The organism is Arthrobacter sp. Y81, from assembly GCF_002929335.1.
Classification (GTDB): domain Bacteria; phylum Actinomycetota; class Actinomycetes; order Actinomycetales; family Micrococcaceae; genus Arthrobacter.
This window is the reverse complement of record NZ_PJIL01000011.1, coordinates 111850-165675: the sequence shown is the minus strand read 5'-3', so window position 1 is coordinate 165675 and position 53826 is coordinate 111850. Positions and strand designations below refer to the sequence as shown.

The 53826-nt window shown below is 66.4% G+C and carries 43 protein-coding genes, 1 tRNA gene, 2 pseudogenes and 1 riboswitch (1 of these 47 only partly in view); of the genes and pseudogenes, 27 read left to right on the top strand and 19 right to left on the bottom strand.

The features are described from left to right. Nucleotides 1-587 precede the first annotated feature (587 nt). The 3 genes from CXQ91_RS15745 (at nt 588) to CXQ91_RS15735 (ending at nt 5167) form a co-directional block, all read left to right on the top strand. A complete protein-coding gene (locus CXQ91_RS15745; RefSeq protein ID WP_028271010.1) occupies nt 588-872 on the top strand; it encodes an HU family DNA-binding protein in 285 nt (94 codons plus the stop codon). A 132-nt stretch (nt 873-1004) separates the two neighbouring features. Beyond that, nucleotides 1005-3152: a cytochrome c oxidase assembly protein gene (locus CXQ91_RS15740; RefSeq protein WP_104174825.1), complete on the top strand. Its 2148-nt coding sequence runs from the start codon at nt 1005-1007 to the stop codon at nt 3150-3152. Then, complete coding sequence (locus CXQ91_RS15735; RefSeq protein ID WP_104174824.1) at nt 3152-5167, top strand: NHL domain-containing thioredoxin family protein; 2016 nt, start codon at nt 3152-3154, stop codon at nt 5165-5167. The genes CXQ91_RS15740 and CXQ91_RS15735 overlap by 1 nt, the downstream gene beginning before the upstream one ends. Before the next feature lie 117 nt (nt 5168-5284). On the opposite strand, the gene CXQ91_RS15730 is transcribed toward CXQ91_RS15735, so the two are convergent. The 3 genes from CXQ91_RS15730 to CXQ91_RS25760 form a co-directional block, all read right to left on the bottom strand. Further along, nucleotides 5285-6277, bottom strand: coding sequence for a hypothetical protein (locus tag CXQ91_RS15730; protein WP_181038914.1), 993 nt, complete (start codon nt 6275-6277; stop codon nt 5285-5287). 108 nt (nt 6278-6385) lie between these two features. Then, on the bottom strand, nt 6386-8110 hold the full coding sequence (locus tag CXQ91_RS15725; protein ID WP_104174823.1) for a helicase HerA-like domain-containing protein: 1725 nt from the start codon (nt 8108-8110) through the stop codon (nt 6386-6388). A 9-nt stretch (nt 8111-8119) separates the two neighbouring features. Then, nucleotides 8120-8263, bottom strand: a complete 144-nt coding sequence (locus CXQ91_RS25760; protein WP_374953666.1) for a hypothetical protein — start codon at nt 8261-8263, stop codon at nt 8120-8122. Nucleotides 8264-8650: 387 nt separating this feature from the next. Here CXQ91_RS25760 and CXQ91_RS15710 point away from each other — a divergent pair. Continuing rightward, nucleotides 8651-9241: pseudogene (locus tag CXQ91_RS15710) on the top strand (LLM class flavin-dependent oxidoreductase). Between the two features lie 191 nt (nt 9242-9432). Here the strand turns inward: CXQ91_RS15710 and CXQ91_RS15705 are convergent. The 3 genes and pseudogenes from CXQ91_RS15705 to CXQ91_RS15695 all read right to left on the bottom strand — a co-directional run bounded on the left by CXQ91_RS15705 (nt 9433) and on the right by CXQ91_RS15695 (nt 11161). Next, nucleotides 9433-9843, bottom strand: coding sequence for a VOC family protein (locus CXQ91_RS15705; RefSeq protein WP_104174821.1), 411 nt, complete (start codon nt 9841-9843; stop codon nt 9433-9435). A 10-nt stretch (nt 9844-9853) separates the two neighbouring features. Next, nucleotides 9854-10336 carry a helix-turn-helix transcriptional regulator gene (locus CXQ91_RS15700; RefSeq protein ID WP_104174820.1) on the bottom strand — a complete coding sequence of 161 codons (483 nt, stop codon included), beginning with the start codon at nt 10334-10336 and terminating at the stop codon, nt 9854-9856. A gap of 54 nt (nt 10337-10390) precedes the next feature. Continuing rightward, nucleotides 10391-11161, bottom strand: a pseudogene (locus CXQ91_RS15695) (transporter substrate-binding domain-containing protein). A 105-nt stretch (nt 11162-11266) separates the two neighbouring features. Between CXQ91_RS15695 and CXQ91_RS15690 the strand changes: the two are divergent. The 5 genes from CXQ91_RS15690 to CXQ91_RS15670 all read left to right on the top strand — a co-directional run bounded on the left by CXQ91_RS15690 (nt 11267) and on the right by CXQ91_RS15670 (nt 19838). Further along, nucleotides 11267-12073, top strand: a complete 807-nt coding sequence (locus CXQ91_RS15690) for a hypothetical protein (RefSeq protein ID WP_104174848.1) — start codon at nt 11267-11269, stop codon at nt 12071-12073. Between the two features lie 209 nt (nt 12074-12282). Beyond that, nucleotides 12283-14613, top strand: a complete 2331-nt coding sequence (locus tag CXQ91_RS15685; RefSeq protein WP_104174819.1) for a chromosome segregation ATPase — start codon at nt 12283-12285, stop codon at nt 14611-14613. Nucleotides 14614-14804: 191 nt separating this feature from the next. After that, a complete protein-coding gene (locus tag CXQ91_RS15680; RefSeq protein WP_104174818.1) occupies nt 14805-15794 on the top strand; it encodes an LLM class flavin-dependent oxidoreductase in 990 nt (329 codons plus the stop codon). A 121-nt stretch (nt 15795-15915) separates the two neighbouring features. Beyond that, nucleotides 15916-17019, top strand: coding sequence for a PP2C family protein-serine/threonine phosphatase (locus CXQ91_RS15675; RefSeq protein ID WP_104174817.1), 1104 nt, complete (start codon nt 15916-15918; stop codon nt 17017-17019). Between the two features lie 191 nt (nt 17020-17210). Further along, on the top strand, nt 17211-19838 hold the full coding sequence (locus CXQ91_RS15670; protein ID WP_104174816.1) for a trehalase-like domain-containing protein: 2628 nt from the start codon (nt 17211-17213) through the stop codon (nt 19836-19838). Here the strand turns inward: CXQ91_RS15670 and CXQ91_RS15665 are convergent. The 3 genes from CXQ91_RS15665 to CXQ91_RS15655 all read right to left on the bottom strand — a co-directional run bounded on the left by CXQ91_RS15665 (nt 19835) and on the right by CXQ91_RS15655 (nt 22418). Next, complete coding sequence (locus tag CXQ91_RS15665) at nt 19835-20758, bottom strand: AEC family transporter (RefSeq protein WP_104174815.1); 924 nt, start codon at nt 20756-20758, stop codon at nt 19835-19837. The two genes, CXQ91_RS15670 and CXQ91_RS15665, sit on opposite strands and share 4 nt — an antisense overlap. Before the next feature lie 202 nt (nt 20759-20960). Continuing rightward, nucleotides 20961-21389, bottom strand: coding sequence for an aspartate 1-decarboxylase (gene panD / locus CXQ91_RS15660; protein WP_181038913.1), 429 nt, complete (start codon nt 21387-21389; stop codon nt 20961-20963). A 93-nt stretch (nt 21390-21482) separates the two neighbouring features. After that, nucleotides 21483-22418: a LysR family transcriptional regulator gene (locus tag CXQ91_RS15655; protein ID WP_104174814.1), complete on the bottom strand. Its 936-nt coding sequence runs from the start codon at nt 22416-22418 to the stop codon at nt 21483-21485. A 152-nt stretch (nt 22419-22570) separates the two neighbouring features. Here CXQ91_RS15655 and CXQ91_RS15650 point away from each other — a divergent pair, with 152 nt between their 5' ends. Next, nucleotides 22571-24034, top strand: coding sequence for an amino acid permease (locus tag CXQ91_RS15650; RefSeq protein ID WP_104174813.1), 1464 nt, complete (start codon nt 22571-22573; stop codon nt 24032-24034). Between the two features lie 378 nt (nt 24035-24412). Continuing rightward, the gene (locus CXQ91_RS15645; RefSeq protein ID WP_181038912.1) at nt 24413-27931 is read left to right on the top strand and encodes a bifunctional proline dehydrogenase/L-glutamate gamma-semialdehyde dehydrogenase; all 3519 of its coding nucleotides are present in this window, start codon (nt 24413-24415) and stop codon (nt 27929-27931) included. A gap of 749 nt (nt 27932-28680) precedes the next feature. Here the strand turns inward: CXQ91_RS15645 and CXQ91_RS15635 are convergent. Continuing rightward, nucleotides 28681-29535 carry a LysR substrate-binding domain-containing protein gene (locus tag CXQ91_RS15635; protein WP_104174811.1) on the bottom strand — a complete coding sequence of 285 codons (855 nt, stop codon included), beginning with the start codon at nt 29533-29535 and terminating at the stop codon, nt 28681-28683. A 178-nt stretch (nt 29536-29713) separates the two neighbouring features. Between CXQ91_RS15635 and CXQ91_RS15630 the strand changes: the two genes are divergently transcribed. Beyond that, a complete protein-coding gene (locus CXQ91_RS15630; protein ID WP_104174810.1) occupies nt 29714-31288 on the top strand; it encodes an MFS transporter in 1575 nt (524 codons plus the stop codon). Here the strand turns inward: CXQ91_RS15630 and CXQ91_RS15625 are convergent. The 3 genes from CXQ91_RS15625 to CXQ91_RS15620 form a co-directional block, all read right to left on the bottom strand. Beyond that, complete coding sequence (locus CXQ91_RS15625) at nt 31221-32381, bottom strand: N(5)-(carboxyethyl)ornithine synthase (RefSeq protein ID WP_104174809.1); 1161 nt, start codon at nt 32379-32381, stop codon at nt 31221-31223. The two genes, CXQ91_RS15630 and CXQ91_RS15625, sit on opposite strands and share 68 nt — an antisense overlap. Continuing rightward, nucleotides 32378-32527, bottom strand: a complete 150-nt coding sequence (locus CXQ91_RS24765) for a hypothetical protein (protein ID WP_181038911.1) — start codon at nt 32525-32527, stop codon at nt 32378-32380. The genes CXQ91_RS15625 and CXQ91_RS24765 overlap by 4 nt, the downstream gene beginning before the upstream one ends. 156 nt (nt 32528-32683) lie before the next feature. Beyond that, nucleotides 32684-32757, bottom strand: a tRNA-Gly gene (locus tag CXQ91_RS15620). 302 nt (nt 32758-33059) lie between these two features. Between CXQ91_RS15620 and CXQ91_RS15615 the strand changes: the two genes are divergently transcribed. Further along, complete coding sequence (locus CXQ91_RS15615; RefSeq protein ID WP_104174808.1) at nt 33060-33506, top strand: SRPBCC family protein; 447 nt, start codon at nt 33060-33062, stop codon at nt 33504-33506. Nucleotides 33507-33552: 46 nt separating this feature from the next. Here the strand turns inward: CXQ91_RS15615 and CXQ91_RS15610 are convergent, their stop codons facing one another. Beyond that, nucleotides 33553-35325, bottom strand: a complete 1773-nt coding sequence (locus CXQ91_RS15610; RefSeq protein WP_146072354.1) for a CAP domain-containing protein — start codon at nt 35323-35325, stop codon at nt 33553-33555. A gap of 155 nt (nt 35326-35480) precedes the next feature. Here CXQ91_RS15610 and dcd point away from each other — a divergent pair, with 155 nt between their 5' ends. Then, complete coding sequence (gene dcd / locus CXQ91_RS15605) at nt 35481-36056, top strand: dCTP deaminase (RefSeq protein ID WP_104174807.1); 576 nt, start codon at nt 35481-35483, stop codon at nt 36054-36056. A 78-nt stretch (nt 36057-36134) separates the two neighbouring features. On the opposite strand, the gene CXQ91_RS15600 is transcribed toward dcd, so the two are convergent. The 3 genes from CXQ91_RS15600 to CXQ91_RS15590 all read right to left on the bottom strand — a co-directional run bounded on the left by CXQ91_RS15600 (nt 36135) and on the right by CXQ91_RS15590 (nt 39280). Continuing rightward, on the bottom strand, nt 36135-37322 hold the full coding sequence (locus CXQ91_RS15600) for a cation:proton antiporter (RefSeq protein WP_104174806.1): 1188 nt from the start codon (nt 37320-37322) through the stop codon (nt 36135-36137). A 5-nt stretch (nt 37323-37327) separates the two neighbouring features. Then, nucleotides 37328-37810, bottom strand: a complete 483-nt coding sequence (locus CXQ91_RS15595; protein ID WP_104174805.1) for a cation:proton antiporter regulatory subunit — start codon at nt 37808-37810, stop codon at nt 37328-37330. Between the two features lie 66 nt (nt 37811-37876). After that, a complete protein-coding gene (locus tag CXQ91_RS15590) occupies nt 37877-39280 on the bottom strand; it encodes an MFS transporter (protein ID WP_104174804.1) in 1404 nt (467 codons plus the stop codon). A 205-nt stretch (nt 39281-39485) separates the two neighbouring features. Between CXQ91_RS15590 and CXQ91_RS15585 the strand changes: the two genes are divergently transcribed. The 6 genes from CXQ91_RS15585 to mnhG are packed head-to-tail and all read left to right on the top strand — an operon-like array spanning nt 39486 to nt 45953. Continuing rightward, a complete protein-coding gene (locus CXQ91_RS15585; protein ID WP_104174803.1) occupies nt 39486-42539 on the top strand; it encodes a Na+/H+ antiporter subunit A in 3054 nt (1017 codons plus the stop codon). After that, nucleotides 42536-43123 (top strand): Na(+)/H(+) antiporter subunit C, encoded by a 588-nt coding sequence (locus tag CXQ91_RS15580; protein ID WP_104174802.1) that lies wholly within the window; start codon nt 42536-42538, stop codon nt 43121-43123. The genes CXQ91_RS15585 and CXQ91_RS15580 overlap by 4 nt, the downstream gene beginning before the upstream one ends. Next, complete coding sequence (locus CXQ91_RS15575; protein WP_104174801.1) at nt 43120-44739, top strand: Na+/H+ antiporter subunit D; 1620 nt, start codon at nt 43120-43122, stop codon at nt 44737-44739. Before CXQ91_RS15580 ends, CXQ91_RS15575 begins: the two co-directional genes overlap by 4 nt. Next, complete coding sequence (locus CXQ91_RS15570; protein ID WP_104174800.1) at nt 44736-45281, top strand: Na+/H+ antiporter subunit E; 546 nt, start codon at nt 44736-44738, stop codon at nt 45279-45281. The genes CXQ91_RS15575 and CXQ91_RS15570 overlap by 4 nt, the downstream gene beginning before the upstream one ends. Further along, complete coding sequence (locus CXQ91_RS15565) at nt 45278-45556, top strand: monovalent cation/H+ antiporter complex subunit F (protein WP_104174799.1); 279 nt, start codon at nt 45278-45280, stop codon at nt 45554-45556. The genes CXQ91_RS15570 and CXQ91_RS15565 overlap by 4 nt, the downstream gene beginning before the upstream one ends. Next, complete coding sequence (gene mnhG / locus CXQ91_RS15560) at nt 45546-45953, top strand: monovalent cation/H(+) antiporter subunit G (protein WP_104174798.1); 408 nt, start codon at nt 45546-45548, stop codon at nt 45951-45953. Before CXQ91_RS15565 ends, mnhG begins: the two co-directional genes overlap by 11 nt. Before the next feature lie 78 nt (nt 45954-46031). On the opposite strand, the gene CXQ91_RS15555 is transcribed toward mnhG, so the two are convergent. Beyond that, complete coding sequence (locus CXQ91_RS15555) at nt 46032-46295, bottom strand: DUF4235 domain-containing protein (RefSeq protein ID WP_104174797.1); 264 nt, start codon at nt 46293-46295, stop codon at nt 46032-46034. A gap of 175 nt (nt 46296-46470) precedes the next feature. Further along, nucleotides 46471-46614, top strand: a riboswitch (TPP riboswitch). 72 nt (nt 46615-46686) lie between these two features. Here CXQ91_RS15555 and CXQ91_RS15550 point away from each other — a divergent pair. Genes CXQ91_RS15550 through CXQ91_RS15540 form a run of 3 tightly spaced genes read left to right on the top strand, consistent with a single transcriptional unit; the run spans nt 46687 to nt 49767 of the window. Next, nucleotides 46687-47319 (top strand): ECF transporter S component, encoded by a 633-nt coding sequence (locus CXQ91_RS15550; protein ID WP_104174796.1) that lies wholly within the window; start codon nt 46687-46689, stop codon nt 47317-47319. A 16-nt stretch (nt 47320-47335) separates the two neighbouring features. Beyond that, nucleotides 47336-48967, top strand: a complete 1632-nt coding sequence (locus tag CXQ91_RS15545) for an ABC transporter ATP-binding protein (protein ID WP_104174795.1) — start codon at nt 47336-47338, stop codon at nt 48965-48967. Continuing rightward, nucleotides 48964-49767, top strand: coding sequence for an energy-coupling factor transporter transmembrane protein EcfT (locus tag CXQ91_RS15540; RefSeq protein WP_104174794.1), 804 nt, complete (start codon nt 48964-48966; stop codon nt 49765-49767). The genes CXQ91_RS15545 and CXQ91_RS15540 overlap by 4 nt, the downstream gene beginning before the upstream one ends. A 94-nt stretch (nt 49768-49861) precedes the next feature. Here the strand turns inward: CXQ91_RS15540 and CXQ91_RS15535 are convergent, their stop codons facing one another. Then, nucleotides 49862-50179: a hypothetical protein gene (locus tag CXQ91_RS15535; RefSeq protein WP_104174793.1), complete on the bottom strand. Its 318-nt coding sequence runs from the start codon at nt 50177-50179 to the stop codon at nt 49862-49864. 258 nt (nt 50180-50437) lie between these two features. Here CXQ91_RS15535 and CXQ91_RS15530 point away from each other — a divergent pair, with 258 nt between their 5' ends. The 4 genes from CXQ91_RS15530 to CXQ91_RS15515 form a co-directional block, all read left to right on the top strand. Then, nucleotides 50438-51961: a UDP-N-acetylglucosamine 1-carboxyvinyltransferase gene (locus tag CXQ91_RS15530; protein WP_104174792.1), complete on the top strand. Its 1524-nt coding sequence runs from the start codon at nt 50438-50440 to the stop codon at nt 51959-51961. Nucleotides 51962-52072: 111 nt separating this feature from the next. Next, nucleotides 52073-53311 carry a glutamate--cysteine ligase gene (locus CXQ91_RS15525; protein ID WP_104174791.1) on the top strand — a complete coding sequence of 413 codons (1239 nt, stop codon included), beginning with the start codon at nt 52073-52075 and terminating at the stop codon, nt 53309-53311. 27 nt (nt 53312-53338) lie between these two features. After that, nucleotides 53339-53662 (top strand): hypothetical protein, encoded by a 324-nt coding sequence (locus tag CXQ91_RS15520; RefSeq protein ID WP_104174790.1) that lies wholly within the window; start codon nt 53339-53341, stop codon nt 53660-53662. A gap of 99 nt (nt 53663-53761) precedes the next feature. Beyond that, nucleotides 53762-53826: the start of a nuclear transport factor 2 family protein gene (locus CXQ91_RS15515; RefSeq protein WP_104174789.1), read on the top strand. 328 nt of this gene lie beyond the right edge of the window; 65 of the gene's 393 nt are visible here — the first part of the coding sequence; its start codon is at nt 53762-53764; its stop codon lies beyond the right edge, outside the window.

Here is a 53826-nt window from a genome sequence, read left to right as displayed (position 1 = left end):
GAACCCGGAAGCTAAGACCCACAGCGCCGATGGTACTGCACCCGGGAGGGTGTGGGAGAGTAGGTCACCGCCGGACAACCATTAGGTCGAGAGCCCCAACCAGGAAACTGGTTGGGGCTCTCCCACGTTAACCACCCCCACACACTTCAACCACCCAACACCACCAAAAACCCGAACAGCCAGGACGCTCTCTCACATCCTGCACCCTCCAGGGCAACCCTCTCTCACATCCTGCAGAGGCCGGCCGGCACCCAAGCCACACACCGCCGTCGTAAATTCACCGGAAACTGAGAGAGCGTCCGGGAATTTCCCCCAAAAAGTGAGAGAGCGTCGCCCCGGCGGATATCGGAGGGGGCGGCGGACGCTGAGGAGGATACCCCACCGTTCGCCGGGGAAGCTGGGGGAGCGTCCGCTGATGGCGAAATAAGGGCTCGAAAGGCCTCAAAACCGGTGATTTACCTCAAAAAATGGCGGAAACACGCGGAATTTGCGGACCTGACCGCGGCAAGCTGGTAAGTTTTCGAACAGTGGCTTGTACGCATGCCGCGTGCAGGCTCCAGAAATCATGACCGTCCAGGAGGACATCAATGGCTAAGAACCGTAGTGAACTTGTTTCAGAGGTAGCAGGCAAGGCCGGCACCAGCCAGGCAGCCGTCAACTCCGTGCTGGATGCACTGTTCGAGGTTTTCGAGACCTCTGTCGCCGCGGGCGAGAAGATCACCATCCCGGGCTGGCTCGCAGTTGAGCGCACCGACCGTGCAGCCCGTACCGGCCGCAACCCGCAGACCGGCGAGACCATCCAGATCGCCGCTGGCCACAGCGTCAAGCTGACCGCTGGCTCGAAGCTGAAGGCTGCTGTCTCCAAGAAGTAGCATCCGGCGTCCAACGCTTGAAAGGGAGCGGCAACCTCAGGGTTGCCGCTCCCTTTGCGTTAACCGCAACACGGCAGCCAGCAGCCAACCCTCCGATTCGCGGCCCAGGCACCGGTAGCGGACAATGGATAGGTGCCCTCAGCAGCAAAATCCCGCCCCACTCTTCCGCAGCCTTCCCCCACTCCGGGAAAGACTGGGGCAGCTGGCAGCGCTGCGGGCATTTCCCGGCCGTGGCAACTCGCCGGCGTGGCAGCGCTCTTCCTGGGCCTCGCAGCAGCCCTCCTGTTCTCGGGAGCGGCCGCCGCACGCGAGGTGTCCGACCCCGGAGCCCTGATCCGCTGGGGGCTCCCCATCAGCAAGGCCCTCCACAACGTCTCCCTGGCTACAGTGATCGGCGGCCTGATCTTCGCCGTCGGCATCCTGCCGCGCAACGCCAACGGTTCCCGGTCCAAGGACACCAGCACACCGGAGCACCCGGCGTTCTCCCGGGCACTGGCCGTGGCGGCGGCTGCCGGCGCTGCGTGGACGCTGTCCGCGATAGCGGTGCTGGTGCTGACCTACTCGGACGTGGCAGGCCAGTCCCTCTCCGGGGATGCCGAGTTCACGCGTGCGCTGGTCTACTTCATGACGGACATCGAGACCGGCCGCGCCTGGCTCGCCGTCACCATCGTGGCTGCCGTCGTAACCACCGCGCTGTTTGGTGTGCGTTCCCTGACCGGGCTGGCCATCACCCTTGTGCTGTCGCTCGTGGGCATGGTGCCCATCGCCCTGATCGGCCACTCCTCGAGCTCCAGCGACCACGAAGGCGCCATCAACTCCCTGGCCCTGCACCTGGTCGGCGTGTCCGCATGGGTGGGCGGCATCATCATGCTGGCCGTCCTGTCCGGCATCCTGACCGGAACCAAGGCGGCCGGCAAGGCAGACATCACCGAGCCCACGCTCCGCCGGTTCTCCTCGCTGGCCGGATTCGCCTTCGTGCTGGTCTTCGCCTCCGGTGTCATCAACGCGAGCATCCGGATCACCAGCTGGCACGATCTGTTCGGATCCGCGTACGGGCAAATGGTGCTGGCCAAAGCCGTGGCCACCCTCATGCTCGGCGGCATCGGCCTCATGCACCGCCAGTGGGTTATCCCGCAGCTCCACCGCAAGGGCGCCGCACTGTCCGCCCGTCGGGTGCTGTGGCAGCTGGTCATTGCGGAGCTTCTGATCATGGGCGCAACCTCCGGCATCGCCGTCGCACTGGGCCGTTCGGCCCCGCCGCAGCCCACCACGTTCGCCCCGGACGCGTCCCCGGCCTTCATCCTCTCCGGCTACGAACTGCCGCCCGAGCTGACCCCGGAACGCTGGCTTACGGAATGGCGGCTGGACTGGCTGTGGATCGCCGTCGCCGTCTTTGGGCTGGTCTCGTACTTCCTGGGCGTGGCCAAGGTCCTGCGCCGGGGTGACAAATGGTCCTGGTTCCGCACCGTCAACTGGGTGATCGGGCTGCTGGTCCTCACCTACATCACGTCCGGCCCGCCGTCGGTCTACGGCCGCGTGCTGTTTTCCGCGCACATGGTGGACCACATGGCGCTCACCATGGTGGCTCCGATCTTCCTGGTTCTCGGTGCCCCCGTGACCCTCGCGCTGCGGGCCCTGCCGGCACGCGGCGACGGGTCACGCGGTATCCGTGAGTGGCTGCTGTTGTTTGTGCACTCCAAGCTCTCCCAACTGGTCACGCACCCGCTGTTCGCGGCCGCCAACTTCGCGGGCTCCATTGTGCTGTTCTACTATTCGGACGCCTTCGGCTACGCCATGCGGGACCACGTGGGCCACGAGCTCATGAACCTGCACTTCGCCCTCACCGGCTACATCTTCGTCCTGAGCATGATCGGTACCGATCCGCTGCCCCGCCGCGCGCCCTACCCCATGCGCCTGCTGCTCCTGCTGGCCACCATGGGCTTCCACGCCTTCTTCGGCGTAGCGATCATGGGCGGGACCGGACTGCTGGCCGCGGACTACTTCGGCAACCTGGGCCGGGCCTGGGGGCCGTCCGCGCTGCTGGACCAGCAGATGGGCGGCGCAGTGGCCTGGGGCATCGGTGAAGTACCCACCCTCCTGGTGGCCATCGGCGTCGCCGTGATGTGGTCGCGCGCCGACGCCCGGGAGTCCAAACGGACCGACCGCGCGGCCGACAGGAATAACGACGCCGATCTCACTGCTTACAACGATATGTTTGCCAAATTGGCTGAACGCGACGCCAAGCTGGCTGACCGCAATTCAAAGCTGGAAGGACGCTGATGAGCGAAACCGTACGCACCCACCTCCGGGTCCGCGCCTCCGAACTGGTGGGCCGTAACTGGCTGAACACCGGCGGGAAGTCCCTGGACCTCGAAGCCCTGCGCGGCAAGATCGTGCTCCTGGATTTCTGGACCTTCTGCTGCATCAACTGCCTGCACGTCCTCGACGAGCTGCGCCCGCTCGAAGAGAAGTACTCCGACGTCCTGGTGACCGTGGGCGTGCACTCCCCGAAGTTCGAGCACGAGGCCGATCCCGTCGCCCTCGCCGCCGCCGTGGAACGCTACGAGATCCACCACCCGGTCCTGGACGATCCCGAGCTGGAAACCTGGAAGGCCTACACGGCCCGCGCCTGGCCCACGCTGGTGGTCATCGACCCCGAGGGCTACATCGTGGCCCACCTGTCCGGCGAAGGCCACGCTGACGGCCTGTCCGTGCTGATCCCGGAACTCATCGCCGTGCACGAGGCGAAGGGGACCCTGCACCGCGGCAACGGGCCGTACGTGGCGCCGGAGCCGACGTCGGGCACGTTGCGGTTCCCGGGCAAAGCACTCTTCCTCCCGGCAGGCCGGGGCACTGCTGCCGGAAAGCCAGCCAGCGCGGAAGCCGACGCCGGGACTCCCGACGCCGGCTCCTGGCTGGTCACGGACACCGGTCACCACCGCCTGGTGGAGCTGGACACTGATTTCCACACGGTGCTCCGCACCTACGGCTCCGGGACCAAGGGCCACACGGACGGCCCCGGCGCCGACGTCGACTCCGTCAAGCCCACGGCACAGTTCAACGAGCCGCAGGGCCTTGTCCTCCTGCCGGAAGACGTGGCAGCGAAGACCGGTTACGACGTCGTGATTGCCGACACCGTCAACCACCGCCTGCGCGGGCTGTCCCTCGCGGACGGAACCGTCACCACACTCGTCGGCAGCGGCGTGCAGCGCCTGCTGGAAACAGGGCCTGCACGCGTGGATGAGGACGCGGCCGGCTTCACCGGACGGCTCAGCGATCATCCCCTGGACGTTGCGCTGAGCTCGCCGTGGGACGTGGTGTGGTCCGCCAAGCTCAACGCCGTGATGGTCGCCATGGCCGGTGTCCACCAGATCTTCAGCTTCGACCCCCTGTCCGGCGTCGTGTCCATCGTGGCCGGCAACGGACTGGAGGGCCTCCTGGACGGCCCCGCCCACGAGGCCTGGTTCGCCCAGTCGTCCGGCCTGGCCGAGGACGCCGACGGCAACATCTGGGTGGCTGACTCCGAGACGTCCGCGCTGCGCAAACTGGTGATTGACGACGACGGTACGGTCACCGTGGAGTCCGCCGTTGGCAAGGGCCTCTTCGACTTCGGCTTCCGCGACGGACCGGCCGCTGAGGCGCGGCTGCAGCACCCGCTCGGCGTCACCGTGCTGCCCGACGGCTCCGTGGCGATTGCTGACACCTACAACGGCGCCGTCCGCCGCTACGACCCCGCGACCGGAACCGTGTCCACCCTTGCGCGGGGGCTGTCCGAGCCGTCCGATGTGATTGTGGACCACACGCACACTGCCGGCTCCGAGCCGCTGCTGGTGGTGGTGGAAGCAAACAAACACCAGCTGATCTACGTGCCCATCCCCAAGGAAGCGCAGCAGGTGGACGAGGGCGCAGTGCAGACACACCGGCCCAAGAGCCCCGTAGCCCCCGGCACGCTGGAGCTCACGGTCCGCTTCACGGCGCCCACGGGGCAGAAGCTTGACGACCGCTGGGGCGACCCCACGCAGCTGAAGATCTCCTCCACCCCGCCCGAGCTGCTGGTTGCGGGCGGCGGCACGTCAGTGGGGCTGCGTCGGACGCTGGAGCTCTCCTCCGACGTTCCGGAGGGCATACTGCACATCACAGCGCGCGCCGCGGCCTGTGACGGCCCCGAAACGGCCGACGGCGAGATCCCCGATCACGCAGCCTGCCACCTGTACCAGCAGGACTGGGGCATCCCGGTGGTCCTGCAGGGCGACGGCGACACGGAGCTGGTCCTGGACCTCCGCGGGATGGACTGAGGCTCCGCCGTCCACGGATGCTGAACTGGCCCGGCTTTTGACCCCCCCCTGGGGTTGGGAGCCGGGCCAGTTCTGTCAGCGACGACGAGCGCCACCAGCCAAGGAACCGCCGGCAGCCTAGTAGCTGAGGAGCGGGGTGACTCTGATCGTGTCGCCGTCGACGTCGAGCCGCGTGGTGAAGCTGAAGTCGTGTTCCACGTTCAGGTCGGTCACGGCGCCGCTGAACAGGTCCGTTTGCTGGGCCTCCAACCGTGCCTTCCCGTCCAGCGGGGCCACCACCCAGCGGCCGCCGAAGGGCTCAATGGACACCTTCGGGTACTCGCTGATGCTCCAGTTGATGGTCCCGGGCGTCACCCGGTTGAACGTGGCGTGGTAGAACGGGCAGTCGGGCTGGAGCTTCTGTTCCTTCACGGCCTCCGCGGCGCAGGTGTCCAGGAATTCCTTGACCTTGGAGCCCACGGCGTCCTTCAACCCTTGGGTGGCCTCCGTCAGGAGGCTCAGCGGGGCTGTGGGAACGTCACGGCCGGACACCGTGGCGCGGCTGGCCGGAGCTGCGAAGTATTCGCCGTTCAGGCTGGCCTCATACTCGCCGGGATAAAAGACGGCGAAGGAATTGCGGCCGTTGGGCATGTTCACCGGGACGCCGTTGAGCGTGGCCTGGCTGGAGTTGACCACGGTGACTTCCAGGACAGGCAGTGCTGCCGGCACGAACGCCCACTTGTTGAAGAAGAGCCATTCGGTCCCGGTCCGCTCCAGCAGGAACTCGGTGCTCAGCCTGCTGCCGTCGATGGTGTACTCCATGGGGACCATGACCTGGTTTCCGGGACGCTCCTGGGTCTCGCCGAACTTCACGTTGGTGACGCGGGAAGCGGCCGTCTGCAGTGCTGTTCCGTCGAGCATGGCGGCGTCGCTCTGCGGCACGGAAGCGCGCAGGAGACCCAGCGCTTTTTCGCCCTCGCCCTTCTGCAAAGCGTCCAGATATTCGCGCACGGGCTGCTCGGGACCCGCCACTGAGGCGTTCACCAGGTTGACCGCCACCACGGCTCCGGCGATGGCAAGCATAAGGCCCAGCAGCCACCCGGCCGCGATCCTCACCAACGCTTGACTCATCTGCACGCACCTTACGTTACCTGCAAGGCGCCTGAAAGCAGGTGTGGAGGCCGTCCCTTGTGACACCGCACGGCTGCTGCCGGACAGTACGACGGCGGCTTGCCGCCCTTAACGGCGGCGCCTGGAGGAGGTGCCGAAAACGCCCCGCAACAGCTCCCGGCCCAGTTGGGTTCCGAGCGAGCGGGCCATGCTTTTGAGGCCACCGCCGAGCGCGCCGCCCAAGGCTCCGGCGAGGTCACCCACCATTCCTCCGCCTGATTCCTTGGGGGCCGGCGGCGCTGTGCGCTCCGCACGCCGGGCCCGATCCGGCGCCGGAGCCGGCCTGCTGCTGGGCCGCCCCAGGATTTCTTCCTCGATGCGGCGGGCGTCGGCGTCAACGGCGGCCTGGTCCATGGTTCCGGGAACGGGGCTGTTGGGCACGAAGACGCCCGTGGATGGTGTGGGCGGCTGGCCGGGTGCTGCAGCTCCGGTGCTGGCGGCGGACTTTCCGGAGATTTTCTCGTACGCGGAGATGGTGTCCACCGCCGTGCCGTATTTGGGGAGCAGTGCGGAACCGGCCGCGGTGCTCTTGACCAGCTCATCGGTGCTGGGACCCATCACTGATTCCGGTGCCCGCAGCCGGGTCAACGCAACCGGCGTGGGCGCGCCCTTCTCGTTCATCACCGTGATGACGGCTTCGCCGATGCCAGCCGACGTGAGTGTCTCTTCGAGGTCGTAGTCGCTCACCGGGAACGTGGACACGGTGGCTTTCAGGGCCTTGGCGTCCTCCGGAGTGAAGGCCCTCAACGCGTGCTGGATGCGATTGGCCAGCTGGCCCAGGACATCGGCCGGAACATCCTTCGGCGTCTGGGTGACGAAGAAAATCCCCACGCCCTTGGACCGGATGAGCCGGACAGTGGTGGTGATGGCCTCCAGGAACGCCTTGGACGCATCGTTGAACAGCAGGTGCGCCTCGTCGAGGAAGAAGACCAGCTTCGGTTTGTCCAGGTCACCCGCTTCGGGCAGGTCCTCGAAGAGGTCAGCGAGCAGCCACATCAGGAAGGTGGAGAACACCATCGGCTTGGTCTGCAGCGTGGGCAGTTCCAGGCAGGTGATGACGCCACGGCCGTCGGGAGCCGTGCGAAGCAGTTCGGCGGTATCGAATTCGGGCTCACCGAAGAAGGCCTCCATGCCCTGCGCCTCAAGAGTCACCAGCTCACGGAGAATGACGCCGGCCGTCGCCTTGGAGAGGCCGCCCAGGTCCTCGAGCTCCTCCTTGCCCTCGTCCGAGGTGAGGAACTGGATCACGGCCCGGAGGTCCTTGAGGTCGATCAGTTCCAGGTTGTTCTTGTCCGCAAAGTGGAAGACCAGCTGCAGGCTGGATTCCTGGGTGTCGTTGAGTTCCATGACGCGCGAGAGCAGGATGGGGCCGAAGGACGTGATGGTGGCACGGACGGGGATGCCGTTGCCGTCCCCGCCGAGGGCCAGGAATTCCACCGGGAAAGTCTTGCCCGCCCAGGCCTGGCCGATGCTATCCGTGCGCGCTTTGAGTTTCTCGCTGCCCGTGGCCGCGGTGGCCAGCCCGGACAGGTCTCCCTTGATGTCGGCCAGGAACACCGGAACCCCGGCAGTGGACAGCTGCTCCGCCATCATGTGGAGCGTAACGGTCTTCCCCGTTCCTGTTGCACCGGCCACCAGCCCGTGCCTGTTCATCATGGCCAGCGGCAGCCGGACGGGGGCATCCTTGTGGAGTTCGCCGTCGACGATTGCGGCTCCCAGCTCGATGGTGGCGCCTTCCAGGGCGTATCCCTTTTGGATGGTGGCGACTTTATCTGCAGTGGATTTCATGGCCATGCCGATAGCTTAGCCGCGCGGCTCCAGATCTTTCGTGAAAGCCAGGAATTTGATGGTTTCGGGGTCTGCGGCCAGGTCGAGCTGCGGCTCGTAGCCGGAGTTCAGGTAGAGGTATTTCGCCTCGGGCTGCCGCGGGCCGGTGGTCCGGTACACCCGGCTGTAACCGCCTCGGGCCGCCAGTACCGGGCGTCGTACTCCCGGGCGAGCTCGTCCAGCAGCGGCCGGACCCGCGCATCATGCATGGGCAGGTTGAGCACAGCCAGTGCCGACTCCTGCACACGGGCCGGCGGAGCGGTTAGTCGTTCCATGATTGAGCCTTTCCCGAGGCGGCCGGGACAGCCGCCGCTTCAACTTCACCGCGTTCGCTGTCACGGCGTTTACCGTCCCCGCTTCCTGGCCCCGGTGCCCCTGGACGGCACCTTGCGGGACCTGCTGGGCCTGGAAAGGCCCGCCAGCCGCTACACCGCACCCGCCGTCGGAAATTGAGGGAAAAACCACACCCGTGCTAAATACCAGCCGAGCGGCCAGCTCCAGTTCGGCATCTTCTTCCAGGGCGTCAACTCGGGAACCATCTGGAAGGCCGCCGAATCCGGTTCCCAGACGGACTTCGAATCGTTCCGCCGCATCGCCCAGACGGCGGAGCGGGCCTGTTCGCCGCCTTCTTCCTGGGCGAAAGGCCCCGGCTCCGCGAGCACATCGGCCGCCCGCACGAACTGGACGTTGCGGGGCGCCCGGACGCCCAGACCATGCTCGCCGCCCTGGCATCGGTGACGTCGAACATCGGACTCGTCGCCACCCAGAACACCACGTACAACGATCCCGCGGACCTGGCGCACAGGCTGTCCTCGCTGGACCTGCTTTCCGGCGGCCGCGCGGCGTGGAACATCATGCCGCGTGGACGCCACCTTCAACGGATCCTATTCCCAGGTGGCCGACCGGCTGGTGGAGTACGCCCGCACCGGCGCCGCGGACGGCTTCAACATCTCGCCTTGGCTCATCCCCACCGGCCTGGACGACACCGTCAACCACCTGGTGCCGGCGCTGCAGGAACGCGGCGTCTACCCCGCGGAATATGCCGGGAGCACGCTGCGCGAGAACCTGGGACTGGCGACTCCGGAAGCGAGGGTCTAAACCGATGGGTGACGAGGTGTCCGGCACGGAAGGGGGAGACGCTGACAGGGAATCAGCCGCGGATACCGTGAAGCTGCAGCTGACCATCTGGCAGCAGTATCTCTCGAGGAACCACGATCACCCACCGGGCCATGCTTGGGCGCAGCAGAATCCCCGCCGGAGTATCCGGCGGGGATTCGTGTGGTGGAGAGTTACGTCGTCGGCGTCTGCGAGATCCGGACCATGTTGCCGGAGGGGTCCCGGAAGGCGCAGTCGCGCGGACCCCAGGACTGGTCGATGGGCTCCTGCATTACCTCGGCGCCGGACGCCCGGACTTTCTCGAACGTTGCGTCCAGATCGTCGGTGCGGAAAACGAGCATCGGCAGGACGCCCTTGGTGAGGAGCTCCTGCATCATGTCCCCGTCCTCCTGCGAACGGCCAGCATGCGGTTCGGAGAGCACGATCTCGAGATCCGGCTGGGCGGCGCTGCCGAGCGTCACCCAGTGGAATCCTCCGGAGGCGACGTCGTTGCGCACCTCGAGGCCCAGGGCGTCGCGGTAGAAGGTGAGGGCTTTTTCGGTGTCGTTGACTGTGATGTTGCAGTACTGGAGTGAAATGTTCATGCCAATAACGCTATTCGGCGGGCATGAGTATCGCTTCTCGAATCCTGCTCGCTTGGGCACCATCCCCGGTCCCGGCGTCCGCCCCGCTCGCGGCGCTGTGCCGGGTGGGGCGCGTCCGGATCTTCGCCACGCAGGCGGGCATGGCCTCCACCGCGCTGTGCTCGCGGGACCGGTACGCGCTGGGCGGTTCTCCCACGATTTCGGTGAAGCGTGAGCTGAAGGAACCCAACGACGTACAGCCCACGGCCATGCAGGCATCGGTCACGTTCATGCCGCCGCGGAGCAGTGCCATGGCCCGTTCGATCCGGCGGGTCATCAGGTAGCTGTACGGGGTCTCACCGTAGGCGGCCCGGAACTGCCGCGAAAAGTGCGCCGGCGACATCAGGGCCTTGCGGGCCATGGTGGGGACGTCCAGGGCATGGGCGAAGTCCCTGTCGATCAGGTCCCGCGCCCGGCGCAGGTGCGCCAGGTTGGCGAGCTCTTGTGGGTTCATGTCATGAGCGTACGCCGCGGTCCCGGCGTTTTCCACGGTGGTCCGAACGACTGCCTACTTTTTGGGCAGGCCCGCGGGGTTCAGCTCGGACTTCTGGACCGCCTCCGCAGTGAGGCCCAGCGGTCAAGGATCTTGGCGTAGCTGCCATCTTCGATCAGGTGGTTGAGCCCTGCCTGGGCTGCGGCCGCGACGCCGTTGCCCTTCTTGGTGGTGGCGCCGATGCCCGCCTTCAGCGGCCAGCCTCCGTCCACCAGCCCCACCAGCTTGGTCTTCGCATCGGAGGCGGCCTTGAACGCCGCCGTGGCATTCGGCCCGAACGTCAGGTCCGCCCGTCCGGACTGCAGGGCGAGCGAGGAGGCGGAGTCGTCGTAATACTGGGCGCCAGGCCGTTCTTCTTATTCTCCTCATCCCAGCGCAGCAGGATGGATTCCTGGTTGGTCCCGGACCCAACAATCACGCGCTTGCCTGCAACATCCGGTGCCGATTCCACCTTGGTTGGACAGCACGGCCTCGTACTTCCCGGACTCCACACCGAGGGGCCAGTCGGCCCAAGGCGGTGGGAAAGATGTCCGCTTCGAGGCCCAGCGTCTGGGCCAGTGCGACGGCGATATCCACTTCGTTGCCCACCGGAGTTTTGTTGTCCGTGGCGTAGACGGCCAGCGGGGCAGCGAACGGGCTGACGGCCACTGTCAGTTTGCCGTCCTTCTTGATGGATTCCGGCACCAGCGCCGCTGCTGCGCCGGGGTCGGAGCACGCCGCCAGGCCCAGCAAGGTGGTGGCGGCCAGCGCCGCGGTGACGCCGGGCTCGAGTGAAAAACGGGCCATGGTTTCCACTTGGAATTATCGGATTGGGTGCTTGTGCCAGCAACATGGTTGGTGCCGCGCGGTGAATGGTCCGGCCTGCCGGAGGCCTCCGCAGTAGACTTTGGTATGGCCGCATCAATGCTGAAGATGGTTCTGTCCGTTGCCACCGCCGTTGCCCTCGCGGTGCTTGGCGGAGCACCTGCGACGGCGGCGCCGCCGCGGCCTGCCGATCCGGTGGGCATTGACGTCTCGTGGCCGCAGTGCGGCAAGACCCTTCCCTCCGGACTCGCCTTCGCCATTGTCGGCGTCAACAACGGACTCGCGAACACCACGAATCCGTGCCTCGAGGCGCAGCTGGACTGGGCGGCCTTGACTATCAAATATCCGCAGGCGACCTCCCAGCCGCGGGTCGCCTTGTACGCGAACACCGCCAATCCGGGGCTGGCCGGTTCCTGGTGGCCCTCGTCCAACTTCTACTCGGGCACCGTAGTGGACAACCCGTACGGGAAGTGCGAGGGCAACAATGACAAGGCCTGCGCCTACATGTACGGCTATGCCAAAGCGTACGACGACGCCGTGCTGCGTGGGGTGGACGACCCGGAGGACTACTTCTGGTGGCTGGACGTGGAGACCGAAAACAGCTGGCAGCCGGACAAGGAAGCCAACCGGGCTGACCTGGAGGGCATGACCGCCTACTTCGAAAGCATCGGCGCCGACGTCGGAATCTATTCCACCGGCTACCAGTGGGGTCAGATCGCCGGCACCGTTCCCTCGACGAGCAACCTGGCGGGGCTTCCCAGCTGGCTTGCCGGCGCCCGCACCTTGAACGGCGCCAAGTCGAACTGTTCCCTGTCAGGGCTCACCCCGGGCAGCCGCGTGGCGCTGACGCAGTATGTCTCCAGTGGCCTCGACTACAACTACGCCTGCAAGTAGCCGCGCGTGAATCGTGTGACAGAAGTGCACCGATCAGCCTCTAGCTAACTTCAGTTAGAAACGAGTACTGCGTACACGAAATAGGTACGAAGACAGCCAAAGTCGAGTGGAATCTACTGGTGTCTTCCCGGGCGGACGCCCCTAGCATCGGGACTACATTTGCGGCCAATGATGGCCGTAAATCCCGTCTCGCACCCCCGGGGGTCCCCATGCAGCAAGCGTCCACCACATCCGTCGTCGCCCGCCGGCTCGCTGCCGCCGTCGTGCTCCCCGGCGTCCTGACCAGCATGCTGGTGCTGGCCCCGGCCTCCCAAGCGGCAACCGATACAGCAGGCATCTGTAACGGAGTGGTGAATCAGCTTGCCCACCGCGGCACCGTGCAGGAGAACCTGCTCAAGGCGGCGGCGCGCAAGAATGCCGTTCTCATCGCCTCCCTGCAGGCCGAACGCGCCGGGCTGCAGGCAAAGGCGGACGGACTGACTGCGGAGATCGCCGCGGCAGACAAAGCTATTGCGGACCTTGAGGCAGAGGAAAAGCAGCTGGTGACGGACGCAGGCTCGGCGGAAACCGAGCTGGCCGGACTCTTGGTCGCCCAGACTAACGCGGCCCAGTCGGTCGCGGATACCGAGAAGGCTCTGGCCGGACTCAAGGCGGAGATAGCCACCACCGAAGCTCAACTCACGCCGCTGCAGGAGGAGCTTGGCGTGGCCCAGGCAGCGGCTGCGCTGCTCAAGCAGCAGAAAGCTGCCGTCGAAGCCCAGGAGGCAGCGAAAAAGAGTGAGATCAGCGCGGCCGAAGGCGACCTCTCGGGGCTCCAGGCGGCAGCTGACGCCGCCGCTGACGCGCTGGCCGGCAAGAACGCCGAAATCGTGGAGGCTCAGGGCGACCTGACAAACCTCACGGCGATCGCGGACGACGCAGCGGCAGCCGCTACTACGGCGGCAACGGCGGTCGCTGATGCCGGGACCGAACTCCAGCGGCTCGAAGGTGTAGGGGATGCTGCCCAGGCCGAACTGGAAGCCCAGCAGGTGAAAGTCGCTGAAGCAAGAGCCGCACTCGTTACCCTGCAGTCCACTGCCCAATCTGCAGCGGACGCTGTGGCCGCCAAGAACGCAGGGATCGGAACGGCGCAGGGCGAACTCGCGGCGCTGCAAAGTGCCGCCAGCCAAGCGGCGGATGCCCTGGCCGCTAGAAATGCTGCGATCACTCAGGCCCAGACGGAGCTGACCGCGCTGCAGGCCAATGCGGCGGCCGCGGCGTCGGCTCTCGCAGCCAATACCAACCAGATTGCCGCCGCCAGCGCGGAGATCACCGCCCTGGAGGGACAGCTGACCGCCGCAACCGCCGCCGTCACGTCCAAGCAGGCTGAGCTGACCGCAGCACAGTCCCAGCTCGCGGCGCTGCAGACCACCAAGGCCTCGCTGGAGGCCGAGATCGCCAACCTGACGGCTCAAATCGATGCAATCAACGGCAACTCAATTAAGAAGCGGAATCTCCAGGATGCGCGCGCCCTCAAACAGGCCGAGTTGACCACCGTGAACGGCCAGATCACCACAAAGAATGCCCAGATTTCCGGGTACCAAGGTGATCTGACGACTTTGCAGAATTCGGTCAACACCCTCAACGCCCAGCTCCTGGCCAAGCAGCAGGAAAGCAGCGCCCTGCAGCAGCGGGCTGCACCGCTACAAACCGCCCTGACCACAGCCAACGCCGCCGTCGCCACGAAGGAAGGCGAGATCGCGACGCTCAACGGCCAGGTTCCGGCGCTCCGGGCCGCGGTTAGTGATGCCAACGCCAGCGTCACTGCCAAGCAGGGAGAGCTCACCCTTCTGCAGGGTCAGCTGCCCGCGCTCCAAGGTGCCGCAGCCACGGCCGCGGCTAACGTCTCCACGCAGCAACAGGTAGTGGCGGACCTTGAGGCTGCACTTCCGGGACTGACCCAGGGCGTGGCCGAGGCCCAGGCCGCAGTCGCGGAACAGAAGAACGTTCTCAGCGGGCTCCAGACCAAGCTGGCCGAAGCAAACGACGCCCTTGCAGCCGCAAATGCGGCCGTCGAGGCCAAAAACGCAGAGGTCAGCGGGCTGCAAAACGAGCTGCCGGCCTTGCAATCCGCCGTGGACAGCGCCAACGCATCGGTTTCCACCAAGCAGGGTGAGATCGCGAACTTGAACGGGGAGCTGGACACCCTGGTCGCTCAGCTAGCCGTCCTCAACACGCAGATCGCAGGCAAGGAAGCTGACGTTCTGCGTCTGCAGACCCAGGTGGCTCCGCTGCTGGACCAGCTGAATAGGCTCAACGGCGAGATCAGCGCTACGGAGGCTCAACTCAAGGCACTACAACTACAGCTGACGGCACTGGACCAGCAGGTCACGTCCGCCCAGGGCCAGCTCAACATTCTGACGGCGCAAAAGAAGACCAACAAGGACGCCATCGACGTGCAGAAGGCGAACGTCAAGTCCCTCCAGGCTCAGCTGGGTAGCGTACAGGGCCAGATCGCTGCCATCGACGGCCAGATCGCCCTCGGGGGCTGCGTGGCCTAGCGCAGTAGGAAACTAGCACAGGTGAGCTAAAACGCAGGGAGGGGTCGCCGGACACGGCGGCCCCTCCCTGCGTGTCCGGCGCCACGGCGACATCCAGAAATAACCCGGCCGCCGCCGTCGTTGTCGCCAGTGTGCCTGTTCCGCTACCGGAACGGACCGCCACAGCTCCGCTACGAAAGGCCGGCTCCTCCGTGACTGTTCCGCTTTCCATCCTTGACCTGGCCACCATCGCGAAGGGTCAAACAGCAGCCGAGAGCTTCGCCGGCAGCGTGGCCATGGCACAGCGGGCCGAGGAACTGGGCTACCGCCGGGTCTGGTACGCGGAGCACCACAACATGTCCTCCATCGCCTCCTCGGCCACGAGCGTGCTGATCGCCCACATCGCGGCCAACACCAGCAGCATTAGGCTGGGCGCCGGCGGCGTGATGCTGCCCAACCACTCACCGCTGACCATCGCCGAGCAGTTCGGCACGCTGGAGACGCTGCATCCCGGACGCATCGACCTCGGCCTGGGCCGTGCGCCGGGCAGTGACCAGAACACCATGCGAGCCCTCCGCCGCGACCCGATGTCGGCGGACAGCTTCCCGCAGGATGTCCTGGAACTGCAGGGCTACCTGACCGGCCCCACCCGCATCCAGGGTGTGGAGGCCACGCCGGGCAAGGGCACCAACGTGCCGCTCTTCATCCTGGGGTCCTCGCTTTTCGGGGCCCGGCTGGCAGCGCAGCTCGGGTTGCCGTACGCCTTCGCCTCGCACTTCGCACCCAATGCCCTGCAGGATGCCGTGGCCGCCTATCGCCGCGAATTCAAGCCCTCGGCCCAGCTGGACGCTCCGCATGTGATTGCCGGCGTGAATGTGATTGCGGCCGATTCAGCCGCCGAGGCGCAGGAGATGTTCCAGGCCACCAAGCGCGCCCGCGTGTCCCTGTTCTTCGGCAACGGCAGGGTGTTTACCGACGATGAGGCGGACATGATCCTCGATTCGCCGCAGGGCCAGCACGTGGCGCAGATGATGAAGTACTCGGCCATCGGCACTCCGGATGTGGTGATGGACTACCTCGACGAGTTCACGGCCCATGCTGACGCCGACGAGCTGATCGTGGCCCACCAGAGCAACGGAACAGAGGCCCGCCTGCGCTCTGTCGAACTGCTCGCCGCGGCAGCCGGGATGGCCCGGGTCTAGGCGCCGCCTCCCCGGCCGCGGATGTCCGCCGTCGGCGTAGCCGCGGCACAGGGCCCGTGTGGCAGAACGTCACGGAAGATACGGATGTGACAATAACAGCCGCACGGAGTCTAATAAGTGCATGACTGTTGAGCCGGACGTACGCCGTGCCCTGGTCATTGAGGACGATGAAGACATCCGCGGCCTGCTGGTCCACATCCTGACCAAACAGGGTTTCCAGGTTTCCTCCGCCTCAACGGGGCGGGCCGGCATTGAACTGATGCGGCGCGACGGCGCCGAACTGGTGACACTGGACCTGAACCTGCCCGACATCGACGGCGTTGAGGTCTGCCGCGAACTGCGCCGCTTTTCCGACGCCTACATCCTGATGATCACCGCCCGCGGCGAGGAACTGGACCGCCTGACCGGGCTCGACACCGGCGCGGACGACTACCTCACCAAGCCCTTCAGCCCCCGCGAGCTCGGGTCCAGGATCACCGCCCTGTTCCGCCGGCCGCGCGCCAGCGCCGTCCACGAAGCCGCAGTCCAGGACGAACTGCGCCGCGCCGTCGAGGTCCAGCGCAGCCTGCTGCCGGCGGAGGGGCTGTCCCTCGACGGGTTCGACATCGCCGGGTCGTTCCGGCCGTCCCGCAACGTCGGCGGCGACTTCTTCGACTGGTACCCGAACGACGGCGGCCTGCAGCTGACGCTGGCGGACGCCATGGGCAAGGGCATGGGGGCCGCGCTGATCGCGGCCACCGTCCGCGCCGTCATGCGTTCGGTTGCCCACAGGTCGCCGCTGGGCGAGGCCTTCAGGTCCGCCGGGCGGATTCTCGAAGCCGACCTGGAGCAGTCCGCGTCCTTCGTCACCCTCTTCCACGCCCGGCTCACCGCTTCCACCGGCATCCTGAACTATGTGGACGCCGGCCACGGACTGGCGCTGCACATCAAGGCGGACGGCAGTTCTTCGCGACTGCTCACCGGCGGACCGCCCGTCGGAGCCTGGCCGGGCCAGGAGTGGGACGCGCACCAGGTTTCGCTGGAGCCCGGTGACTCGCTGGCAGTGGTCAGCGACGGCCTGCTCGATGTCTACCCTGACGTCGAGGTCCTGACCGCCGTGGTGGCGGGCACTGTCAGCGCCAGCGCCAGCGCGCAGGCCGCCTGCGACGCCGTCCTGGAGCTGGCCTCGGGCCGGGACGTTTCCGACGACGCCACCGTGGTTGTGCTGAAGCGGGCGCGGCGGTAGCTGCCCGGAGCCGCCATCTGCCGCAAAGCCCTCTGCCTCAAAGCCATCTGCCGCAAAGGGAGGGCGCGCACACGTTACATTCCCGCAATGACAGGGATATTCTGGTGTAACGACGGCACAGGAAACTTGGGGGTATGTCCCTCGCCGGACTTTCTCACGCATCATTGGGGATTATCCGAAGGACGTCGCCTGTGCCTACTCCGCTCAACCAGACCGTGGCCGATTCCGCCCTCCTGACTCGGTCCCTGCCGCTCGGCCTGCTCCGCGCCTTTGTGCAGTCGGATGCCGCCGATGACGGCCTCACACCGAACCTGCTCGCTGAACTCAAGATCCTTGCCCGGACGCCCGGGCTGCTGGTGGCCTGCAATTACGGCGGCACCCTCTGTGATGCGGAAGGCATCTCCACCGAGACCCTGCCGCTGGGCAGCGCCGCGATCGCCCTCCGGGCCCTGGCCGCCCTGCCCAATACCCACGCCGCCGTCATCTCCGGCAGGTCGCTGCGGGACCTGGCGGCCGTGTCCCGGCTCCCGGCCGAAGTGCACCTGGTGGGTTCGCACGGGGCGGAATTCGACATGGGCTTCGCCCACGGGCTCTCGCTGGCCACCGAATCCGTCCTGCAGCAGGCGAGCCAGGCCCTGGTTGAAACCATCGGCGCCTACAAGGGGATCAGCATCGAACGGAAGCCGGTGGCGGTGTCCGTGCACACGCGGCCGGCCTCGCCCGCGATCGTCGCCAAGGTCCTGGAAAAAGCCGAGGCAGTCGCCCGCGCCCACGGCCTGTTCTACATTGTTGACGGTTCCGTGCTGGACCTCTCCGTGGTGGAACCGTCCAAGGCCGACGCCCTGGAGCATCTCCGTGCCCGCCTGGGAGTGAGCGCCGCCCTGTACGCCGGTGATGCCTCCAGCGACGAACTTGCCATGGCCACCCTCCGCGGCCCGGACATGGGCATCAAGGTGGGGGAGGGGCCAACTGCCGCGGCCCACCGGCTGCGGGATCCTGAATCCTTTGCCCGGGTCCTGGCCATCCTGTTTGAACTGCGGCGGGCGTGGCTCTTCGGGGAGGACGCCGTCGGCCTGGAGCGCCACTCCATGATCGGCAACGGCTCGTCCACGGCCCTGATCACCCCTGAAGCCAAGGTCTGCTGGATGAGCCACCCGCTGCCGGACTCCGGGTCCCTGTTCGCGCATATCCTGGGCGGCGACGCCGCCGGCCACTTCTCGGTGGAACCCGTCAAGGCGTCCCAGGTTCTGGGTCAGCGCTACGTGGACAGCACCATGATCGTGGAGACCCGCTGGGCAGACGTCACGGTGACCGACTACCTCGAACCGGCCCCGGACGGGATCACCAGCCTGGTCCGGGTGCTGTCAGGAAGCGGCGCGGCAAGGATCGTCTTCGCTCCCCGGCCCGACTACGCCAACGCGCCGTTCAGCATGGAGGCCCGGGGCGAGGAACTACACGTGGTGGGCACCTCCGATCCCATCATCCTGCTGGCTCCCGGCGTCAGTTTTTCCATCACCTCGGACGGCCGCCATGCCACTGCCACCGCTGACGTCAACCTGCAGAACGGGCCCGTGGTGCTCAACCTCCGCTGCGGTGACACCGATCCGAGCCACGCCCAGGTGAGCGGCGAAACGGAGCGCCGTGCCGCCGTCGCCCATCACTCCCGGCGGTGGGTCCAGGACCTGGCGCTGCCGGGCGTCAAACCATCGCTGGTGCGCCGCTCGGCGCTGGTGCTCCGCGCGCTGGTTCACGAACCCACCGGTGCCGTGCTCGCCGCGCCCACCACGTCACTGCCGGAAGGAATCGGCGGCACCCGGAACTGGGACTACCGCTACTGCTGGCTGCGGGACGGCTCCATGACGGTCAACGCCCTGGTGGACCTGGGTTCCACCACGGAAGCGTACGGGTTCCTCCGCTGGCTGGGGCGGATCCTGGACAACGCGCCCGGGCCGGAATGGCTGCACCCGCTGTATTCGGTCACGGGAGCGCCGCTGTCCACGGAGGCCATCATCGAAAGCCTGCCCGGCTACGCGGGGTCCCGCCCCGTCCGGATCGGCAACGCAGCGGACCACCAGGTGCAGCTCGACGTGTTCGGCCCAATCGCCGAACTTATCTCCGCAGTGAGCGAACGCGAGGGCGCGCTGGAGGATTCGCACTGGGAGCTCATGGTCCAGATGGCATCCGCGGTGATGGCCCGCTGGCATGAGGCCGATCACGGGATCTGGGAAGCGCGCCGGGCCCCGCGGCACCACGTGTACACCAAGGTCATGTGCTGGGTGACGCTGGACCGGGCCCTGCGCACCGCTGCCCGGCACGGCAAGGAACCGGAACCGTCCTGGGCGCCCACCGCCGCAACCATCCGCGAGGAAGTCCTCCGTGAAGGCTGGGACGACGGCGCGGCGTCCTACACGGTGGCTTACGACAGTCCGGACCTGGACGCAGCGGTGCTGCACATCGGCCTGTCCGGCCTGCTGGACGTGAACGACCAGCGGTTCCTGGACACCGTCACCGCTGTGGAACGGGAGCTTCGGGTGGGACCCACGGTTTTCCGGTACAGGTACGACGACGGCCTGCCGGGCCTGGAGGGCGGCTTCCACATCTGCACCACCTGGCTGATTGAGGCCTACGTGGCAGTGGGCCGGATCGAGGAGGCGTGGGACCTGTTCGACCAGTTGGTGAACCTGTTCGGTCCCACCGGCCTGCTGCCCGAGGAGTACGATCCCGGCACGGAAACCCACCTGGGAAACCACCCGCAGGCGTACTCGCACCTCGGCTTCATCCGTTGCGCCCGGCTCCTGGACCAGCACCAGAAGAACTAGGTCAGGAGCAGGGCCACGCCGATCATGGCCGGGACGGCCACGACCGTGGTGATGAGGACGGTGTCCTTGGCCACGGTGATGCCCGTCCGGTAGCGGCTGGCCGCCACGAACACGTTCTGAGCGGTGGGCAGTGCGGACGTCACCACGACGGCGAACAGGGCATGCCCTTCCATGCCGAGCATCCGGGCGAAAACGAAGGCGATGGCCGGGTGGATCACGAGCTTGAAGGCGCTGGCCAGGAGGGTGTCTAGGCGGCGGCCGGCGGCTGCCTGCAGCGGCCGGGAGCCGTTAAGGCTCATGCCGAACGCGATCAGCATGGCCGGGATGGCTGCCCCGCCGATCAGGTGGATCGGCTGCATGACCAGCTCCGGCACCTGCCACCCCGTTCCCGCCACCACTAGGCCCAGCGCGGAGCCCACGATCATCGGGTTCTTGAGGATCATGAGTGCGAAGCGGGCGGGCGTGGTGCGGTGTGCGCTGGTGGTGGCATCCAGCGCCATCAGGAAGAGCGGTGTGAAGAAGGCCAGCTGGAAGATCAGCAGCGGCGCCACGTAGCTGGCGTCGCCGAGGACATACACGGCGATGGGGATGCCCAGGTTGGCGGAGTTCGCCAGTGACGCGCTCATGGACGACATCAGCGATTCGGGCACGGTCCGTTTCAGCAGGAAACGGACGATCACGAAAAAGACAGCGGCCGTGACCATCGCGCCGACGGCGGTGACCAGCAGGGGAGCGGCAAAGACATCGTGGAGCTTGGCCTTGCTGAGCGTCTCGAACAGGAGCGCCGGGCTGGCCACGAAGAAGGTCAGTGCGCTGAGCACGGAACGGGCGTTCTCTCCGAGCACGTTCCGGCGGCCCACGAACATGCCGACCAGGATGATGCACCACACCACGAAGAAGCCCGCGAGAACGCCTAGCACCCGGACGTCCCTGACAGTGTCCCTGACAGTGTCCCTGACAGGGCAGGCGGGCAGGGGTTAGCGTTCACCATCCCAGCCTAATCAGATTTAATCAGCCTGAAGCCGGAGTGTGGGCAGGATCTCGGTATCCGGACGGGCTGGGTTCCGGCCGGGTGCCTTGCCGGATTCGCGCCCTGCCGGGGCGGCCCGGCTGGCTGCGGGCCTAGTTCAGGGCGGAGTTGTTCAGGGCGAACGGCGGCCGCATGAGGCCGCGGGTGTGGCCTTCGGCGGGGTCGTTACCGATCTGGACTATCTTGTTGTCCTTGTCCACGTGGACGACCTTCGGCGTGTAGGACCGGGCCTCTTCCGTGGTCATCTCGGCATAGGTGATCAGGATGACGATGTCATTTTCGTGCATCAGGTGCGCGGCCGCCCCGTTGATGCCGATGACACCGGAACCGCGCTCCCCGGCGATGGTGTACGTCTCCAAGCGGGCGCCATTGGTGACGTCGACGATCGCTACGAGCTCTCCCGGGAGAATGTCCGCAGCCTCCAGCAGGTCCAGGTCAACGGTGACCGACCCGACGTAGTGCAGATCGGCATGCGTGACAGTGGCCCGGTGGATTTTGGACTTAAATATTGTGCGATTCATAACGTGTTCAGTCTAACGCCCGGTGTAATTCCGCGCTGTGACGTAGGCAACTCCTCTGCTGATCCGTGGGCAACCTCGGATAATGCCCAAGAATCAGGCGGACTTGGCCTCCGGCGGGACCGGCCCCGCCGGAGCAATCGAGTCGGCGGTTATGGCCAGCACTTCCCGGGCCGCCAGGATGGCGGGCCGCTTGACGCTGGACCGCCGTACGGACGTGAACACGGTCCGGTGCGGATTGCCCGGCAGGAGCAGCAGTTCCGCTGACGTTCCCCGTCCGGTCCAGACCAGGTCCGGCATCAGGCCGACGGCGTTGCCGGACTCGATCAGCCGGATCTGCGCCTGCAGGTCGGCAGTTTCATACCGGACGTCGGGTTCAAAGCCGGCGCTCCGGCAGGCCTGTTCGGCCCAGTGCCGGGACGCCGCGCCCCTCGGCTCCATCACCCACGCGAGGTCCGCCGTGTCCTCGAGCGAGCTGATGGGCGCAAGGCCCTTGTCCGGTCCCGGGATGGCCAGCCGAATGGCATCGCTGGTCAGCCGGACGCGGTCCAGTTCCGCGTACCGCGGGGCGGCGTGGCCGGGATACTGTTCCGCGATGACCAAGTCAAAGTCCCGGGCCCACGTTTCGTGCAGCGCAGTCTCCGGCTCCCGCTGGACCATTTCGATCCTGACCTCGGGGTAACTGGCTGCCATCCGCGTGAGTGTGCCCGGCATCAGGGCCAGGGCCGCGGACTGGAAGACGGCGATCCGGACCGTGCCTGTAACAGTGGTCAGCGAGGCCGCCAGGTCCGCCTCGGCCTGCTCCAGGGTTTCGAGAAGATGGGCGGTGTGGGCAACGAGGACCTCGGCCTGCGGGGTCAGCTGGACCCGGCGTCCAGTCTTGCGCAGCAGCTGGACTCCGGCTTCCTTTTCCAGCAGTGCCAACTGTTGGGAGACCGACGAGGGACTGTACTGGAGGGCGTCCGCCACTTCGGCCAGGGTTCCCCGGATCTTCAGTTCACGGAGCAGCCTCAACCGCCGGACGTCGAGCATGGCTGTTCCTTCGCTAAATCTAATGAATATTAATTAGGAGAATTCACTTTATCTAATGCAATCGGGCTTGCATACTGATCGAATGAGTTACCCCCGTCACAGACCCGCGCCAGGGCACCGCGATGGGGCCGCACCCCAAGCAGGAGTTCCCCATGAGCACTAGAGATACGACCCAGTCGATCATGCGGCGCAAGCCCATTGACGACATTGAAGAAGAAAACAAACACAGCGGACTATTCAAATCGCTCGGCCTGTGGCAATTGACGGCCATCGGCGTCGGCGGCATTATCGGCGTCGGCATTTTCTCCCTCGCCGGGCTGGTGGCGGCGGGCAATGAAGACACTCCGGGTGTGGGGCCCGCGGTGCTCATCTCGTTCCTTATTGCCGGCCTGGCCTCGGCGGCCGCTGCACTGTCCTACGCGGAATTTGCGGGAATGATTCCCCGAGCAGGCTCAGCCTACACTTATGGTTACGTTGCCCTTGGTGAAATCATTGGCTGGTTTATTGGCTGGGACCTGCTCCTGGAATACATTGCCATTGTGGCTGTGGTCGCCATCGGAATTTCCGGCTACTTCGACGCTTTCCTCTCCGGCATCGGTATCCACATGCCTGTCTGGATGACTGCGACGCCGGACGAAGGCACCGGCGGCATCGTCAACATTCCGGCCATAGTTGTCTGCCTGATCGTGACCTGGATCCTGTCCCGCGGAACGAAGACCTTCGGTCGCTTCGAACTCGTCGCCGTGGGCATCAAGGTGGTCCTGATCCTGTTCATCATCGGGCTGGGCATTTTCTATATCAACGCGGAGAATTACAACCCGTTCATGCCCAGCGGCTTCGGCCCGGTGCTGGCCGGCTCCGCCACCGTGTTCTTCGCCGTGTTCGGCTACGACGCCATGAGCACCGCGGCCGAGGAAGCCACCGACGGCAAGAAGCACATGCCGAAGGCGATCATCCTGTCCCTCATCATCGCGATGCTGCTCTACGTTGCAGCCACCCTGGTCCTGACCGGCATGCAGAACTACAAGGACATTGACCCCAAGGCGGGCTTCGCCTCCGCCTTCAACGGCGTCGGCCTGCCTATCATCGCTACGATCATTTCCGTGTTCGCGGTCCTGTCCATCCTTACGGTGATGCTGACGTTCCTCCTCGGCGTCACCCGCGTCTGGTTCTCCATGAGCCGTGACGGGCTGCTCCCGGGATGGTTTGCCAAGACGGACCGCCACGGCACCCCTCAGCGCGTCACCTGGATCGCCGGCATTGCGTCTGCCCTGCTGGCCGGAGTGTTCCCGATCAAGGCAATCGCGGACTTGACCAACATCGGCATCCTCGCCGCATTCGTCGTCGTCTGTTTCTCGGTGATCGTGTTCCGCTACAAGAAGCCGGACGCCCCACGAACCTTCCGCCTGCCGTTTATGCCGCTGGTTCCGGCCTTCGGTGTGCTGGCTTCGGCGTTCCTGATGTTCCAGCTGCACTGGGAAACCTGGCTGCGTTTCGGCGTCTGGCTCGTGGTTGGGCTGATCATCTACTTCGGCTACGGCCGCAAGCACTCGCTGATGAATCCTGACAGCCCGCGGCACGAAGAGGCCGTGGAGATGCACCGCCCCGTCGGGTAGCAGCCCGACGCTCTCTCACTTCCTGCCACAAATAACCGGACGCTCTCTCAGATCCGGTGCCATATCGACGAACCTTCTCTCACCTCGGTGGGAGAGGGTTCGTCGTTTGTGTGCGAAAACTGAGAGAGGGTCGCGCGGAAAGCTGCAGGAAGTGAGAGAGGGTTGCCCAGGGAGGCGACGAAATGTGAGAGAGCGTCGCCCGGAAAGCTGCAGGAAGTGAGAGAGCGTCCAGGGTGATTTCCGAACGTTCGGACGGGATTTTTAATCGTTGGGTTTTCTAACCTGTATTGCTCAGGAAACGTCGCTTTATCTTAAGTGACCGGAGGATCATACTGATGGAAAGAACGACCTCACCAACGGAAAGAACGAGTGTTAGATATGACCAACATTTCAACGGAGCCCGGCGTCTTCACCGGGAAAACGGCCACCGAACCGGCCGTTGCAGCCACGTCCCACGTGCCCGAAGCCCAGGCCCTGGCCGGGGAAGCAATCGGACTGGTGCGCCACTGGTTGACGGAAGCCGCCAAGGTCCCCGTGGATGCCTCCGCTGAACAGCTCGCTGGCGTTCTGAAGGACCCCAACGGGCTCGACTTCACCGTTGGTTTCGTGGACGGCGTGGTCCGCCCGGAAGACCTCCACGTGGCCGCCCGCAACCTTGCTGCCCTCGCGCCCAAGGTCCCGGCGTTCCTCCCCTGGTACATGCGCAGCGCCGTCCGCCTCGGCGGCACCATGGCTCCGGTCCTGCCGCAGGTGGTCATCCCGGTCGCCCGCCGCGTGCTCCGCGAAATGGTGGGCCACCTCATTGTCGACGCCACCGATGCCAAGCTGGGCCCGGCCATCGCGAAGATCCGCAAGGACGGCATCAAGCTCAACGTCAACCTCCTCGGCGAAGCCGTCCTCGGCGAACACGAGGCCTCCCGCCGGCTCGAAGGCACCCACACGCTGCTGGCCCGCCCGGACGTGGACTACGTCTCCATCAAGGTGTCCTCCACCGTCGCCCCGCACTCCGCCTGGGCCTTCGATGAGGCCGTGGAGCACGTCGTGGAGAAGCTCACCCCGCTCTTCGCCCGCGCGGCCTCTTTCGCCGGCGCCGGACAGAACGCCAAGTTCATCAACCTGGACATGGAGGAATACAAGGACCTGGACATGACCATCGCGGTCTTCACCCGGGTCCTGGACAAACCGGAGTTCAAGAACCTTGAGGCCGGCATCGTGCTCCAGGCCTACCTCCCGGACGCCCTGTCCGCCATGATCCGACTGCAGGACTGGGCCGCCGCCCGCCGCGCCGACGGCGGCGCCGCGATCAAGGTCCGCGTCGTCAAGGGCGCCAACCTGCCCATGGAACACGTCGAGGCTTCCCTGCATGACTGGCCGCTGGCCACCTGGGGCACCAAGCAGGACTCGGACACCAACTACAAGCGCGTCATCAACTACTCGCTGCACCCGGACCGGATCAAGAACGTCCGGATCGGCGTGGCCGGACACAACCTCTTCGACATCGCCTTCGCCTGGCTGCTCGCCAAGCAGCGCGGCGTCGAATCCGGCATCGAATTCGAGATGCTGCTCGGCATGGCGCAGGGACAGGCCGAAGCCGTCAAGAAGGATGTAGGCTCGCTCCTGCTCTACACCCCCGTGGTGCACCCCGCTGAGTTCGACGTCGCCATCGCCTACCTGATCCGCCGCCTCGAAGAGGGCGCCAGCCAGGACAACTTCATGTCCGCAGTGTTCGAGCTCAGCGAAAACGAAGCGCTCTTCGAACGCGAGAAGCAGCGCTTCCTCGCCTCGCTGGCAGAGCTCGACGACGAGGTTCCGCCGGCCAACCGCCGGCAGAACCGCAGCCTCGCGGCCGAGCCGATGCCGCGCGACTCCTTCGAGAACACCCCGGACACCGACCCGTCCTTGCCGGCCAACCGCGACTGGGGCCGCGCAATCCTGGAACGCGTTCCGTTCTCCACGCTTGGCAACGACTCCGTGGAAGCCGCCACCATCGCGGACGCAGAGACGCTCAACGCGGTGATCGCCACGGCCGTCGAACAGGGCAAAGCCTGGGGCGCCCTCAGCGGCGCAGAGCGCGCCGTCGTCCTGCACCGTGCCGGCGACATCCTGGAGGCCCGCCGCGCCGACCTGCTTGAGGTCATGGCCAGCGAAACCGGCAAGACCATCGACCAGGGCGACCCGGAGGTCAGCGAAGCCGTTGACTTCGCCCACTACTACGCCGAGTCCGCGCGCAAGCTCGACGACGTGGACGGCGCCACGTTCGTGCCCGCGAAGCTCACGGTGGTAACCCCGCCGTGGAACTTCCCGGTGGCCATCCCGGCCGGCTCCACCCTCGCGGCACTCGCCGCCGGCTCCGCCGTCGTGATCAAGCCCGCCAAGCAGGCCCGCCGCAGCGGTGCCGTGATGATCGAAGCGCTCTGGGAAGCCGGCGTTCCCCGCGACGTGCTCACCATGGTCCAGCTGGGCGAGCGTGAGCTCGGCCAGCAGCTGATCTCGCACCCCGCCGTGGACCGCGTGATCCTGACCGGAGGCTACGAGACCGCCGAGCTGTTCCGCTCCTTCCGCAAGGACCTGCCGCTCCTGGCCGAAACCAGCGGCAAGAACGCCATTATCGTCACCCCCAGCGCGGACCTTGACCTCGCTGCCAAGGACGTCGCCTACTCCGCCTTCGGCCACGCCGGCCAGAAGTGCTCCGCCGCCTCGCTGGTGATCCTGGTGGGCTCCGTGGCCACCTCCAAGCGGTTCCACAACCAGCTCATTGACGCCGTCACCTCCCTCAAGGTGGGCTACCCGGAGGACCCTGCCAGCCAGATGGGTCCGATCATCGAACCCGCCAACGGCAAGCTCCTGAACGCCCTCACCACCCTGGGCCAAGGCGAAAGCTGGGCCGTTGAGCCGCGGCAGCTGGACGGGACCGGCCGGCTCTGGAGCCCGGGCGTCCGCTACGGAGTGCGCCGCGGATCCTACTTCCACCTCACCGAGTTCTTCGGTCCGGTGCTGGGCGTTATGACGGCGGCCACCCTGGAAGACGCCATCGCCATCCAGAACCAGGTGGAGTACGGCCTGACGGCGGGACTGCACTCGCTGAGCACCGACGAAGTGGGGCTCTGGCTGGAGACCATCCAGGCGGGCAACCTCTACGTCAACCGCGGCATCACCGGAGCCATCGTGCAGCGGCAGCCGTTCGGCGGCTGGAAGAAGTCCGCCGTCGGCGCCGGAACCAAGGCGGGCGGGCCCAACTACCTCGCCGGTCTTGGTGACTGGGAAAGCAAAGCGAGCAAAGCATCCGCAGCCGTCACCAACCCGGGCGTTCGCCGCCTGGTTGGTGCCGCGAAGGGCTCACTGGACAGCTTCGCCTTCGAATCCCTGCAGCGTGCCCTGGCCTCCGACGCCCTCGCCTGGGCCGAAGAGTTCGGCACCGCCAAGGATGTCTCCGGGCTGAGCGCCGAGCGGAACATTTTCCGCTACCGCTCCCTGCCGGTGACCGTCCGGCTCTCCGCGAACGAACCCGTCGCTGCCCTGGTGCGGACAGTAGCCGCCGGCGTCCTGGCCGGGTCGGCGCTGAAGGTATCCACCGCCGTCGAACTTCCTGCACCGTTGCAGGCGGCGCTCGGTGCGCTGGATATCCCCGTCACCGTGGAGGACGACGCCGCGTGGCTGGCCTCTGCTGCGAGGCTCGCCGGGGCAGGCAAGCTGTCCGGCGGACGGATCCGGCTCCTGGGCGGCGACGCGACGGCGCTGGCCGAAGCCACCGGCGGGCGCCCGGACCTGGCCATCTACGGCCACCCGGTCACCGAGGCCGGCCGCGTGGAGCTCCTGCCGTTCCTGCACGAGCAGGCCGTCAGCATCACCGCGCACCGCTTCGGAACGCCCAACCACCTCTCGGACAGCCTGATCTAAGAGGCAGTTCGGCAGCCTCACCCAGACGGGTTCAGGCCAAAAGCAGTCGCCGCCGGTGGGCACCTTCGGGTGCCTGCCGGCGGCGATTCGTTTCTGTCTAGGTGTATGTCAGGTTAGGTGAACGTCCGCGGAGTTGCGGCTAGCCCAAATACCAGCCGGGCGGCACCCACGACGCTGGGACCGAGTGTGCCGAAAAATCTTCGCAGCCGGTGCAGAAGTACGTTACTTCGCCCGGCTTCCGGAGGGTGCCGTCGTGCCGGTACTTTGCCGGGACGAAGGTCTCCAAGTAGATAAACTCATCCGTGCCGCAGCGCTCGCAGTAGGGGCTACCCACAAACTCGGTGTCCACCAGGGTGGCGGCGGCATGCGGTTCGCGCTGAGTGACTAGATCAGCGTGTGCGCTTGATTCATGATGTGCTGGCGTGTTGCGGTGCGTCCCTACCGCCAGCGGGCGTACCGTTTTTAGTGAATGGACCGAATTTGAGACTGAAAGATGCGGGTGGTTCGTGGTTGGCGTCATCGCATGCCTATCCCGAACGTTGTCCGTCAGGCGCCCCCAAGGCAGCGGCGGCGGACACGGTTCGTCATCGAATCGTTGTCATTGGCTTCTGCATAACCTTTAACAGAATTCAAGCATAAATTACGCGCGTAATATCTTCAATCACTTACGCGCACTAATCATTTATGCCCGGGAAAGTACTTACCTGGTTAAGTGCTCTTTATGCCATTGCTCGGGTGGTACCCAACTGCTACGCGGAGCGCTTCAGCGTGCGCCCCACAATCGCCTGGGTGAGTGCCTCGATCACCTCGGCATTGGCCAGCGGATTGCGGATCAGGGTGAAGTCGACGTCGCCAACCGGCGGCAGGTCAAAGCGGCGGGTGATGATCTTGAGGTCCTCGGGAACCAGCGAGGACGGCATGACGGCCACGCCGATTCCTGCCCGGACCGCGGCCAGGACGCCGCTGATCTGCCGGGTGGTGCAGGTGATGCGCCACGTCCGGCCCCGGGATTCGAGGGCGTCGATGGCAAGCTTCCTGCTAAGGCTGGGCGAGGGGTAGGCGATCAGCGGAACCGGATCCCCGGGTTCAAGTGCCGTCTGTTCCAGGCCCACCCACGCGAACGCGTCGTGCTGTACCACCGTGCCGTCCTTGGCTCCGGCAACCCACTTCACGAACACCAGGTCCAGCTGGCCGGCATTCAGTTTCTTGTAGAGCTGGTCGCTCTGGCCCACTGTGAGTTCCAGGTTGATCTGCGGGTAGATCTGGCGGAACTCCCGGAGGATACGGGGGAGACCGGTGATCGCGAGGTCGTCCGCCGTGCCGAAACGCAGCCGGCCGCGCATGGCGGACCCGGAGAAATAGCGGGAAGCGGCATCGTGGGCCGCGAGGATGGTCCGGGCGAAACCTGCCATGGCATCACCGTTGTCCGTCAGCCGCACGTCCCGCGTGTCACGGGCGATCAGCACCCGCTTCGCCGCGGCTTCCAGCTTGCGCACGTGCTGGCTGACGGTGGGCTGGGCCAAGCCCAGCCGCTCCGCCGCCTTCGTGAAGCTCAGGGTCTCGGCAACGGCCAAAAAGGACCGGAGCTGGGCGGGTTCAAACATGGCACTCCTGGAGTGGCGGGCGGCGGACGCAGGTGTCGGAACCCCCGTGAGGGCGGCTCCGCGCCAGGCAGTATTGCGGTTCGCAATGTTAGTTATAGGAACAATACGCTTCCATAATCACTTTGGGCCACCATAGCGTGGAGGTATCCCGCTCACCCGCACCTTTTGAGGATTCCCTGTGGCACCCCCTCCGCCTTCCACGGCAACCGTCAGCCAGCCCGTCATCGATTCCGCCGCCTCCGCCGGTTCCCCGCCCTCGCAGACTTCGCCGCCGCAGACTGATCCGCCGCAGACTGATCCGCCGCAGGCTTCGCCGCCGCGGGTCGCGCCGCGGCCCGCGGACGCCACCCAGCCGATCGCCGTCGTCACTGAACGGCTCCCGTGGCGCCACACCTTCATTTCCCTCCGGGTCCCCAATTTCCGTATTTTTGCCATCGGGCACTTCATCGCGGTGGTGGCGCTCTGGATGCAACGGATCGCGCAGGACTGGCTGGTGCTGCAGCTTTCCGGCTCGGTCACCGCCGTTGGCATCACCGTGGCGCTGCAGTTCATGCCGTCCCTGGTGCTGGGGCCGTGGGGCGGGATGATGGCGGACAGGTTCCCGAAACGGAAGATCCTCGTTCTCTGCCAGGCCGTCGCGGCGGTCCTCGCAGCCGCACTGGCCATCCTGGCGCTCAGCCAGCGCATCGAAGTGTGGCACGTCTACACCATCGCCCTGGTGCTGGGACTTGTCACTGTCCTGGACCAGCCGGCCCGGCAGGTGTTCGTCAACGAACTCGTCGGCCCCACGTACCTGCGCAACGCCATCAGCGTGAACTCCACAACGTTCCAGCTGGGCGGGCTCATCGGCCCTGCGATCGCCGGACTCCTGCTCACCGCCGTGGGTGCCGGCTGGGCCTTCGCCGCAAACGCCGTGGCCTGCTGCTCAACGGTGGCCATGCTGCTGCTCCTGCGTAAGGACCAGTTGTTCATCAGTGCGCCTGCTCCAAAGCGCAAGGGAATGCTCCGGGAGGGGCTGCGGTACGCACTCAGCAAGCCGACCATCTACTGGCCGTGGCTGATGGCCGGGTTCATCGCAGTATTCGCCATGAGCCTGCCGGTGCTGCTGGCCGCCTTCGCGGACCACGTGTACGACGTCGGCGCCGGAGGCTACGGCCTGCTGAACGCGCTGGTTGCGCTCGGTGCGCTGGCCGGGGCCATTGCCTCCACCCGCCGCCGGCACCTGCGGCTGCGGTCAGTGGTCCTGGGCGCCGGAATGTACGGCCTCATGCTCTGCCTGGCGGCACTGGCGCCGTCCATGGTGTGGTTCGGCGCGGCCATGGTGCTCTCCGGGTTCTGGTGCCTGATGTTCCTGACCGCCTCGAACCAGCTGGTCCAGATCAGTTCCAACATGGGGATCCGCGGACGCGTCATGAGCCTGTACATCATGGTGCTGATCGGCGGCCAAGCCATCGGCGGTCCCATGATCGGCTGGATTGCCGAGCACCTGGACCCGCACACTGCCATCCTGGTCTCCGGCGGGGTGCCGGTCCTGGCAGCGGTGACTGTCGCCGTCGTACTGGCCCGGCGCGGTGAGCTGACCCTCAAGGTGGACCTCAAGGACCGGCGCCACCTGCTCCGGATTGTCAGGCGAACGGCGAAGCAGCCGGTGCGCCGGCCTTCAGGACCGGCGCACCAGCCGGCAGCTACGCGCCCAGAGGGGCGTGCGGGTACTCTGCCTGCCGCTGCTGGAACTGCAGCACGTCCTTGTTGAGGATCTCTCCGCCGCGGATTTCGATGGCACGGGCGATCGTCTCGTTTCCGGCCCACGCCTCGGGACCGGAAATGACGGTTTCCAGGAAGGGGAGCAGCGCTTCGCTGATCTCCCAGCTGGAGGAGTTCCACAGGTAGGACGGACTGTGGTCCACGGCGTAGTAATCGATGTGGCTGCCCACCGTGAGCATGGGTTCGGCGAACGTGGTGGTTTTCGCCCAGCTGAAGCCCATGCCCTCATCGCAGGACACGTCCACGATCAGGCTGCCGGGACGGAACGCGCCAAGGTCCTCTTCGCGCAGGTACGTGAGGGGGGCATTGGGGTCCTGCAGCGTGCAGTTGACCACGATGTCGCTGGCAGCGAGGAACGGTGCCAGCGGCACCCTGCCGCGTTCGGTGATGACCTGGCTGAGGAACGGCGCCTTGTCGTCATGGTCGAACTGGGCGATCCGCACCGAGTGGATGGGCGAGCCGACGGCGGCCACACCCCGGTTGGTCAGCACCTGGACATCGTGGATGCCGTGGGCATTCAGCGCGGTGACGGCACCGCGGGCGGTGGCGCCGAAACCAATGACGACGGCGGAAAGCCGCCGGCCGTAATCGCCGGTGGACCCGGTCAGGGCAAGGGCGTGCAGGACGGAACAGTAGCCGGCCAGCTCGTTGTTCTTGTGGAAGACATGCAGGCCGAAGCCGCCGTCGCCGGCCCAGTGGTTCATGGCCTCGAAGGCGATCAGCGTGAGCTTCTTGTCGATGGCCAGCTGCGTGATGGCGCGGTCCTGGACACAGTGCGGCCAGCCCCAGAGGACCTGCCCGTCGCGGAGATCGGCGAGGTCTTCGGGCTGCGGTTTGGGCAGCAGGACGACGTCGGCGTCGGCAATGATCTGGTCGCGGGTGGCAATCCGTCCCACGAGGGAGGCCAGGTGGCTGTCCGAGACACCGAACCGTTCACCGTAGCCCTGTTCAAGGATGATCTGCCGCCTGAGCTCCGGTGCTATGCGGTCCAGATGAAGGGGGTGGAGCGGGAGTCGCCGTTCGTCGGGCTTTCGCGTGCTGGCGAGGACCCCGAGGGTGAGGTGGTTCACGGAGCCGGTCACTTCTTTTTGGGGCTCGCTGACTTGGCGGCGGTCACCTTGTCGAGGGAGCTGGCGGGCGCTTCCGAGGCCCTCTTGTCGGCGCGTTTTTCCTTGATGGATTTGCCGGATTTTTTGGATGCTGCTTGACGCGGGGACTTGTCAGCCATGATTGCTCCTGTAGCGGAACCGAAGGGGTTCCTGACTTCTGACGATACAGGTAGCTGCCTAATGCCCCGGGGCCAGGCCACGGCGCGCAGGAGGCGACTGCGGCGGGCGGTGCTGGGAGGCACCTGCAACGCGCGCTGCGAAGTCCGCGGGAAAACTGGAGCGGCTGACGGGAATCGAACCCGCGTATCAAGCTTGGGAAGCTAGCGCTCTACCATTGAGCTACAGCCGCATGGGGACCGGCCACAATGTGGTCGATAGTCCCGGTTGCGTCAACCGGATTTACTTTACCCCAGGCGCGCGCCGTCCCCGAACAGGGACACCGGAAACGTTGGCGCCTTCTTGCGTTGGCGGGACCGGCAGGCCAACGGTTCGGCCAAAGGCGGCCCCGGGGAACCGCATTCCATAACTGTTCGGTTAAGGCACGGCGCAGGCGGCTCCGAAGGGACCACTCCTGAATATCCTGAAGGGGTTAGCTGCAGTATCAGGGGAACGGGCTACGTCAGAAAGCTGTCCGACAATTAAGGGATCCCCGTGGCATTTGCAGAGTACGAGGTCGTCGTTGAACGCGATGCCATGACCGTGTACCAGTTCCTGCAGGACGGGCTGAATCTTCCCTCGTGGCGTGAAGGAATCCGTAGCATTGAACTGCGGTCCGGCGCCGTGGGCGCCAACGGCGCCGTTTACCAGCAGACCTTAACAGGCCCGGCGGGGCGCCCCATTGCCGCGGACTTCCAGATTACCCAGCTCAGGCCGGGCGCCGAGATCCAGTTCCAGGTGGTTGCCGGTCCCGCGCGCCCGCACGGCGGCTATTACTTGAGCACCGAGGGAACAAACACCCGGGTCCGGTTCGCGCTGGAATTCCGGCCCAAGGGGTTGGCCGGACTCATGGATTTCATGATCCAGCGGACCATGAAGGCGGAAGTCGCCCAACTTGAACGCCTCAAGTCAGTCCTGGAAGCGCGGCCGACGGAGCAATAGCCACCGGTACCAGCCGCCTGGCAGTTACTGCGCCAGCGTCGCCCCGTTACTGCGCCAGGCGCTGCCCCGCCCACGCACCCGGGATGGACGACGGTGCGGACAGCGCGCCGGTGCTGAGGTCCCAGTACTGCACCACGTCGCCGGCGCGCCGGAGGGCCAGCCCCGTCGAGTTCAGGCCCGTGACATCCTGCAGCGGACGGATCGCCGTGACGTCCGTCCATCCGCTGGCCACCACGGTCCGGGCTTCAGCGCGCGGTGCCGGGGCGCCTGAGCCGCGGTAGAGGCGGACGTTGCCGTCCGTCTGCCGCGCCAGCAGATCCTGGAAACCGTCGCCGTCGTAATCCACCATCGCCAGCCGGCTGGCTGACACGCCCGACGCCATCAGCGTCCGTGTCACCAGGTCGCCCTTTCCTCGGTTGGGGTACAGCCAGAGGTTCCCGGACCCGTCCAGTGCCACCAGCTGGGGGAGCCGGTTGTTGGCGCACCAGCCTCCCAGGGCCAGGGTCATTCCGGCCCATCCGGACTGGCCCAGCGTCACGGCGGGGAGGAAGCCGCCGGCGACCGCTCCGGCATGCAACGTGACCCGCCCGTCGGCCCATTGGACCAGGAGGTCAAAAACGCCGTCCCGTTCCCAGTCCGTGACGAACACTTCCTTGGCGGTGCCAAACCCGCTCCCGATGACCTGCTGTGCTCCGAATTGCCGGTTCCCCAGCGAGGGGCGGTTCAGGAGCTGGCCAGACGAGTTAACAGACACAAGGTCGCCTGGACCCTTGATGGCCGCCGCCGCCAGGTCCGCCGTCGGGGGCATGTGCCGCACCAGCGGATCGCAGACGGTGACGGGCTGCGCAGGCGGTTCAGTGCTGCCGCCCGGGCTGGTGATGGTTCCGGCGGGGAGTGTGCTGTACCCGAAGAAGTTCACCACACCCCACATGGTGTATCGGTTGGGAGTGGTCTGCCAGTTTCCGTCCGTAAAAGTGATGCCGACGCCGATCACATTGAACCGCGGGTCCTTCAGGATGGCGTTGTGGGCAGGTGAGCCCTTCCACCACTCCACCAGCTGCGCGGCGTCGCGGTCCCAGCGGACAGCGATGACTTCCCCTGCGCCGTTGGTGGGGTTGAGGGCGCGGGAGTCGGTCCAGAAGTTCGAGCGGTGCTCGATCACTTCGCGGGAGGCGATGCTGTCGGACCACTCCTGCGCCATCCCGGCCACCGTGGCGTGGTACTTCACGGCGGGAAGCCCGAACGAAGCCCGGTAGCTGTTGATGGCGTTGAAGACGGTCTTGATCTGCGACGACGCGTCATCCCTGACCAGGGCTTCCGTGGTGAGGGATTCTGCCTGGAGCGCCTCGGTCGTGGCGGCGGGCACCGGCGGGGGTTGCGACGGAGTTTGGGCCAGGGCGGCCAGGTCCGCCTCCGTGGCGGACAGCGGCGGAATGGACGCAGGTTCGGGCGGGGTGTCCTGGGCGGGCGGCGAAGCCTGCCCGGCATCGGACGCCGGCATGGGTGCCGTGGACATGGTGCCGGCGGGGGCGACAGCGGACGCTGCTCCCGACGTATCTGCGAGTCCGGCAGGGTCGCCCGCCCGGATGTCCGGGTCCACGGCGGGGGCGAGGCCCGGTGCCGCAGCGGCGGCTTCCGTGCCGCCGTCGAACGTGGCCGACGGCGGGCCGAGGGCGACGCTCTGCGTCTGGTGCCCCGCGGCTGAAGACCCGCCGGACTCCGGGCTTGAGGAAAATCCCCCCAGCTGGCCGGCAGCAGGCGGGATGAGAGCCAGCGCGCAGATCATGGCCGCCGTTGCCCGTGCCGAAATTTTCCTCAAGTCAACCCCAGATCCGTCGGCGTCGTCTCCTTTGCCGGGAGAGGCGCCGTCACAGCCGCAACATCAGCCTCATCCTGTAGCGGAGATGACATTCCTTAACAGCAGCAACAGTAGCCCCGGACCGCGGGGTCGGCAATGGTGCGGTATTTTTGAGTGTGCTGATCTCTGACCGCGATATTCGTGCCGAAATTGATTCCCAACGGATTGTCCTGGATCCGTATGACCCTGTGATGGTCCAGCCGTCATCCGTGGACGTGCGGATCGACAGGTTTTTCCGGCTGTTCGACAACCACAAATACGCGCACATCGACCCCGCCGAGGACCAGCCTGAGCTGACCCGACTGGTCGAAGTGGACTCCGGGGAGCCGTTCATCCTCCACCCGGGCGAGTTCGTGCTCGGTTCCACCTACGAGACCGTGACCTTGCCGGATGACATCGCCGCACGCCTGGAGGGGAAGTCCTCACTCGGCCGGCTGGGGCTGTTGACGCACTCCACCGCGGGGTTCATCGATCCAGGGTTCTCCGGCCACGTCACCCTCGAGCTGTCCAACATGGCCACCCTGCCCATTAAGCTGTGGCCGGGCATGAAGATCGGCCAGCTGTGCTTCTTCAGGCTGACCTCGGCCGCCGAGTTCCCCTACGGTTCCGGTGAGTACGGCAACCGCTACCAGGGCCAGCGCGGTCCCACCGCCAGCCGCAGCCACCTGAACTTCCACCGCACCGAGATCTGAGAGAGCGTCGCTGTTTGGGCGGCAGGACCTGAGAGAGCGTCGCTGTTTGGGCGGCAGGATCTGAGAGAGCGTCGCTGTTCAGGCGGCGGGGGCGGGCTGTGGTTTAGCCGGGCGCCGCAACATCTTGACGATCGGTTCCACGTAGCGCGCCGCCAGCGGACCCATGATGGCCATGATGAGCACGTAGGCCGTTGCCAGCGCCGCCAAGTTGTGCGGCACCACTCCGGAGGCCACCGCCAAGCCGGCGATGACGATGGAGAATTCGCCGCGGGCTATGAGCGCGGCGCCGGCACGGAAGCGGCCGGGCAGGGCAATTCCTGCGCGTTTTGCCGCCCAGATTCCCGTGATCATTTTGGTGGCGGCCGTGACGACGGCAAGGATCAGTGCCCAGCCAAGGACCGGCGGGATGGTCGTGGGGTCGGTGTTAAGGCCGAAGACCACGAAGAAGATTGCTGCGAACAAGTCCCGCAGGGGCTCAAGGATGCGGGTTGCGCTGTGCGCGGTGGCACCGGAAATGGCGATGCCGAGCATGAACGCCCCTACTGCGGCCGAGACCTGCATGGCAGCGGCGAGGCCAGCCACCAGCAGAGCCGCGCCCAGGAGGTTCAACAGGAAGACCTCGGAGTTTTCGCTGTGCACCGCCTTGGACACGTGGTGTCCGTGCCGGAGGGCAACCACCAGCACCACGGTGACCACGGCCAGTGAGATTCCGACTGTCAGGAGGCCCGCCAGGAAGCTGACGCCGGCCAGGGTGGCAGTCAGGACGGGCAGGTAGACGGCCATCGCCAGATCCTCGAAGACCAGGATGGAAAGCACCACCGGGGTTTCGCGGTTACCGATGCGGCCAAGGTCAGTAATCACCTTCGCCGCAATGCCGGAGGAGGAGATGTACGTGACGCCGCCCATCACCATCGCTCCCACCACTCCCCAGCCCAGTAGTACCGCCAGCCCTGCGCCCGGCAGGAAGTTCAGCACGAAGTCCAGGACGCCGGCCTGCCACGACCTGCGCAGCCCGGTGACCAGCTCGGTCGCGGTATATTCCAATCCGAGCATAAGCAGCAGAAGGATCACTCCGATCTCGCCGGAGAGATGTGCGAACTCGTGCATTCCCTCCAGCTTGACCAGGCCGCCGGCCCCGAAAAACAGCCCGCCCACCAAGTACAAGGGAATGGGGGACATCCCGATCCGCCCGGCCAGCCTGGCCAGCAGGCCAAGGCAGAAGACGACGGCCCCCAGTTCGATGAGGGTTAGCGCGAGCGGATCCATGCCGCTCAGCCGTTGCGCAGGATATCGGCCGCCGTATCGAGGCCTTCTTGCGTTCCCACCGCCACGAGCAGGTCGCCGGGGTGAAGGACGATGTCCGGCCCCGGGGAGGGCACAACCTCTCCTTCGCGCATGATGGCAACGATGGAGACACCGCTGCGCGTGCGGATGCAGGCCTTGCCCATGGGCTGGTTGTTGAATGGCGAGTCGGCGCCGATGGAGAACTGGCGCGTGACGATTCCGGGGATTTCCCGGTGTTCCTCGGACAGTTGCATCGCCAGGCGTTGGCCACCCAGGAGGTTGCCCAAGGTGGCGGCTTCGTCAGCGGTCAGGGGGATGGACGCCTGGCACGTATCGGGATCGTCCCAGGTGGAAACGATCAGTTCGGTTTGACCTTCGCGGTATTCCACGACGCCGATCCGGCGTCCCGAGGCGGTCATGAAATCCTTGCGCCTGCCGAGGCCAGGGAGGTCTGTCTCATCCACGTTCATGGCACCAGCCTAGTCCGCGCGGAGGCAGTTGGGGCTCCCGAAACCGCCGAATTCCCGGCCGCCCGCTCAGGCGTCAGGAACCACGGCGATCTGCACCTTGCCGGGCGGTTTGACCGGCAGCAGCACCAGCAGTCCCGCCAGCAGCACCACCATGATGCCGAGGATGCCCCAACGCTGTGCTTCCCCCGGTTCCACGAGTGGGGAGGCCACGGCGATGCAAAGCGTGAAGAGCGTTGGTGCCAGGAAGCTGACGGCCCGGCCCGTGGTGGCGTACAGGCCAAAGAGCTCCCCGGATTCGCCGTGCGGGGCCAGCCGGGCAAGGTAGGCGCGGGAGGACGACTGGGCCGGGCCAACGAAGAGGCACAGGAACAGCCCGAACACCCAGAACGTCGTGGCGCCCGCCCACGCCTGGCCCAGGAAGACATAGCTGCCGTTGCCCAGGACCAGGATGACCGTGCCGGCGACCAGCAGGCCGACGAGGGAACCGATGATGACGGCCTTGGGCCCGATCCGGTCGTCCAGGAAGCCGCCGATCATGGCTCCCACGGCCGCCACGATGTTGCCGAAGATGGCGAAGAAAATGACTTCCTTCAGTTCGAACCCGAAGGTGCCGGCCGCGATGATCCCGCCAAACGTAAAGACGGCGGCAAGTCCGTCCCGGAAGATGGCGCTCGCGAGGAGGAAGAAGATGGTGTGCGGGCTGGTCCGGTAGATCGCCTTGATGCGGCGGACCAGCAACCCGTAGGAGGCCAGGAAACCCAGCTTGGCGGCCTGCTTCGGCTTGGGCAGTTCCGGCACGGCGAACAGTACCGGCAGCGCGAAAATGAAGAACCAGAGGGCGGAGAACACCGCCACGAGCCGGATGTTGAGGCTGTCCTGGGTGGAGGCGCCGAACCACGCGAAGCTGGGCTGGACGAACAGCTGGAGGACTATCAGCAGCGCGACGATGCCGCCTAGGTAGCCCATGCCCCAGCCGAAGCCGCTGACCTTGCCGATGTTCTTAGGGGTGGAGATCTGCGCCAGCATGGCGTTGTAGTTCACCCCGGCGAACTCGAAAAAGACGTTGCCCAGGGCGATGAGCGTGACGCCGAGCAGCAGGAACTCCGGCCGCGGAAAGACGAAAAAGCACAATCCGGTCAGCACGGCGACGGCGGCCGTGTTGACGCCAAGCCACAGCTTGCGGCGCCCGCCGGTGTCCGAACGCTGGCCCGTCACCGGCGCAAGGAGGGCGATGGCGGCGCCGGCGATGGCGAGGGCACCGCCGAGCACCGCAGACGCCTGGTCCTCGCCGCCGAAAGCACTGGACGTCAGGTAGACGGTGAACACAAACGTGGTCATCACGGCGTTGAAGGCCGCTGAGCCCCAGTCCCAGGCGGCCCAGGCGAGGATCCTTCCCTTGCTGGTGGCCAGCGTTCCGGACTCCAGTTCGGACGGGGGCTGCGTAGCCGCGGAGGCGGTGGCGGGGTTCATAGGCTGATGCTATCCGCCCTAAGCGCAACGACGAGTTAACGGAAGGTGGAAACTCCCCGGAGTCACGGGGAATCCGCCCGGCAGCGGCCCCCCTGCGTGTCGAAAGTGTTTGCATCCGCTTGATAAACTGTGGGCACCGAACCCGACGAATAACCGCCTGCTCCAACTTTTGACAATCGAATTCCTGACGTTGCGGAGATAACCAGTGATCACAGTCCTTGCCGTGCATTTCGCGGTGGCCGCTGTGGCGCCGTTCCTGTTCCGGAAATTCCGCAGGAACTCGTTCTACGCGCTGGCCGCGGTCCCCGCAGGCTCCTTCGTCTGGCTGCTTCTGCAGCGTGACGCCGTGTACCAGGGCGCGGCTGGCCAAGCCTCCGCGGCACCACCCTCCCCGGGCGGCGCAGTAACCGAGATCCTGCCCTGGATCCCCGAACTCAAGATCGAACTCGCGTTCCGGATGGACGCCCTGGCTTGGATCATGTCCCTGCTGGTGCTCGGGGTGGGCGCGCTGGTGCTGGTCTACTGCGCGCGCTACTTCAAGAACAAGGACAGCAACCTGGGCGGCTTCGGCGCCCAGCTCCTGGCCTTTGCCGGGGCGATGTTCGGCCTGGTCACGGCCGACGACCTGCTCCTGATGTTCATTTTCTGGGAACTCACCACCGTCCTGTCGTACCTGCTGATCGGCTACGCCCGCACCAGGCTTTCCGCCAGACGCTCTGCCCTGCAGGCCCTGATGGTCACCACGGCGGGCGGCCTGGCCATGCTGGTGGGCCTCATTATTTTGGGTTTCAGCGCCGGAACCTATCGGATTTCAGCCATCCTGGAGCAGGCTCCGGAGCTTGCCGGCGGGCCGGCAGCAGGAGCCGTGGCCGCCGCCGTCGTACTGATCCTCATCGGTGCCGTGACGAAGTCGGCACTGATCCCGTTCCATTTCTGGCTCCCGGGCGCCATGGCGGCGCCCACGCCCGTGAGCGCGTACCTTCATGCCGCGGCGATGGTGAAGGCCGGCGTCTACCTTGTGGCACGCCTGGCGCCGGGGTTCGCGGAAACGGCCTACTGGCTGCCCATGGTGCTGGTCCTGGGCCTGGCCACCATGCTGGTGGGCGGGTACCGGGCGCTCCGGCAGACGGATATCAAGCTCATCCTCGCCTATGGCACAGTCAGCCAGCTGGGCTTCCTCACCATGGTGGTGGGGCTCGGTAAACCGGATGCTGCGTTGGCGGGACTGGCACTGCTCCTGGCCCACGGGCTCTTCAAAGCCACCCTGTTCCTGGTGGTGGGCATCATCGACCACCAGTCCGGAACCCGTGACCTGCGCAAGTTGTCCGGGGTCTACAAGTCATCCCGGGCGCTGGCTGTCGTCGCGGCCATCGGGGCCGCCTCGATGGCCGGAATCCCGCCGCTGGCAGGCTTTGTGGCCAAGGAATCAGTGTTCGAGGCCTTCGTGCACTACGGCACCTCCCCTGACGCCGCCGGCCAGCCCAACCCCTGGGGACTGGTGGTGCTCGCAGGGCTGGTGCTGGGATCCATCCTCACGTTCGCCTACAGCGCACGCTTCATGTGGGGCGCCTTCGCGGCAAAGCCGGGCATCGAGCCCACACCGTTCAAAGCCATCAAGCCGTCCTTCCTGGCCGCCCCGGCCCTGCTGAGCCTGCTCACCATCGTCTACGGCCTGTGGCCGGCGCCGGTGGACGAGTGGATCCAGCCGTACGCCGCGGAATTCGTGCACGACGGCGGCGATCCGGCAAGCGCGGCAGGGCACCTCGCGCTGTGGCACGGATTTACCCCCGCGCTCGGCCTGACGGCCATCACCTTCGTGCTGGGCGTGGCCATGTTCTACGGACGCAACCTCGTTGCGCGGGGTCAGAGCCTGGTGCCGGCCTGGGTGGACGGCGACCGCGCCTACCAGGTGGCCATCGGCGCCCTGGATGACGTGGCGGTCTGGGTCACGGGACGCACGCAGCGTGGTTCGCTGTTCTTCTACCTTGCCGTGATTCTCACAGTGGCGGTCGTGCTTCCCCTCACCGCCCTGATCATCGCAGGGAAGCCCCTGCCGGACGGGCTGTACTTCATTGATCCCAATTCGCCGCTGCAGCTCGTGGCGGGGGCCGGCATCGTGATCGGGGCGCTGGCTGCCGTGCGGGCGAACAAGCGGTTCCTCGCGGTGCTGATGGTCTCCGTGACCGGCTACGGCATCGCCCTCATGTTCGCACTGCAGGGCGCACCGGACCTGGCCTTGACCCAGATGCTGGTGGAAACCATCATCCTGGTGGCGTTCGTCCTCGCCATGCGCAGCCTGCCTGCGGAGCTCCGGGACCGCACCGGCGGCAAGTACCGCGTGATCCGCGTGATCATCGGGGTGGCGTTCGGCGTCACCATGATCTTCGTGGCCATCTACGCCATGGGCGCCCGGATCGCGACGCCCGTCTCCCTGGAGTTCCCGCGGCTCGCCTACGAAGGCGGCGGGGGACTCAACGTCGTGAACGTCACCCTCGTGGACATCCGGGCGTGGGACACCTTCGGCGAGATCTCCGTGCTCGCGCTTGCCGCCACCGGCGTGGCCAGCCTCATCTTCGTGAAGGGGCGCGGCGACGGCATCCGGTCCTCCTCTTCAGTGGCCGAAGGCACGGTGGGCCGGCGGTCCGTTGCCGGCCAGAGCTCCCGTGACAGCGCCGCACTGGCCCTGACCCGCAAGTTTGCAGCTTCCACCCGGGACGCCTGGCTCGTCGCAGGACGCACCATGGCTCCCGAACGGCGCTCCATCATCTTCGAAGTGGTCACCCGGCTGGTGTTCCACTCAATGGTCGTTTTCTCCATCTACCTCCTCCTTGCCGGCCATAACCTTCCCGGCGGCGGCTTCGCCGGCGGGCTGATGGCCGGGCTCGCCCTGACCATCCGGTACCTCGCCGGCGGCCGCTTCGAATTGCGGGAAGCCACCCCGGTGGGCGCGGGAACACTCCTGGGCATCGGGCTGGCCACGGCCGCGGCGTCGGGGGTGGTTCCGCTGCTGCTCGGCGGCCAGGTCTTCCAGAGCGCCATCATCGAACTGTGGATGCCGGTGTTCGGCGACATCAAGTTCGTCACCTCCACCATTTTCGACATTGGCGTCTACATCGTGGTGGTGGGGCTGGTGCTGGACGTGCTGCGCAGCCTTGGCGCCGAAATCGATGAACACTTTGAAGAGCGCCCGGCCGGCGAGACCGAAGGCCAGGAACCGGACGGGGTTCCCGCGGAGACTACCGGGAGGGGGAAAGCATGAACGTCAACCTGACACTGCTGACGGTCATGGGAGCCCTCTATGCCTGTGGCATCTACCTGATTATGGAACGAAGCCTCACCCGGGTGCTCCTGGGCCTGATGCTGCTGGCCAACGCGACCAACCTGCTGATCCTGGCCACCGGCGGCTACGCCGGCCTGGCACCCATGTTCAGCAAGGACACGGACCCCCGGGATTACAACGACCCCCTCCCGCAGGCGCTGATCCTGACCTCGATCGTGATCTCCTTCGCGGTGACCGCGTTCATGCTGGGCATCATCTACCGTTCATGGGTGCTGGCCCGCCAAGATGAGATCCAGGACGACGTCGAAGACATCCGGGTGGCCGAAACCCCCAGCTTCGATGCAGAGGACGATTCCGAGGTCCCCGTTGAGACGTCCGAGTTTCCGCTGACCATGATCGGATCCGACGGCAGGGGAATTTCCGATTCGGGCGTTTCCGACGAGAGCCCGGAGCACGCCACCGTGAAAGCGGGGGACCACAGCATCCGGGCCAAAGACGCCGCCGCGGAAGAGCAGCCCGGCTCCCAAAACGTGGCCCCCGGCCCGGAAGGAGGTGTGAAGTGAACATCGCAAGCTTTGCCCCGCTCGCCGTCGTACTTCCCATCCTCGGTGCCGCCCTGACGTTCGTGCTGATCCGGCACTCGCGGGCCCAGCGGGTGGTCAGCATCACGCTGCTGTCCCTGACCCTCCTGCTGGAGTGCATCCTGCTGGCTTCCGTGTGGGACGGCGGAACCGCGGCCGTCAACATCGGCGGCTGGCTGCCGCCGTGGGGCATCGTGATGGTAGTGGACCAGTTCTCCTCCCTGATGCTGGTGGTCTCCTCCACGGTCAGCCTCGCGGTGCTGGTGTACGCCACCGGCCAAGGCATGGCCGACGGCGACCAGGACGCCCCGCTGTCGATCTTCCACCCCACCTACCTGATCCTGGTGGCCGGGGTGTCCAACGCGTTCCTGTCAGGGGACCTTTTCAACCTCTATGTGGGGTTCGAGATCCTGCTGACAGCCAGCTACGTGCTGATGACCCTCGGCGGAACCGGCCCCCGCATCCGCGCCGGCGTGACCTATGTGGTGGTCTCCGTGGTGTCATCCGTCCTGTTCCTGATCGCGATCGCCATGATCTACGGGGCTACCGGAACCATCAACATGGCTGACCTGGCCATCAAGCTGGCGGACCTGGACCCGGGAACGCAGATGCTGCTGCACGTGATGCTGCTCGTGGCATTCGGCATCAAGGCGGCCGTCTTCCCGCTGTCCTTCTGGCTGCCTGACTCGTACCCGACGGCGCCGGCACCCGTCACTGCCGTGTTCGCCGGCCTGCTGACCAAAGTGGGCGTCTACGCGATGGTGCGCACCGAGACGCTCCTCTTTCCGGGGGATTCGCTGAACACTCCCCTGATGGTGGCGGCGCTGCTGACCATGGTGGTCGGAATCCTGGGCGCGTTGGCGCAGAGCGACATCAAGCGTCTGCTCTCCTTCACCCTGGTAAGCCACATCGGCTACATGGTGTTCGGGCTGGCCATGTCCTCCGTGGCGGGGCTGGGCGCGGCGGTGTTCTATGTGGCCCACCACATCACCATCCAGACCAGCCTGTTCCTGGTTACGGGCCTGATCGAACGACGCGGCGGAAGCTCGTCGATCGACCGCGTTGCCGGACTCGCCAAGCTGTCCCCGGTGCTTGCCCTGCTGTTCTTCGTTCCCGCCATGAACCTGGCCGGGATCCCCCCGTTCTCGGGCTTCCTGGGAAAGCTTGGGCTGATGCAGGCCGGCGTGGCGCTCGGCACACCGCTGGCCTATGCCTTGGTGATCGGCGGCGTCCTGACCAGCCTGCTGACGCTCCTGGCCATTGCCCGGGTATGGAACCGTGCGTTCTGGCGCAAGCCTGAGGACGCTGAGAACCCGGATCCCGTGCTGCTGGCCTCCCCCGAGGACGCCGATTCGGGCGACCGTGCGGGCAAGCGCAATGTCACGCTGCTGCCGCGGACCATGGTGGGATCAACCCTGGGGTTGGTGATCTTCGGCGTGGCGCTTACCGTCTTCGCCGGGCCGCTGTTCCGGGTGGCGGACCAGTCCGCCGTCGAGATGCTGGACCGGTCCGCCTACATCCAGGCGGTGCTGGGCGAGAACGCGCCGGTGCCCCCGATTGCCCAGCCTGAACCTGCCCGGCAGGAGGCGCACAAATGAGCCGACGGCGGATCTCCCTCCGCCAGGAGCTGCCGCTCCTGGTCTGGCTGGTGTTTGTCTGGGCGGCGCTCTGGCAGGACTTCAGCCCCGGCAACCTCCTGTTCGGGGCGCTCATCGCGGTGGTGGTGGCCAGGCTGTTCTACCTGCCCCCGGTGGAACTGGGCGGCCGCTTCAGCGTTGTGCGTGCCGTCCCGTTCGCGATCGTGTTCCTGGGCAAGGTGGTGGCCGCCAGCTTCCAGGTGCTCTACCTGGCCGTGGCCCGCGGTCCTAAGGTGAGCAACGCCGTCGTGGCCGTCCAGCTCCGCAGCCATTCGGACCTGATGGTGACCGCCACCGGCCACGTCATCTCGCTGATTCCCGGCTCGCTGGTGGTGGAGGTGGACCGCTCCACGTCCACGCTGTACATCCATGGACTGAACGTCCGCAACGGGGAGGACGTGATGAGCCTGCGTAAGGAAGTCCGGGACACCGAGGCCGGGCTGATCAGGATCATGGGCACCAAAGAGGAACTTGCCGAGCTGAAACAGGAGGTGGCCTCATGATGGAGATCGTGCTGACCGTGACCGCTGTGATCCTGTCCCTCGCGGCGGCCGGGGCAATTGTCCGCATCGCCATCGGCCCGTCCCTGCTGGACCGGGTCCTTGCCTCCGACGTGCTGCTGGCCATCATCGGGGCCACGCTCTGCATAGACATGGCCGTCAACCGGCATCTGAACAACCTGATGCTGCTCGTGGCGCTGTCCATCATCGGGTTCATCGGGTCCGTGACCGTGGCCCGCTTCGTGGCGGACCGGCGGGAGCAGCCCAATGAATCCTGAGGTATCCGGCGTGGACACAGTCATTGACACGGTCTCTGCCGTCTTCATGGTGGTGGGCGCCCTGATGTCCCTCGGCGCGGCCGTTGGCCTGCTGCGCTTCCCCGACCTGATGAGCAGGATGCACGCCGCCACCAAGCCCCAGGTGCTGGGCCTCTTCCTGCTGCTGGCAGCGGTGGGCCTGCAGCTGCGGACCTGGTGGGTGTGGCCCGTGTTGTTTGTGGCGTGGATCTTCCAGCTGCTCACCGTGCCGGTGTCCGCGCACATGGTGGGCAGGGCCGGGTACCGCACCAAGCACCTGCACAGGGAACTCCTCACCACGGACGAGCTGGAAGCCGTGGTGCAGAAAGCCGCCGACAAACGTGACGCGGACGACGACGAAGCAAGCGGCCCGGCCTAAGCCTGGATGCCCGGCCTAAGCCTGGGGCCCGGACTCACCCGCGGGGCCCGGACGCCGGCGCCGTGGAAGCGCTGACTGCTAGACGATGTCCTGGCTCTTGGCGAAGCGGGTGATGGCACGCTGGGTGCCGCGGTTGGCCAAAACCTGGATGATCGCGCTGACGGCTGCCGAAATCAGGGCAAAGGTCAGGGCGCTGCGCAGGGTGGTGGGAACGTCATCCTTGTCGCCCTTGGGCGGCTTCCTGCCGGTGACCTTTTCCCAGACAACGTCAACGGCCTTGGTGCCGGCGAATCCGGCCAGCAGGCTCACTCCGGTTCCAAGCAGCTTGATGAAAAGACTCATTCCAGGTACTCCTAAGGCGACGGAAACAGGGCTTCCCCTAGCCTAGCCCCATCGGTGCGCGGAGCACGGTCAGCCTCGTCCCCGGAACAAGGCGGCGGGCCGCCCGAATGTGACAACTTCCCCCGGGATTTCGCGGGCCCCCGGGTGTAAACTGATCAACGCCCACAAGGGCGATTTGATACGACAGGGGAGCGTCGCCGTCGGGCATCACTGGAGCAGTCCAGGGGAACCGGAGGCGGGCGCTGAGAGTGCGGACAGCCGCAGACCCTCGAACCTGATCCGGTTAGTACCGGCGCAAGGGAGTCGAGTTCTCAGAGTGTCCGGCAGCAGGCGGCGGAAGCCGCGGTCCGGCCGGGAAGCACTCTCCCCTCCTGTACCTCAGGAGGAAGACATGACTGATATTTCTGCAAAGCAGACGTTGCACCACGGCAAGAAGAGCTGGCGCGTGGTGGACATTGTTGTTGCCGCGTTGATCGCCGTGGCCGGCGGAGTTATTTTCTGGGCGTGGTCCCAGGGTGCCGCCGCTGTTTCGCCGCCCATGAACGCCGTCTACCCGCCGCTGACCGGCCTCATCGCCGGCGGCTGGATGATTCCCGCCGTCCTGGGCATGCTGATCATCCGCAAACCGGGCGCTGCCATCTTCTGCGAAACCGTGGCTGCCACCGGGGAGCTGATCATGGGCTCGCAGTACGGCGCGTCCGTGCTGTTCTCCGGCTTCGTGCAGGGCCTCGGCGCGGAAATCATTTTCGCCGTGTTCGTCTACAAGAAGTTCAACCTGCCCGTTTCGCTGCTGGCCGGTGCCGCGGCAGGCTTCTTCTGCGGACTGAACGATGCGTTCGCGCCGTGGGGCTGGAACATCGCATACGCTGCCGGTGACAAACTGGCCTACATCATCTTCACCGCCATCTCAGGCGCCATCATCGCTGGGGCGCTGTCCTGGATCGCCACGCGCGGCCTGGCCAGGACCGGCGTGCTGAGCTCCTTCGCCTCCCGCAAGGCAGCCACGGAGCCCGTCTTCTCCTGATGACGGCACACTGCTCATGACGTTTTCCGACAGCGTCCGCCCCGCGGCGGTCACGGCCCGGGGCTGGGGCTGGCGGCACGCCGGCCGGTCCCAGCCGGCAGTCCATGGCCTCGACCTGGAAATTCAGCCGGGCGAACGCGTACTGCTCCTCGGCCCCTCCGGCGCGGGCAAGTCCACGCTGCTGCATGCCCTTGCCGGAGTGCTCGGTGACAGCGACGCCGGCGCCCACCACGGGGGCACCCCGGACGCCGAGGACTCCGACGAGACCGGCACCCTGCTGATCGACGGCGCCCCGCCGCGCGCCCAGCGCGGGCGAGCCGGGCTGATGCAGCAGGACCCCGAGACGCAGGTGGTCCTCTCCCGTTTGGGGGACGACGTCGCCTTCGGCGCCGAAAACCTGTCCGTACCGCGCGGGGACATCTGGAAGCGTGTGGGGGAGGCGCTCGACGACGTCGGGCTGGCCCACCTGCCGCTGGACCACCCGACGTCGGCCCTGTCCGGCGGCCAGAAGCAGCGCCTTGCGCTCGCCGGTATCCTCGCCATGCGCCCGGGACTGTTGCTCCTGGACGAACCCACGGCCAACCTTGACCCCGACGGTGTGCTGGAGGTCCGCGACGCCGTGGGCCGGTGCCTGGACAAAACGGGGGCAACGCTGGTGGTGGTGGAGCACCGCGTGGGCGTGTGGAAGGACCTCGTGGACCGGATTGTGGTGCTGCAGCCGGGATCGGCCACGGAATCCGCAGTGCTCCTGGACGGGTCCCCGGACCAGGTCCTGGCGCAGGCCCGGGACATGCTCGTGGCCGCCGGCGTCTGGGTGCCCGGGTACGTGCCTGCCACCCGGACGCGTTCCGGTGCCACCGGAGTGCCGGGTGCCACTGGCGGGCGCGGTGCCGGAGTGCCCGCTGACGGGGACCTGCTGCTGGCTGCGGAAAGCCTGGCGGTTTCCCGCGAGCGTCCCCGCCGCCGGCGTTTCAAAACCGTTCCACCGGTCCCGGTGCAGTCCGGCATCACAGCGCAGGTCCGGGCCGGACAGGCGCTGACCATCACCGGCCCCAACGGCTCCGGGAAATCCACGTTCGCCCTGACCCTCGCCGGGCTGCTCCAGCCGGTGGCGGGCACGGTATCCGCCACGGTCGACCTCAGTGACGGCGCCGGAATCGACCCGTACAAATGGAAGGCGGATCAGCTGATCGCGCGGATCGGAACCGTGTTCCAGGAGCCGGAGCACCAGTTCGTCACCGGCCGGGTGCTGGACGAGCTGATGTTCGGCCCCCGGCACCTGGGCCACGGAGAGGAACGCGTGGACGAACTGCTGGAGCGCCTCCGGCTGACCAAACTCGTCGACGCGAACCCTTACACACTCTCAGGCGGCGAGAAGCGCAGGCTGTCCGTCGCCACCGTCCTGGCCGCCCATCCCCGGGTGCTGATCCTCGATGAGCCCACGTTCGGTCAGGACGCCAACACCTGGGCGGAACTGGCGTCCTTCCTCTCCGAACTCCTCGACGCCGGCACGGCCGTGGTGTCCGTGACCCACGACCAGGAGTTCAGCGACGTCCTGGGCGGCACCGAGCTGAAACTTGGCGCGCCCCAGCTCAATCTTGCTGCGCGGGAACCCGGCCCGCGCAATCCCGAGGTGGCCGCGCCATGAGGGAAGCCTTGACCCTGCACGCCAACCATGCCCTGCTCACCCGGGCCAATCCGCTGGCCAAATTCGGCGTCGTGATGCTCATGACCGTGGTTCTGGCGCTGTCCATCGACTGGGTGTCCGCCTCCGTGGCGCTGGCCTTCGAACTGCTGCTCTTCCCGCTGGCCGGCCTGACTGTCGCGCTGCTGTGGCAGCGCGGGTGGCCGTTGATCGTGGCGGCTGCGCTGGGCGGCTGGAGCACCTCGATCCTGGCGCCGGACACCGGACGGATCCTGCTCGACGTCGGCATCTGGTCCATCAGCGAAGGCTCGCTGGAGCTGGGGCTGGGGTTCCTGCTGCGGGGACTGGCGATCGCCCTTCCCGCGGTGCTGCTGATGAGCTGCACGGACCCCACCGACCTTGCGGATGCCCTCGCCCAGAAGGCTAAGCTGCCTCACCGCTTTGTCCTGGGCACGCTGGCGGCCATGCGGTTGGTCGGGCTGATGGCGGAGGAATGGCAGACCATCGGCATGGCCCGGCGCGCCCGGGGCGTGGGCTCGCACGGGACTCCCGCGCAGCGCCTCCGGGCGACGCTCGGGCAGAGCTTCGGCCTCCTGGTGCAGGCCATCCGCCGGGCTTCGCGGCTCGCGGTCACCATGGAAGCGCGCGGGTTTGGCGGCGCGCAGCGGACCTGGGCGCGCGAATCGACGTACAGTGCGTTGGATATCTGGGTGGTCCTCGGCGGGCTGCTCATTGCCGCCGCGGCCGTGGCCGCGGCTGTCGGTGCGGGAACCTGGAACATGGTGTTCCTCGAGCAGCAATAGACCGCCAGGGCCCCGCCACGGAGTGGTCCCGCGCCAGCATTATTCGCGCCAGTTGAGGAATCCCTTGGGGCCTCACAGCGGCGTAAGCACGACGTCACGGCGGCGTAAGCACGACGTCACGCCCGTACTTTTTCCTTGCATCCTCCCCGACGAAGGCGTCCGGAATAATACGAATGGCCTTGGCGACCTTGCCGTCCTTGAGGAAGATGAACAGCGCCGGGGAAGCCGTGTAGCGGTTCTCCCTCGTGACTGCCTCGCCGAACGCTGCCTCAATATCTTTTGCGGGTGTCCCCTCGGTGACGAAGCCTGCCTCGTCCCAAGCGAAGTCGGTGGCATCGGCCAACCTCAGCTCGGTGCCCGTGGTCGCCGCTTCCAGCATCCGGCTGTTCAGATTGTCGTTTCCTTCAGGCATGGTGGTTCCTCCAGAGGAGCAGGCACCAAGGGCGCACGTCAGGACAACGGAGAGCACAACCAGGAAAACGGTTCGGGGTTTGTCTCCCTTCATCCTGCTTCACGGCGGCCGGGCGGGCAATGGTCCGGAGCCCGGATCCAGCGGAACCGTTGGCTGCGCGATCCCGCACATATCGCACGAAGTGGATATTTTGCGAGTTCAAGTGCACTTTCCGGCGTTTCGCGGGACTGAATAGCTCATGCGTGATATTTTCGTCGTATGACTCAAGAGACTGCTGAACACGTAGGCCTGCTGCTCCGCGATGCCCGCGGCGAGAAAGGCTGGACCCAGGGGCAGTTGGCGGCCGAGCTGGGAACCAGCCAGAGCGCCATCGCCCGGATGGAACAGGGCAAGCAGAACCTCAGCCTGAAAATGATCCAGCGGCTCGAGGCCATTGTGGGCCGCAGCATCGTCAAGGTCGGCCGGCCGCAGATGACGCACCTTCGGGTGGAGGGCGGCCGCACCCTCTCCGGTTCCGTGGACGTCAACAGCAGCAAGAACGCCGGCGTGGCGCTGCTCTGTGCCAGCCTCATCAACCGCGGCACCACCACGCTGCGGCGGCTGGCCCGGATCGAGGAAGTGAACCGGATTGTCGAGGTGCTGACCAGCATCGGTGTCGAGTGCACATGGCTCAACGCCAACGACCTGCAGCTCCGCCGCCCCGCCGTCCTGGACCTTGATTCCATGGACGTGGAAGCCGCCCGGCGCACCCGCAGCGTGATCATGCTGCTGGGGCCGCTCCTGGACGAGTCGGCAGAGTACCGGCTTCCGTACGCGGGCGGCTGCGACCTGGGCACCCGAACTGTGGAGCCGCACATGCAGGCCCTCCGCCAGTTCGGCCTTTCCGTGGAAGCCAAGTCCGGATTCTATTCCGTGCAGGCTCCGCCGGTCGACGGCGACAACCGCACTTTCGTGCTGAGCGAACGCGGTGACACGGTCACCGAAAACGCGATCATGGCGGCGGCACACCGCCGCGGCACCACGGTCATCCGCAACGCCAGCCCCAATTACATGGTCCAGGACCTCTGCTTCTACCTGCAGCGGCTGGGCGTTGTGATCGACGGGGTGGGGACCACCACCCTGAAGATCACCGGGCAGCCGTCCATCGACGTCGACATCGAATACTTCCCGTCCGAGGACCCCATCGAAGCGATGAGCCTCATCACCGCCGGCATCGTTACCAATTCTGAGGTCACCATCCGCCGTGTCCCCATCGAGTTCATGGAAATCGAACTCGCCACCCTGGAACAGATGGGCCAGGAACTGGAGATCTCCGGGGAGTACTTTGCCCGCAACGGGCGCACGCGGCTGGTGGACGTCACCACGAAGCCTTCTGCCCTGCATGCCCCCGCGGACAAGATCCACCCGATGCCGTTCCCCGGCCTGAACATCGATAACCTGCCGTTCTTTGCCGTCATCGCCGCCAACGCCGAAGGCCAGACGATGATCCACGACTGGGTCTACGAGAACCGCGCCATCTACCTGACCGAGCTGAACAAGCTGGGAGCCCGCGTCCAGCTGCTGGATCCGCACCGGATCTACGTGAACGGTCCCACGCGGTGGCGTGCCGCGGAGGTGGGCTGCCCGCCGGCTCTGCGCCCGGCGGCGTGCATCCTGCTGGCCATGCTGGCGGCCCGGGGAGTGTCTGAGCTGCGCAACATCTACGTGATCGAGCGCGGGTACGAGGACCTGGCCGAGCGGCTCAACACCATCGGCGCGAAGATCGAATACTTCCAGGACTGACGTCACGCTCCCGGACGCGCCGCAACGCCACGTCCGGGAGCGTGCCCGTCCGTTCATGAGCTTCCGTTACGGAACCTGTCTAACGCGGCGTCACGGGCGCACAATGTATGCATGCGAACTTTCGGGGTTGAGGAAGAGCTGCTGATCGTGGACCCCGTGACCGGGGAGCCGCTGGCACTGGCGGACGCCCTCCTGACAGGGCGGAAGCTCGCCGCCGACGATTCCCCGGACAAGCCGAGGCTTCCGGATCCACACGACGCAACGAGTGACTTAACGCATGACGACGACGCCACCGGGCTGACTGCCGAGCTGAAACTTGAGCAGATCGAGACGCAGACACGGCCGTGCCTCGACTACGCGGAGCTGCTCCACCAGATCCGCGAGGGCCGGGGACTTGCTGACCGCGCCGCCAAGAAACACGGCGCACGGGTGGCCGCGCTGGCAACATCGCCGATTGCCTCCACGACGCACACCACGCCGAACCCGCGCTACGCCACCATGCAGGAGCGGTTCGGGCTCACGGTCCACGAGCAGCTGACCTGCGGGTTCCACGTTCACACGTTCATCGAGTCGCCCGAGGAAGGCGTGGCCGTCCTCGACCGGATCAGGGACAAGCTGGCGGTGCTGACTGCGCTCAGCGCGAACTCGCCATTCTGGAATGGCGTGGAGACCGGCTTCGAGAGCTACCGCACGCAAGCCTGGAACCGTTGGCCGACGTCGGGCCCGTCCCAGATCTTCGGCACGCACTCCATGTACCGGCGCGTGGTCACCCGGCTGCTGGACAGCGGCGTGTTGCTGGACGAGGGGATGATCTATTTTGACGCGCGGCTGTCCCGCAACCACCCCACCGTGGAGGTCCGTGTGGCCGACGTCTGCCTGGAGGCCGAGGACGCTGCGCTGATCGCCGTCCTCGTGCGCGGCCTGGTCGAGTCGGCCAGCAGGGAATGGCGGGCCGGAGTTGACCCCGCCCCTGTCCCCACCGTGCTCCTGCGGATGGCGGCGTGGCAGGCCAGCAATTGCGGCCTTCGCGGTGAACTGCTCGATTTCGGCACGTTCCGCCCGGCTCCGGCCGAGGAAGTGGTGGAGGCGCTGGTGGACTTCGTGGCGCCGGTCCTGGAGGAACAGGACGAACTGGAATTGGCCCGGAAAGGCGTGCGCAGGATCCTGGACCGCGGGACCGGCTCGGAACTGCAGCGCCGTGCCATGCAGGAGGGCCTCGCAGGAGCTGCTGATGCCGCCGCCGCGCTGGCCGCCGTCGTGGCGCACTCGGTGGAAGTCACCATGCGCAGGGCCGAAGACATCAACGCGCGCGGGCCGGCGCCGGTTCTGTTGCGCGTTCGGCAGTCCTGATCAGTTCCTACAACCCCGGAGCGCGCCATGGAAACCGAATTCGCCCAGGTCACCGGCCATGATGTCACCACCATCACCTGCGTATGCGGAAACACGGTGGGCGATGAAGGACTGATCCAGGCCAACTCCGAAGGCATGCCGGTCCACCTTGGCGGGGACACACCCGTGCCTGCCGGACTGGCCGCATGGCCGCCGGACGAGGACCTCTACACCCTGTGCCCCGCCTGCGGCCGCGTCTACCACGACACCGTTATTGAAGAGACCGGAACCGCGCCAGTGGCCTTCACGGTGGATGTCGCCGCCGCGCCCGTTGCCGATGCCATCCGCATCCACTGGGAGCTCGACACCTAGACGCTGCTGTTTCCGGGATCCATCGACAAGCATATTGGCTGGGAATAGCCTTAGTCCGTCCGGGAATTACCCGACGATGATGACGGAGAGGTGCCCGAAATGGGAACCCAGGAGAATGTTGAACTGGTCCGGCGCGGATACGAGGCATTCAGCGCAGGTGACAT

What these genes read in the sequence shown, in the direction of transcription:
- mnhG (WP_104174798.1), top strand. Translation starts at nt 45,546, where the DNA reads ATGAATCCTGAGGTATCCGGCGTGGACACAGTCATTGACACGGTCTCT.
- CXQ91_RS24765 (WP_181038911.1), bottom strand. Translation starts at nt 32,527, where the DNA reads ATGGCTGACAAGTCCCCGCGTCAAGCAGCATCCAAAAAATCCGGCAAA.
- CXQ91_RS15555 (WP_104174797.1), bottom strand. Translation starts at nt 46,295, where the DNA reads ATGAGTCTTTTCATCAAGCTGCTTGGAACCGGAGTGAGCCTGCTGGCC.
- CXQ91_RS15685 (WP_104174819.1), top strand. Translation starts at nt 12,283, where the DNA reads ATGCAGCAAGCGTCCACCACATCCGTCGTCGCCCGCCGGCTCGCTGCC.
- CXQ91_RS15745 (WP_028271010.1), top strand. Translation starts at nt 588, where the DNA reads ATGGCTAAGAACCGTAGTGAACTTGTTTCAGAGGTAGCAGGCAAGGCC.
- CXQ91_RS15525 (WP_104174791.1), top strand. Translation starts at nt 52,073, where the DNA reads ATGCGAACTTTCGGGGTTGAGGAAGAGCTGCTGATCGTGGACCCCGTG.
- CXQ91_RS15600 (WP_104174806.1), bottom strand. Translation starts at nt 37,322, where the DNA reads ATGGATCCGCTCGCGCTAACCCTCATCGAACTGGGGGCCGTCGTCTTC.
- CXQ91_RS15520 (WP_104174790.1), top strand. Translation starts at nt 53,339, where the DNA reads ATGGAAACCGAATTCGCCCAGGTCACCGGCCATGATGTCACCACCATC.
- CXQ91_RS15535 (WP_104174793.1), bottom strand. Translation starts at nt 50,179, where the DNA reads ATGCCTGAAGGAAACGACAATCTGAACAGCCGGATGCTGGAAGCGGCG.
- CXQ91_RS15565 (WP_104174799.1), top strand. Translation starts at nt 45,278, where the DNA reads ATGATGGAGATCGTGCTGACCGTGACCGCTGTGATCCTGTCCCTCGCG.
- CXQ91_RS15705 (WP_104174821.1), bottom strand. Translation starts at nt 9,843, where the DNA reads ATGAACATTTCACTCCAGTACTGCAACATCACAGTCAACGACACCGAA.
- CXQ91_RS15635 (WP_104174811.1), bottom strand. Translation starts at nt 29,535, where the DNA reads ATGTTTGAACCCGCCCAGCTCCGGTCCTTTTTGGCCGTTGCCGAGACC.
- CXQ91_RS15590 (WP_104174804.1), bottom strand. Translation starts at nt 39,280, where the DNA reads ATGAACCCCGCCACCGCCTCCGCGGCTACGCAGCCCCCGTCCGAACTG.
- CXQ91_RS15570 (WP_104174800.1), top strand. Translation starts at nt 44,736, where the DNA reads ATGAGCCGACGGCGGATCTCCCTCCGCCAGGAGCTGCCGCTCCTGGTC.
- CXQ91_RS15690 (WP_104174848.1), top strand. Translation starts at nt 11,267, where the DNA reads ATGGCCGCATCAATGCTGAAGATGGTTCTGTCCGTTGCCACCGCCGTT.
- CXQ91_RS15675 (WP_104174817.1), top strand. Translation starts at nt 15,916, where the DNA reads ATGACTGTTGAGCCGGACGTACGCCGTGCCCTGGTCATTGAGGACGAT.
- CXQ91_RS15580 (WP_104174802.1), top strand. Translation starts at nt 42,536, where the DNA reads ATGAACGTCAACCTGACACTGCTGACGGTCATGGGAGCCCTCTATGCC.
- CXQ91_RS15735 (WP_104174824.1), top strand. Translation starts at nt 3,152, where the DNA reads ATGAGCGAAACCGTACGCACCCACCTCCGGGTCCGCGCCTCCGAACTG.
- CXQ91_RS15700 (WP_104174820.1), bottom strand. Translation starts at nt 10,336, where the DNA reads ATGAACCCACAAGAGCTCGCCAACCTGGCGCACCTGCGCCGGGCGCGG.
- CXQ91_RS15650 (WP_104174813.1), top strand. Translation starts at nt 22,571, where the DNA reads ATGAGCACTAGAGATACGACCCAGTCGATCATGCGGCGCAAGCCCATT.
- CXQ91_RS15550 (WP_104174796.1), top strand. Translation starts at nt 46,687, where the DNA reads ATGACTGATATTTCTGCAAAGCAGACGTTGCACCACGGCAAGAAGAGC.
- CXQ91_RS15725 (WP_104174823.1), bottom strand. Translation starts at nt 8,110, where the DNA reads ATGGCCATGAAATCCACTGCAGATAAAGTCGCCACCATCCAAAAGGGA.
- panD (WP_181038913.1), bottom strand. Translation starts at nt 21,389, where the DNA reads ATGAATCGCACAATATTTAAGTCCAAAATCCACCGGGCCACTGTCACG.
- CXQ91_RS15530 (WP_104174792.1), top strand. Translation starts at nt 50,438, where the DNA reads ATGACTCAAGAGACTGCTGAACACGTAGGCCTGCTGCTCCGCGATGCC.
- CXQ91_RS15730 (WP_181038914.1), bottom strand. Translation starts at nt 6,277, where the DNA reads ATGAGTCAAGCGTTGGTGAGGATCGCGGCCGGGTGGCTGCTGGGCCTT.
- CXQ91_RS15595 (WP_104174805.1), bottom strand. Translation starts at nt 37,810, where the DNA reads ATGAACGTGGATGAGACAGACCTCCCTGGCCTCGGCAGGCGCAAGGAT.
- CXQ91_RS15540 (WP_104174794.1), top strand. Translation starts at nt 48,964, where the DNA reads ATGAGGGAAGCCTTGACCCTGCACGCCAACCATGCCCTGCTCACCCGG.
- CXQ91_RS15545 (WP_104174795.1), top strand. Translation starts at nt 47,336, where the DNA reads ATGACGTTTTCCGACAGCGTCCGCCCCGCGGCGGTCACGGCCCGGGGC.
- CXQ91_RS15655 (WP_104174814.1), bottom strand. Translation starts at nt 22,418, where the DNA reads ATGCTCGACGTCCGGCGGTTGAGGCTGCTCCGTGAACTGAAGATCCGG.
- CXQ91_RS15645 (WP_181038912.1), top strand. Translation starts at nt 24,413, where the DNA reads ATGACCAACATTTCAACGGAGCCCGGCGTCTTCACCGGGAAAACGGCC.